At 37.7% G+C, this 57671-nt stretch carries 48 protein-coding genes, 3 tRNA genes and 3 rRNA genes (2 of these 54 only partly in view); 37 read left to right on the top strand and 17 right to left on the bottom strand.

Translation table 11 applies throughout. The features are described 5' to 3' along the window. The 11 genes from M2265_RS24905 to M2265_RS24855 all read left to right on the top strand — a co-directional run. Positions 1–514, top strand: partial view of a hypothetical protein gene (locus tag M2265_RS24905; RefSeq protein WP_132773099.1) — the 3' portion only. It extends 308 nt beyond the left edge of the window; 514 of the gene's 822 nt are visible here — the last part of the coding sequence; its start codon lies off the left edge, out of view; its stop codon occupies positions 512–514. A gap of 246 nt (positions 515–760) precedes the next feature. Then, complete coding sequence (locus M2265_RS24900) at positions 761–1636, top strand: hypothetical protein (RefSeq protein WP_132773101.1); 876 nt, start codon at positions 761–763, stop codon at positions 1634–1636. Positions 1637–1936: 300 nt separating this feature from the next. Then, positions 1937–2251, top strand: a complete 315-nt coding sequence (locus M2265_RS24895; RefSeq protein WP_132773103.1) for a hypothetical protein — start codon at positions 1937–1939, stop codon at positions 2249–2251. A gap of 196 nt (positions 2252–2447) precedes the next feature. Then, complete coding sequence (locus M2265_RS24890) at positions 2448–3131, top strand: ankyrin repeat domain-containing protein (protein ID WP_132773105.1); 684 nt, start codon at positions 2448–2450, stop codon at positions 3129–3131. Between the two features lie 222 nt (positions 3132–3353). Continuing rightward, positions 3354–3908 carry an RNA 2'-phosphotransferase gene (locus M2265_RS24885; protein ID WP_132773107.1) on the top strand — a complete coding sequence of 185 codons (555 nt, stop codon included), beginning with the start codon at positions 3354–3356 and terminating at the stop codon, positions 3906–3908. A gap of 455 nt (positions 3909–4363) precedes the next feature. Beyond that, positions 4364–4888 (top strand): hypothetical protein, encoded by a 525-nt coding sequence (locus M2265_RS24880; protein WP_132773109.1) that lies wholly within the window; start codon positions 4364–4366, stop codon positions 4886–4888. A gap of 171 nt (positions 4889–5059) precedes the next feature. After that, positions 5060–6169, top strand: coding sequence for a hypothetical protein (locus M2265_RS24875; protein ID WP_132773111.1), 1110 nt, complete (start codon positions 5060–5062; stop codon positions 6167–6169). 475 nt (positions 6170–6644) lie between these two features. After that, positions 6645–7286, top strand: coding sequence for a DNA alkylation repair protein (locus M2265_RS24870; protein ID WP_132773113.1), 642 nt, complete (start codon positions 6645–6647; stop codon positions 7284–7286). 261 nt (positions 7287–7547) lie between these two features. Continuing rightward, positions 7548–7880 (top strand): PadR family transcriptional regulator, encoded by a 333-nt coding sequence (locus M2265_RS24865; protein WP_132773114.1) that lies wholly within the window; start codon positions 7548–7550, stop codon positions 7878–7880. Between the two features lies 1 nt (position 7881). Beyond that, the gene (locus tag M2265_RS24860; protein WP_132773116.1) at positions 7882–8493 is read left to right on the top strand and encodes an HAAS signaling domain-containing protein; all 612 of its coding nucleotides are present in this window, start codon (positions 7882–7884) and stop codon (positions 8491–8493) included. Continuing rightward, on the top strand, positions 8490–9812 hold the full coding sequence (locus M2265_RS24855) for a serine hydrolase domain-containing protein (RefSeq protein ID WP_132773118.1): 1323 nt from the start codon (positions 8490–8492) through the stop codon (positions 9810–9812). The genes M2265_RS24860 and M2265_RS24855 overlap by 4 nt, the downstream gene beginning before the upstream one ends. A gap of 62 nt (positions 9813–9874) precedes the next feature. Here M2265_RS24855 and M2265_RS24850 read toward each other — a convergent pair whose 3' ends face one another. Then, on the bottom strand, positions 9875–10096 hold the full coding sequence (locus M2265_RS24850; RefSeq protein WP_132773120.1) for a hypothetical protein: 222 nt from the start codon (positions 10094–10096) through the stop codon (positions 9875–9877). A 274-nt stretch (positions 10097–10370) separates the two neighbouring features. Here M2265_RS24850 and M2265_RS24845 point away from each other — a divergent pair, with 274 nt between their 5' ends. Next, complete coding sequence (locus M2265_RS24845; RefSeq protein ID WP_132773122.1) at positions 10371–11552, top strand: NAD(P)/FAD-dependent oxidoreductase; 1182 nt, start codon at positions 10371–10373, stop codon at positions 11550–11552. 189 nt (positions 11553–11741) lie between these two features. Here M2265_RS24845 and M2265_RS24840 read toward each other — a convergent pair whose 3' ends face one another. The 3 genes from M2265_RS24840 to recQ all read right to left on the bottom strand — a co-directional run bounded on the left by M2265_RS24840 (position 11742) and on the right by recQ (position 16029). Further along, positions 11742–12833, bottom strand: a complete 1092-nt coding sequence (locus M2265_RS24840) for an SGNH/GDSL hydrolase family protein (protein WP_132773124.1) — start codon at positions 12831–12833, stop codon at positions 11742–11744. A 175-nt stretch (positions 12834–13008) separates the two neighbouring features. Beyond that, positions 13009–13824 (bottom strand): 3-deoxy-8-phosphooctulonate synthase, encoded by an 816-nt coding sequence (gene kdsA, locus M2265_RS24835; RefSeq protein WP_132773126.1) that lies wholly within the window; start codon positions 13822–13824, stop codon positions 13009–13011. Positions 13825–13839: 15 nt separating this feature from the next. Next, the gene (recQ, locus tag M2265_RS24830) at positions 13840–16029 is read right to left on the bottom strand and encodes a DNA helicase RecQ (RefSeq protein WP_132773128.1); all 2190 of its coding nucleotides are present in this window, start codon (positions 16027–16029) and stop codon (positions 13840–13842) included. 99 nt (positions 16030–16128) lie between these two features. Between recQ and M2265_RS24825 the strand changes: the two genes are divergently transcribed. The 4 genes from M2265_RS24825 (at position 16129) to M2265_RS24810 (ending at position 19301) form a co-directional block, all read left to right on the top strand. Then, on the top strand, positions 16129–17094 hold the full coding sequence (locus tag M2265_RS24825) for a KpsF/GutQ family sugar-phosphate isomerase (protein ID WP_132773129.1): 966 nt from the start codon (positions 16129–16131) through the stop codon (positions 17092–17094). 126 nt (positions 17095–17220) lie between these two features. Next, the gene (locus M2265_RS24820) at positions 17221–17595 is read left to right on the top strand and encodes a DUF1573 domain-containing protein (protein WP_021191797.1); all 375 of its coding nucleotides are present in this window, start codon (positions 17221–17223) and stop codon (positions 17593–17595) included. A 96-nt stretch (positions 17596–17691) separates the two neighbouring features. Beyond that, the gene (locus tag M2265_RS24815) at positions 17692–18891 is read left to right on the top strand and encodes a pyridoxal phosphate-dependent aminotransferase (protein WP_132773131.1); all 1200 of its coding nucleotides are present in this window, start codon (positions 17692–17694) and stop codon (positions 18889–18891) included. 116 nt (positions 18892–19007) lie between these two features. Beyond that, positions 19008–19301, top strand: coding sequence for a hypothetical protein (locus M2265_RS24810; protein ID WP_021191795.1), 294 nt, complete (start codon positions 19008–19010; stop codon positions 19299–19301). 14 nt (positions 19302–19315) lie between these two features. Here the strand turns inward: M2265_RS24810 and cmk are convergent, their stop codons facing one another. Genes cmk through topA form a run of 3 tightly spaced genes read right to left on the bottom strand, consistent with a single transcriptional unit; the run spans position 19316 to position 22864 of the window. Continuing rightward, positions 19316–20002: a (d)CMP kinase gene (gene cmk, locus M2265_RS24805; RefSeq protein ID WP_132773133.1), complete on the bottom strand. Its 687-nt coding sequence runs from the start codon at positions 20000–20002 to the stop codon at positions 19316–19318. Between the two features lie 4 nt (positions 20003–20006). Further along, positions 20007–20420, bottom strand: coding sequence for a hypothetical protein (locus M2265_RS24800; RefSeq protein ID WP_021191794.1), 414 nt, complete (start codon positions 20418–20420; stop codon positions 20007–20009). Positions 20421–20425: 5 nt separating this feature from the next. Continuing rightward, a complete protein-coding gene (gene topA / locus M2265_RS24795) occupies positions 20426–22864 on the bottom strand; it encodes a type I DNA topoisomerase (RefSeq protein WP_132773135.1) in 2439 nt (812 codons plus the stop codon). A gap of 529 nt (positions 22865–23393) precedes the next feature. Between topA and M2265_RS24790 the strand changes: the two genes are divergently transcribed. From M2265_RS24790 to M2265_RS24780, 3 genes are read left to right on the top strand one after another with little or no spacing between them, the layout of a single operon-like run. After that, a complete protein-coding gene (locus tag M2265_RS24790) occupies positions 23394–24968 on the top strand; it encodes a glycerol-3-phosphate dehydrogenase/oxidase (RefSeq protein WP_132773136.1) in 1575 nt (524 codons plus the stop codon). A gap of 18 nt (positions 24969–24986) precedes the next feature. Beyond that, positions 24987–26495, top strand: a complete 1509-nt coding sequence (gene glpK, locus M2265_RS24785) for a glycerol kinase GlpK (RefSeq protein ID WP_132773138.1) — start codon at positions 24987–24989, stop codon at positions 26493–26495. Between the two features lie 11 nt (positions 26496–26506). Then, positions 26507–27232, top strand: a complete 726-nt coding sequence (locus tag M2265_RS24780; RefSeq protein WP_132773140.1) for an MIP/aquaporin family protein — start codon at positions 26507–26509, stop codon at positions 27230–27232. Positions 27233–27735: 503 nt separating this feature from the next. Here M2265_RS24780 and rrf read toward each other — a convergent pair. The 6 genes from rrf to M2265_RS24750 all read right to left on the bottom strand — a co-directional run bounded on the left by rrf (position 27736) and on the right by M2265_RS24750 (position 33776). Further along, positions 27736–27847: ribosomal RNA gene (rrf, locus tag M2265_RS24775) — 5S ribosomal RNA — on the bottom strand. A 93-nt stretch (positions 27848–27940) separates the two neighbouring features. Continuing rightward, positions 27941–30828, bottom strand: a 23S ribosomal RNA gene (locus tag M2265_RS24770). A gap of 263 nt (positions 30829–31091) precedes the next feature. Then, positions 31092–31165: transfer RNA gene (locus M2265_RS24765), tRNA-Ala, on the bottom strand. Positions 31166–31244: 79 nt separating this feature from the next. Next, positions 31245–31321 (bottom strand) — tRNA-Ile (locus M2265_RS24760). Positions 31322–31511: 190 nt separating this feature from the next. Then, a 16S ribosomal RNA gene (locus M2265_RS24755) occupies positions 31512–33041 on the bottom strand. The 16S, 23S and 5S rRNA genes sit together here with 2 tRNA genes alongside, the layout of an rRNA operon. A gap of 417 nt (positions 33042–33458) precedes the next feature. Then, positions 33459–33776 (bottom strand): hypothetical protein, encoded by a 318-nt coding sequence (locus M2265_RS24750; RefSeq protein WP_264599369.1) that lies wholly within the window; start codon positions 33774–33776, stop codon positions 33459–33461. 607 nt (positions 33777–34383) lie between these two features. Here M2265_RS24750 and M2265_RS24745 point away from each other — a divergent pair. From M2265_RS24745 to M2265_RS24730, 4 genes are all read left to right on the top strand, one after another. Then, a complete protein-coding gene (locus M2265_RS24745; RefSeq protein WP_207902497.1) occupies positions 34384–35214 on the top strand; it encodes an AraC family transcriptional regulator in 831 nt (276 codons plus the stop codon). A gap of 108 nt (positions 35215–35322) precedes the next feature. Continuing rightward, a complete protein-coding gene (ygiD, locus tag M2265_RS24740) occupies positions 35323–36207 on the top strand; it encodes a 4,5-DOPA dioxygenase extradiol (RefSeq protein ID WP_132772744.1) in 885 nt (294 codons plus the stop codon). Positions 36208–36311: 104 nt separating this feature from the next. Then, complete coding sequence (locus M2265_RS24735) at positions 36312–36599, top strand: SelT/SelW/SelH family protein (protein WP_021191773.1); 288 nt, start codon at positions 36312–36314, stop codon at positions 36597–36599. A gap of 132 nt (positions 36600–36731) precedes the next feature. Beyond that, positions 36732–37193, top strand: a complete 462-nt coding sequence (locus tag M2265_RS24730; protein WP_132772742.1) for a copper resistance protein NlpE — start codon at positions 36732–36734, stop codon at positions 37191–37193. Between the two features lie 79 nt (positions 37194–37272). On the opposite strand, the gene M2265_RS24725 is transcribed toward M2265_RS24730, so the two are convergent. Then, positions 37273–40128, bottom strand: a complete 2856-nt coding sequence (locus M2265_RS24725) for a M16 family metallopeptidase (RefSeq protein WP_132772741.1) — start codon at positions 40126–40128, stop codon at positions 37273–37275. 88 nt (positions 40129–40216) lie between these two features. Between M2265_RS24725 and xerD the strand changes: the two genes are divergently transcribed. From xerD to M2265_RS24665, 12 genes are all read left to right on the top strand, one after another. Beyond that, complete coding sequence (gene xerD, locus M2265_RS24720) at positions 40217–41122, top strand: site-specific tyrosine recombinase XerD (protein WP_021191774.1); 906 nt, start codon at positions 40217–40219, stop codon at positions 41120–41122. Positions 41123–41366: 244 nt separating this feature from the next. Then, complete coding sequence (locus M2265_RS24715; protein WP_132772739.1) at positions 41367–43679, top strand: TonB-dependent receptor; 2313 nt, start codon at positions 41367–41369, stop codon at positions 43677–43679. Positions 43680–43699: 20 nt separating this feature from the next. Further along, entirely contained in the window at positions 43700–44239 is a 540-nt protein-coding gene (locus tag M2265_RS24710; RefSeq protein WP_021191776.1) for a hypothetical protein, read from the top strand. A 73-nt stretch (positions 44240–44312) separates the two neighbouring features. Continuing rightward, a tRNA-Arg gene (locus M2265_RS24705) sits at positions 44313–44384 on the top strand. 370 nt (positions 44385–44754) lie between these two features. After that, positions 44755–45258, top strand: a complete 504-nt coding sequence (locus M2265_RS24700; protein WP_206368490.1) for a GNAT family N-acetyltransferase — start codon at positions 44755–44757, stop codon at positions 45256–45258. Positions 45259–45302: 44 nt separating this feature from the next. Continuing rightward, positions 45303–46154 carry a methylated-DNA--[protein]-cysteine S-methyltransferase gene (locus tag M2265_RS24695; protein WP_132772738.1) on the top strand — a complete coding sequence of 284 codons (852 nt, stop codon included), beginning with the start codon at positions 45303–45305 and terminating at the stop codon, positions 46152–46154. Positions 46155–46183: 29 nt separating this feature from the next. Then, complete coding sequence (locus M2265_RS24690) at positions 46184–46792, top strand: alpha-ketoglutarate-dependent dioxygenase AlkB family protein (protein WP_132772736.1); 609 nt, start codon at positions 46184–46186, stop codon at positions 46790–46792. A 97-nt stretch (positions 46793–46889) separates the two neighbouring features. Continuing rightward, the gene (locus tag M2265_RS24685) at positions 46890–47753 is read left to right on the top strand and encodes an AraC family transcriptional regulator (protein WP_132772735.1); all 864 of its coding nucleotides are present in this window, start codon (positions 46890–46892) and stop codon (positions 47751–47753) included. A gap of 78 nt (positions 47754–47831) precedes the next feature. Beyond that, on the top strand, positions 47832–48542 hold the full coding sequence (locus M2265_RS24680) for a siderophore-interacting protein (protein ID WP_132772734.1): 711 nt from the start codon (positions 47832–47834) through the stop codon (positions 48540–48542). Between the two features lie 34 nt (positions 48543–48576). After that, positions 48577–48789, top strand: coding sequence for a hypothetical protein (locus M2265_RS24675; RefSeq protein WP_021191783.1), 213 nt, complete (start codon positions 48577–48579; stop codon positions 48787–48789). A 479-nt stretch (positions 48790–49268) separates the two neighbouring features. Next, positions 49269–49829, top strand: coding sequence for a Crp/Fnr family transcriptional regulator (locus tag M2265_RS24670; protein WP_132772732.1), 561 nt, complete (start codon positions 49269–49271; stop codon positions 49827–49829). 97 nt (positions 49830–49926) lie between these two features. Beyond that, entirely contained in the window at positions 49927–50256 is a 330-nt protein-coding gene (locus M2265_RS24665; RefSeq protein WP_132772730.1) for a DMT family transporter, read from the top strand. A 159-nt stretch (positions 50257–50415) separates the two neighbouring features. Here the strand turns inward: M2265_RS24665 and M2265_RS24660 are convergent, their stop codons facing one another. The 3 genes from M2265_RS24660 to recR all read right to left on the bottom strand — a co-directional run bounded on the left by M2265_RS24660 (position 50416) and on the right by recR (position 55856). Next, positions 50416–53814 carry a family 16 glycoside hydrolase gene (locus tag M2265_RS24660; RefSeq protein ID WP_132772729.1) on the bottom strand — a complete coding sequence of 1133 codons (3399 nt, stop codon included), beginning with the start codon at positions 53812–53814 and terminating at the stop codon, positions 50416–50418. 18 nt (positions 53815–53832) lie between these two features. After that, a complete protein-coding gene (locus tag M2265_RS24655; protein ID WP_132772727.1) occupies positions 53833–55101 on the bottom strand; it encodes a Gfo/Idh/MocA family oxidoreductase in 1269 nt (422 codons plus the stop codon). A 140-nt stretch (positions 55102–55241) separates the two neighbouring features. Next, positions 55242–55856 carry a recombination mediator RecR gene (gene recR, locus M2265_RS24650; RefSeq protein WP_021191006.1) on the bottom strand — a complete coding sequence of 205 codons (615 nt, stop codon included), beginning with the start codon at positions 55854–55856 and terminating at the stop codon, positions 55242–55244. Between the two features lie 119 nt (positions 55857–55975). On the opposite strand from recR, the gene M2265_RS24645 reads away from it, so the two are divergent. Next, complete coding sequence (locus M2265_RS24645; RefSeq protein ID WP_037526690.1) at positions 55976–56680, top strand: TIGR00730 family Rossman fold protein; 705 nt, start codon at positions 55976–55978, stop codon at positions 56678–56680. 443 nt (positions 56681–57123) lie between these two features. Beyond that, positions 57124–57671 carry the start of a glycosyl hydrolase family 95 catalytic domain-containing protein gene (locus M2265_RS24640; protein WP_132772725.1) on the top strand. The gene runs 1798 nt beyond the window's last position, so only the first 548 of its 2346 coding nucleotides appear in the window; its start codon is at positions 57124–57126; the stop codon falls past the right edge of the window.

The raw sequence follows: 57671 nt of genomic DNA, 5'->3' as shown, positions 1-57671 counted from the left end.
GTTCTTTAATTCATATGGCACATTTAAAAGTGGTATTATCAGAGAATTTCCCGAAAGTCGTTCAAGACCTAACGGACATCGTTTGAAAATGGAATTTTTTGCGAATATTATGGATAAAAATACCACTAAAGTAGCTAAAGCCATTGACAAATATTTTGAGCACTTTGAAAAAGAACTAAATAATGATTATGGAGGTATTATGGAATATCTTTGGATAGATTTGGAGTTGGTAGCACATTACAAATCTCATCCATTTCGTTATCAGAAAAGAGTTAGTCAGCCTTCCTCATACACGGACTTCTTTACATATAATGTTGGTCATTATAGTATTCATCCAGATTACGAAAGATTGAAAGAATTATCAACGGATAAAGAAATTTGCGACTATGTATTTGAATTGTTATATAATTCAACACAAGTTTTAGTTGACAAACAAAAGAAGTTAGGAAATTTTGACGCTACGAAATTTCGATTGGATTTTCTGTCTGCTATGGAAAAAATAGAGTATTCTTGATAGACTAAAAAGCACAATCGCACAACAAGGGTTCTTTGCAATAGTGGGGCGAAACTGCTAAATTCAAGTTCAGTTCTTCAATTGAACTTTTGTGCAAAATTGAAGATTTGTGCTTCGATTGCCCCACCATCGCCAATGCTTCAACGTTACCTGCAATGCTTCTCAACCTCCCGTATGAAAATAGGTTGACACAACCTAAACAAATACGGCCAACAATGGACAGACAAAGGAATGAAAATTACTAAAATGAAAAAACTACTCTCGCTCACAACACTACTTTTCACCTGCTTTCTTGCTTTTGCACAAAAGGGGCAAGACACATTGAAAGTAAATCTTGGGAATACAGAAACTGATAAGGTGTTCATGCAAAAAGTAACAGTGTCCGACAGCCGGAACGATAGAAAAGTATTACTAAATGATGGGAATTACGCTTTTAAGAATAAGGAGCAAACGATTGATATTTCCATAAAAAAAGGTCTGATTTACGGATTGGTTTTCGTTACAAATAATCATAAGAAAGAGAAAGTAACCCAATACAAGATTGAGAATTCTATGGTAAAAGAATTCACGATATATATTGACAGCCTTCTATGCCAGACAGGACATAGGGATGATGAAAGAGCCTACTACAAGGAATATTATCCCGACGAAAAGCAAACGCTTAAATCTGAAGGATGGATGTCTTTAGACAAAAACAAATACTATGGCAGAGGAATATCAAAGAAGTATTATGAAAACGGCACTTTATCTTATATATCAGACAGGGTTACAGAAACTTATACAGAGTTCTATCCCAACGGTAATAAAAAAAAGAAACAAGGACAAAATATCTATGAAACCTATAATGAAGACGGCAACTTACACAACAAACAATACACCAAAAATAATATCAGATACAATGACTATTACAATAAAGGGAAATTAAATACACGTTCTTACCAAGACGAAGAAAAAAATGAAGTAAGAGAATACTATCAAAATGGTGTTTTCCAAAAAAAGGCTGTAGAAAAAAAGCTCAACGGAGAAATACGCACTTTAAGCTACGACAAAGCAGGGAAACTTATCAATAATGAGCCACCATATTCTGGCGTATCGGAAGTACGAGAAAATAAAAACAAATGAAAAAACTATTTACCGTGCTCACTTGCACTATAATATTGAATTCTTGTAACAGTAAAGACAAAAACAACCTTGAAAAGTCGGTATGGAAATCGTGTGGAGATGATTGCAGTGTCGCTGATGTATTGGATTTTAGAAAAGATTATTTGCATAAAAAGAATGATAGCATTTATATAAATTGGCATCACAAAGATTCACTAATTGGCATTATTGATACTATAACCTATCATTACGGAGAACGAAGATTGTATGTAAAGAACCTTACAAAAGGTTGCATAGCTAGATATTGTGAACAATAAATAGATGAAGAAAAAAATTGCCATAGCATTATACTTAATTACCATTCTAATTTGCGGATGGATAATTATTAATTATGTCAAATATGTTGACATCTCATCTAACAAAACTGATTGGTATGTAATGGATGCAAAACATAAAGTAAGTGAAAGAACTGACATTAACAATTATGAGAAAGAACTTCTGAAAAATCAAATAGACCAAAATCGCAAAAATGAAAAAAACATTGCAAAACATCGCTTTTCAAACTCAATTAGTTGCTTTTGTTTTGATTGTCATACAACTAGTTTGGTTAGTTTTTATTTTCCTAGTCCCAAATAAACAGAAAATATGATAGCAAATTAGCACAGCAGGTAACAAGAGTTTTGCAATATTGGGGCGAAACTGCGGAGTTCAACGGCAGTTCTTCGGTTCAACTTTTGTATAAAACTGAAGATTGTGCTTCGATTACCCCACCATCGCAAAGCCCCGAAACGTTATGTGCAAGTATTTTCAAGCATAATCCATAGACTGAAAGATGAAAAAATTATTTAGTACAATAAGGAAAAAAGAAATTAACGAAATTTCTAAAATTCTCGACAAAAATCCGGAATTAGTAAATTGTATTGCAAAAGGAATATCTAAACGCGATGATGGAGAAATTCCTTTACAGACTGCAATTAAAACTGAAAACTTTGACATAGCTAAACTGCTCATTGAACGTGGAGCTGATGTAAAATTTATGGAAACAGAAATTGAAGATGAAGATTGGAGAAAACCGGCCTTACATTTTGCAATTGAAGCAGTTATTGCCAATTCAAGAGATGAAATTTACATTCCTAAATATAGTCCTCAAAATAATTCTGGCTTTTTAGGATTATTCAAAAAAGACCAATGGACGGTTAAAAGTGAACCGACAAAAAAATATCGAGAGGCATTTGAAATTATGAAATTACTAATAGAAAAAGGTGCTGACATTCATTCATCTAATTCAACTAGTAATTATCAAATAAGTGCTAGCGAATTTATATGTAATTGCATTGCAAATTATCATTTTGACAATAAAAGACCACTTGTTAAAGAAACATTAGATGATTTACATCCGATATTTGAGCTATTCAAGATAACGAAAATTACTGACTTTGATTTACCAAGTGTTAGCGAAAGAGGAAATACGGTTTATGAAAGTTACAAAAATTTAATTGACCAAATTTTCGAATGAAATTATGCCTTCACATGACAAGGGTCTTGCCGAACCATTAGTCGCAAGCGTATCGCGAATCTGCAAAATAACAAATGACCATTTCATTAAATTTTCAGATGCACTTTATGAATCAGGCGAAAGTTGTAAATTGGTGTTAATTGATTGGAACAGTTTGGAGCTAATAGACTTAACTGACAGAAATAAAATTGAAAGAGTATTTCCTCATCTATACAAAATAATATGACAAGCGATAAACAACTGACACATATAAGCAAGTTTTTAAGTTTGGTACTAAGACACCAACCTAAAACAATTGGTATTCAACTTGACCAAAATGGTTGGACCGACGTTAAAGAATTAATTGAAAAGGCAAACGAAAATGGTATAAGTTTCGACCGAGATACACTTAACTATATTGTTGCGACAAATCCAAAAAAGAGATTTGCTTTTAATGAAACGCTTGACAAAATAAGAGCAAGTCAAGGACATTCAATAGAAATTGAATTAGGCTACGAGAGCCAAAAACCACCTGAAATTCTATATCATGGAACAAGCGAAAAATCAGTACAATCAATAATTGACAAAGGACTTGAAAAGCGGAGCAGACAGCACGTTCATTTGAGTAGCGACATTGAAACAGCAATTAAGGTTGGACGAAGACACGGAAAGCCTGTTGTAGTTAAAGTCCTTGCTGAAATAATGTACACCGACAATTTTCAGTTTTTCATTTCGGCCAATGGTGTTTGGCTGACTGACCATGTACCTGCAAGATATCTAAAGTCGAATGACGAATAAAATAATAAAAGTTGGTAACAAGCAATGGGGTATCACATCTTGTCTTTTTTTGTTTTAATGATTACATCGCAGATGACAATAGTGAGCGGAATGTACATACTTCAAGTTTTGTGCTTTGGTAGAAATTTGTATTTGAGTTGAAAGTTTCGGCTCCGAAATCCGCCATTGCGTAAAGCACCGGAACGTTTAGCGTCAGCTTAAAAACAATCCCGTGCAAATAACAACAGTCCTCCTACTCGTTTTAATTATAAAGCTAGGGTTTGTAAGCGTTGTAAATTTCATCAACACTTTTGATACACTAACGTCGTTATATTGATGTTGGATTTTAGATATTTCATGAATTTACGGTATATTGATAACTAAAATAAGTCTAATAAAACAAAATATGCATTGCATCAATTTTTGAGTTAGAGGTAATTTTAAGAAAAACACCATAGAAGGGAAAAAGATAATAAATGGAAGTGAAAAGTTATTATTTATCTAATTTTAGGTCCATAACTATAGGAGTAATTTTTATAATTATGGGCATTGCCACAACATTTATTGGGTTTGATATAAAAAGGTCATTTTGGAATAACTTTCAAAGCATGATTATTGATTTCAGAGGTATAATGCATTTTATTGTCTCTATATTGTTATTGCTTTTCAGAGCTGGCTTCATCTTTTTTGGATATATTACTATAAAATATAGAAGTAAAATCATTAGAGCAAAAACTGATGACAAGGGATTATATTTTAAAGAAATTACAGGAGGCAATAAACTTGAAAGATTATCTTTTGACCTAAATCCATTTACACTTTTACATTATTCAAAAATTACTAATATATATTATGTAGAAGATTTCTGGAAAGGAAACTATTTGGAAATAGAAACAAGGTCAGGACGAAAAATATTGACCGCGCTAAATGTCTTGTCTAAGTCAGACAAAAATGAAATTTATAATACTGTTAAGAAGCAAATAAATAAAAAAAATTGCTAACATCGCTTTAACTATAGTGGAGCTCAACTGCTAAATTTCAGCATGAGTAATTCTAGTAATCTTCAGTAATAATTTGAGCGGAATTGCGTACAATTCTCCACAATCGACAAGCTGTAAGACATTGGGCGACATTTCAATAAATAAAATAATAAAAGCTAAAAATAAGGTAAAATGAATTCGTCTTTTATAAAATTATCATTCACTATTTCAATTGTAAGTTTATTAATGTCTTGTAAAACAAGCAAAATATCAACTGATACAAGTAAAACTTTAAATGAGGTTGATATATATGTTGTAGGGTACGAATACAATGATAGCAAGTTTGAATCTTCAATAGAAGAAATTGCAGACGAGGTAGGCATGAAACACGTAGCAAAACTATGGAAAAATGGTAAAGACATTCACTTAGAAAACAGTGAACTATATTCAGATGCTAAATCCGTATTTGTAAACAACAATGATGTTTATATTGTAGGATCAATTATACTTGATAATGAACACGTTGCAACTATTTGGAAAAATGGAAAAATACAAAAATTAACAAACGGTAAAACTGCTGCTCATACCAGTTCTTTGTTTATAGATAAGAACAATATTTATATTCTTGGTGCTCAGTATAATACAAAAAATTATATGATTAAAGTATGGAAGAATGGTGTTTATACTGATATAACAAATGGAGAAAACCCAACAGATGATGCTTCGATTTTTGTATATAATGGAGATGAATATATATGTGGACACGAACAAACCGGAAATAAAAGTAAACATTACAGAAATAATAGCGTAGCTAAAATCTGGAAAAACGGAAAACCACAAAATCTTAGTAATGGATTAAATGATGCTTATGCGCTCTCGTTATTTGTTGAAAATGGTACCATTTATGTTGTGGGATATGAAATAGAAAATGATAAATATATAGCCAAATTATGGAAAAATGGAAAATCTCAAAATTTGTCTGATGGCCTAAATGATTCATATGCAAGATCCATATATATTTGGAACAATAATACATATATAGTTGGTAGTGAAAATATTAATGGAGTTGAAGTGGCGAGATTATGGATAAATGGAAAAGTACAATCCATTACAGATGGAAAACATCACGCTGTTGCTAATTCAGTTTTTGTAAACAACAATAATATTTACATCGGAGGATATGAAAAAAATGATAACGACAGAGATGTGGCGAAATTATGGATAAACGGGGTTTCTAAAAACCTAACTGATGGTACAAAAAACGGATATGCACAATCTATTTTTGTTGAAATAAAAAAATAAAAAACGATCGACCAACAAGATTTGCCTTTTATACACCTATCGTTTTTTTTTCAATACTTCTCATCTTTAAAGAGACCTAACGAGACCCTTAAATTTGGTCATCTAGGGTCTCGATAAAATGAACTACTTTGTGAATTGTTCTACTATTCCCCTTTGGGTTCATTTAAATAGTTTTTTCGTATTTCCACGACCCCACCTTTAGCTCCAAAAAAGCCACCATCATGAGCAATCAACCTATGTCCTTGATTATAAAAAGGATTGATCAGGAATCCGTAGCCAAAGTTTTATTGTTTATGGACTTTTGTAAACGTAAGTTATAAGAAAGCCCATAAACAATGAAATAGCTTGATACCCTATTGCACTGCAAAGAGGTAAGAATCCATAATCATGATCAAGGAATTCGTTAAAAAAGAGTAAATTGTTTTTGATAACTTAACGTTGAATTTCTAGGTATTCAATATTAAAAAGAATTGTCATGAAACTTTCGTCAAAAACAGAGCATATTCTAAGTCAGATCAGCACAACAACTAAGCTTGGAGACTTAAGAAAAATTGCGAAGGAGATCAAAAAAGATCACGAATTAGCACTGGAGTTATGGTCTACACCTAATTTTTTAGCAAGGCTATTGGCCATTCTGATTATGGATAATAAGCGCATTGCACAAGACACCGTCAATCAGCTCGATCAGGATATGCTTATGCATCCAGCCGAAGAACGGAATCAGCTTATGGATTGGCTTATGGCAAACCAACTGACTAAAGACAAAAAAACGATTGCACTTATTGAATCCTGGCAAAATAGTGTATCACCGCTACAAAGGCGGATATTCTGGTATTACCAAGCCCGTTTAAGATGGACAGGACAAATACCTCCTCCTAATTCACTAGAATTATTAAATAAAATAGAAGCCAAAATTGCTAGAGAAGAGCCAGAAGTACAATGGGCAATGAATTTCCTAGCAGGATGGATTGGCGTTTATGAAAAACAATACCGAGATCGGTGTATTGCAATCGGAGAAAAAACAGGCCTCTATAAAGGTGATATGGTATCAAAAGGCTGTACACCAAATTATTTACCAGAATTCATTGCTATAGAAAGCAACAAACGAAATTTATAATCCAGTTAACAATTTCTAATCAACAATAGATCAATTCAATGCGTTATGATAGGATCACTAATAATCTCCTATCCTAACGCTATTGCTATTTTTAGTGCTCACGACTAAAATCAACTATTGAATCCCTCCATATCGCTGCAGATATCGTATACTGGTTACCTCAAAAATAGTTTACCTCTAAATCCTATATCAATTCAAAAAAAATAAACAATTTTAAACCAAGTACTTTGTTATACTATGTATTTTCTTTAGCTTAGCTCCATGGATAATGACTTTGTAAATAAATGGACTTCACAGCTCAAAAAGGGAACCTTATCTTTTGTTGTTTTGAGGATCTTAATGGATAAGCGTGAATATTATGGCTATGATCTAATTAACGAAATAAAAAAAAGGACGGCCATTGAAATCGCGGAGGGCACATTATATCCGTTGATGAACAGACTTAAAGATGAAAAACTTGTTGACTATAAATGGGTAGAACAAAATTCAGGAATTCCCAGAAAATATTACAACATCACAAGTTTAGGTCAGGAAACAGCCGAAGAGATGAAAAAATACTGGATCACATTAAACGAAACCATCAATTCAATCTAATATGAAGTTTAAAGAAATAGAATTTGAAAACAGGAATTGTACACGGATATACCGAGATTACCTTAAACGTGTCCGAAATACTGTTAAGGTATTAAATGAACAAAATCAACAGGAAATTTTACTAGAGATAAACAGTCATCTTTTCGAAGGCTTTTCAGATAATCCCAATGGTCGGGACGAAGTGGAACATTTATTAGATATTTTAGAAAAACTCGGACAACCGGAAGAATTTCTAAAACCTCTTATAGCAAATAAGAAACTGGAGGAAGCAACACGTACTTTCAATCCTCTCGAAATAGTGAAGGCTTTAACATTAAATATTAGTAACGGAATTTCCTATATAATATTTGCAATACTATATCTATTCTTATTTGGATTTCTTTTTTTAATCATTGCTAAACTGATCGACCCGGATCACGTGGGACTCTTTTATCGTGCAAAGGACATCTTTATACTCGGGCAATATAATAATTCAGATGGTGTCAGTTATCTTCAATATGAGCGCTTAGGAAATTGGTTTATCCCTTTAATGGTTGTAGCCTCGATCACATTATATATACTATTAACCTTACTGTTAAAATTGAAAAAAAATATAAACCACAAACCGTTATGATGAAAAAATATCTCTTCTTGTTATCCTGTTTTTTTGTTTCGACATTGACAAATGCGCAACAATTTGACACGAACAAACTCGATTTGTATTTCAGTTCCCTGGAGAAAGCTAATAAATTTATGGGAACTGTTGCAGTGTCGAAAAATGAAAAAATTATCTACAGTAGATCCATAGGTTATTGCAATTTTGAAAATAATACCAGATCGAATGCTAATACCAAATATAGAATCGGTTCAATCTCTAAAACGTTTACTGCAGTATTGATCATGAAAGCAGTTGAGGAAAAAAAACTGGACCTCGCTCAGCATATTGATAAATTCTTTCCTTCCTTAACAAATGCATCTGCCATAACAATTGGTCATTTGCTTAGCCATAGAAGTGGTATCCATGACTTTACGGATGATGAAAATTACGTTAACTGGTGCTATACTCCCAAAAGCGAAAAGGAAATGATGGCATTTATTGAAAAAGGAGGTTCTGACTTTCAACCTGATACAAAATCGGAATATAGCAATTCAAACTATGTATTATTAACTTATATTCTTGAGAAAACTTACAAAACGCCCTATGCAACACTTTTGAAAAAATGTATTACTGATCCATTCTCGCTCAAGAATACTTATTTCGGAGGTTCAATTAATACTTCAAATAATGAGGCAAAATCATACACCTTTGAAGACAACTGGATAGCTGCCAAAGAAACCGACACATCAATTCCTTTAGGAGCTGGAGGAATTGTTTCTAATCCGCTTGATCTGATAAAATTTAGCGACGCACTTTTTTCAGGAAAGATATTAAAAGCCGAAAGTCTGGCATTAATGGAAAACATCCAAGATGGACATGGTCTGGGACTTTTTAAACAACCCTTTTATGACAGGCAAGGATTTGGTCATCGTGGCGGAATAGATAAGTTCACCGCAGTATTTTCTTACTTTCCGAGCGATCACATATCTTTTGCACTGACTTCAAATGGTTCCAATTATAACAATAATGAAGTAGCTGTGACTGTTTTGAATGCCATATTCGGTAAACCTTTTGAAATTCCCGAATTTACAACATATCAAATAAATGCTGAGGAACTGGCAAAGTATAACGGAGTTTATGCATCCGCTCAAATACCCATAAAAATAACAATTACCAATGATGGCAAAAATTTAACTGCGCAAGCTGACGGACAAGCATCCATGCAACTTGAATGTACTGCGGAAAATATATTCAAATTTGATAAGGCTGGAATTGTACTCGAATTTAAACCTGCAGAGAACGTAATGATTCTTAAACAAGGTGGTGGACAATACATCTTTAATAAAGAAAAATAAGTTTCTATCCAGAGGACATCCTGAATAATAAAAACCCGACAATAGGTCGGGTTTTTCAGTTATTACAAATTGATCAATCTATCAACCTCTTCTGCCGTTTCAATAACATCAAAAGACGTCGTTCCGTGCGTTGACGAAACAATACAAAATATAGTAGTCAAGGTCCTTCCCTGATATTCATTTTGAACAAAATGAACAATGTTTTCGGCTATAAAAAAGATGGGTCTTTCTACTACTTCATCACCTTTTTTAACCCTTTGAGTTAGTTTAATTGATTTAGCCATATGAAGATATATTTTTTAACTAAATATACAAAAATCAAATTCTTATTCCAATTCATAATTTCCCCCTATTCTCTTGAGAAAAATTGACACGAAAGCTTTCTTAATAGCTATGGTAATGTCGCATTAAACAACAGCTAAATTTAAAAATAGAAAATCCTACTATCATAACAGATGATCATAGATTTGCGGTAAACATCCACACTATATAGGCCCGTATTTATATTTCCGGTCAATTTAGTTTATTCCTAGTCGTAAATGCCTATTTTTGCAGATCATGAACGAAGATCCTATTATCATCATTGGTGCTGGTCCAGCTGGACTGATGGCTGCGCAACAACTGGCAACAAGAGGTTATCAGGTACACATCTATGAAAAAAATAAAGCTGCGGCAAGAAAATTCTTAGTCGCTGGTCATGGCGGATTTAACCTAACGCATAGTGAGCAAATAGAAAACTTCGTTACTCAATATGATGCCGCGGAAATCCAAAAGATCGTACGCCATTTTGATAATAATGCTACTGTGGAATGGCTTTCATCAATCGGAATTCCGACATATGTTGGCAGTTCTGGAAAAATATTTCCCGAAAAACATATAAAACCCATCCAAGTTTTACAAGCATGGCTAGATCATCTCAATCAACTGGGAGTCATCATTAACTATGAGTACAGTTTCGTGGATTTTGATGCAAATTCTGTCATATTGCTGCACAACAAAGAAGTTGTCCGCAAAAGTTATCGTCAGCTCATCTTGACACTAGGTGGTGGTTCATGGAAAAAAACAGGATCAGATGCTTCATGGATTCCGGTTCTGACAAATAAAAAGATAAAAATTACCCCTTTACAAGCGGCCAATTCGGGATATAATACGACCAATGACCTGAGCGATCTAGAGGGACAGGTGTTAAAAAACATTCAGGTCGCATTTAACGGCACGAGCAAATTAGGAGAAATTGTATTTACAACCTATGGAATAGAAGGGAGTCCGCTCTATTATATGAACCGCTACAGCAGACCATACAAATTCCCGATTACACTTCATATTGATCTCAAGCCCAATGTGTCATTAGATGCAATTTTAAAGCAGATGCAATCTGGCGGAAATATAAGCTCACTATTAAAAAACAAACTTAAACTTTCATCCACTGCAGTTGCGCTATTAAAGAAATTGGATAAACAATCTTTCACAGATCCAATAGCCCTGGGAAAGCACATTAAAAACTACCCTATTCAAGTATCAGGATTAAGACCCTTAGATGAGGTGATCTCTACAGCTGGAGGTATACCCTTTAATGAACTGAATAAAGACCTTTCATTACATAAATTTCCTTTGGTATACTGTGCCGGCGAAATGCTAGACTGGGAAGCACCAACAGGCGGATATCTGCTACAAGCTTGTTTTAGTACAGGTGTTTGGGTTGCTACATCGATCAGTAAAAATCACCCTTTAACAATTTAAGGGTTTTGATTATCGCAAGGAGGACGAACTTATGCTCCAAGTCCCTTCTATGAATAGGCTTCTAACTTGAAGCACATAAAAAATGCTTAATTACAGCTATAACACAAACTGTAATTAAGCATCTAATGCTAGCAATTGGACGCTTAATGAATCATGATAATGGCCCATTTGGTCGCAATAAAACTACGTTTACTTTTTAACAACCTTATTGATCAATTTTTGATAAGCATCGGCTATTTTTTTCATTCCGATATCATTTGGATGAGCAGAATCTACGGTTGAATTAATATCTAAACCAATTTCCTTATTTGTTAATAGATAGAGATTTTTATCTCCAGATTGCTTAATACGATTTACAAATTGGTTAGCGACAGCACTGCTCTTTTTATATTCTTCGTTAATATCTAAATTGAAGATGGCGTTATTAAATCCTGAGCTATGCTCGGTAACAATAATCGGTGTCTTCGGATGTTTTTTTCGAATTTCGGTAACTGCATTAGACAGTAAAGAATCCAGTTGCTGTGCAGTTCTATCTTTCGTTAAAGCTAGATTTGGAATACAGTCCAATATAAAAACAGCAGCATCCACTTGATTGATATGATCGATAATAGGTTGTTCTAAACGACCATTACCCGAAAAGGCAACATTGATGACTGGGTTTTTAATAGCTCTACCTAGCATATTACTCCAGGCTAATCCAGGTCTAGTAGCACATGCGCCTTGAGCGATTGAAGTTCCGTAAACAACAACTGGCTTACCTTCTTGAACAACAAATTTAAAACTCTTATCCGACCCTACTCCTATTTCCAACCATTCCACTGTATTGTATAAAGGCAGGTATAAGCGATAAGTAAAATTTGAATTTTTGCCTAATGCTTTATAATTATAGGTTACCGTATCAGCAAAATTATAGTTACCAAATGCCCAGTTCCAATTACCCCTATCATCTTGCGCATATAAATCGACACCACTAACACCAATCGTAGGCATATGTGGCATATTTAAAGATCCGCTTACTTTATAGCGTACTTTAATGGCTTCCGCATCGGTCTGAAAGTCAACATACAAACCGGCACTATTGGTACCTAAGCTCCATACAGGAGATCGCACCTGACTTTTCAAGCTCTCGGGCAAACGGTAATAATTCGATAATTCTTCCGTATGAATACGTCCTTGAATCACCTTATTTTTAAGCGGATCATTCCAGTTGATCGATTGTTGAGCAAATGAACTAAAAGCAACAAATAGACTGGCAAAAGATAAAACTAAGTTTAATTTCATAATTTAGATTGAAAACCAAATCTACCAATTATCAGGATAAATAGAAATAATTCTTTTGTATCATTCGAATTACTTTAGTTGCCATAAAGAATTCATCGAGGCAACAAGAAATAAGTGCATAAAAAAAAGTCATCGTTTAGAACGATGACTTTTCTTTATGATAAAAGCTCTTTAATTAAAGAATAGCTTGTCTTACACGAACTAACTTTTCCATTAAGTCTTCTAAGTAATCTAAATGTAGCATATTAGCGCCATCAGATTTTGCTTGTGCTGGATTTGGATGAGTCTCAATAAATAAACCATCAGCTCCAACTGCTATTGCAGCTTTTGCGATCGTTTCTATCAATTCAGGTTTACCACCCGTTACGCCAGAAGTTTGATTTGGCTGTTGCAAAGAGTGTGTACAGTCCATAATAGTTGGTACACCAAAACCTCTCATCTCTGGAATTCCTCTGAAATCAACAATTAAATCCTGGTAACCAAATGTATTACCGCGATCTGTTAATAACACGTTCTTATTGCCCGAGTCAATAACTTTATCAACAGCAAACTTCATCGATGCTGCATTTAAAAATTGTCCTTTTTTAATGTTCACTACCTTTCCAGTCTGCGCTGCTGCAACAAGCAATTCTGTTTGGCGACATAAAAAAGCTGGAATCTGTAGAACATCAACATATGCTGCAGCTAAAGCTGCTTCATGACTTTCATGAATATCTGTTACAGTGGGTACACCAAATGTTTTACCAACCTTCTCTAAAATACGCAAAGCTTTCTCATCACCTATTCCTGTAAAAGAATCAACACGCGAACGATTTGCTTTACGGTAAGATCCTTTAAATATATAAGGAATATTTAAGCGGTCTGTAATGGTTACGATTTTCTCTGCGATTCTTAAAGCGATTTCTTCTCCCTCTATCGCACATGGTCCTGCCATTAAAAAGAAATTCGTCGAATCTCCATTTTTAATTTGAGGTAGTACTGTATTTATCATTTAATATATGCGTTTCTAATTCCCTAATTCAGACATGAACTTTATTCGCATCAGTTGAATATCTTCATACGAATAATCATCTCCACCTAAATCTTTTAAAGCTTCATCAATAGAATCCGAATCTGCTTGCTTAAAATAATCGTAGACTTCATCTTGACGATCTTGATCGATCATCTCATCAACGAAATATCCGATATTAAGTTTGGTACCAGCATTTACAATTGTTTCTACTTCTTTCAACAATTCTTCATAGCTAATTCCTTTTGCGGCTGCGATATCATCTAAACCAATTTTACGGTCTATATTTTGAATAATCGCGACCTTAAGCGCTGATTTATTTGCTGTACCTTTTATAACTAAATCTACCGGACGATCAATATCATTTTCTTCGACATACGCCTTGATCAATTCTACAAACTGAGCGCCAAATTTAACTGCTTTGCCGTTACCGACACCCTGTATCTGTTTCAGTTCGTCCAATGAGACGGGATAATGCGTACACATTTCATCCAATGATGGATCTTGAAAAATAACAAACGGAGGAAGTGACTTTGATTTCGCAATCTTTTTACGAAGATCTTTCAGCATTTTCAATAGCTCCGTATCTAAAGCGCCTGTTGAATGTCCAGCATCTTCAGATGATGAATCATCTGAAAAATCCAAAGGACGGTTCATCACAAATTTCAGTGCATACGGATTTTCCAGGTAATGACGACCAATGTCCGTCATCTTTAATAAGCCATAATGATCAATATCCTTTGCTAGAAAGTTATTGAGCACCGCTTGACGAACCAATGATTCCCAATACACTACTCCTTTATCTTTACCTTTTCCGAACAAAGGATGCTCATCATGTTTATAAGCAGAAACAGGTTGATTATTCTGACCCACCATGACATTGATCACGTGTAGATCGTCAAAGTTTTCACCTTGTTCTTTAATAAAAGAAAGAACTTCAAATAACGATTGTTCTGCTTCAAAATAAGTTTTTTGAGCACGACAATTATCACACATATTACTACATCCGGTTTCGTCAAAATTCTCACCAAAATAATGTAGAATTTGTTTACGACGACAGACTGCAGATTCTGAATAATCAATAACTTCTTTTAAAATTTGTGTTCCGATTTCCCTTTCAGCAACGGGCTTATCCTTCATGAATTTCGTTAATTTCTCAACGTCTTTCTCCGAATAAAAAGCTAAACATAGACCTTCTCCACCATCACGTCCAGCACGACCAGTTTCTTGGTAATAACCTTCCATAGATTTTGGAATGTCATGGTGAATCACAAAACGTACATCGGGCTTATCAATACCCATACCGAATGCTATCGTTGCTACGATAACTTCGACATCTTCCATCAAAAACTTATCCTGTGTATCGGCGCGTGTTTTCGCATCCAATCCAGCATGATAAGGAAGTGCTTTGATTCCATTGATATTAAGAACTTCACTAATTTCTTCAACCTTCTTACGGCTCAAGCAATAGATGATACCTGTTTTACCAGACTGTCCTTTTATAAAACGAACAATTTCTTTAACGACATTTTTCTTCGGCCTTACTTCGTAGAATAAGTTACCTCTGTTAAATGAAGATTTAAAGAGCATAGCATCATTCATTTGAAGATTCTTACGAATATCTGACTGCACCTTAGGTGTAGCTGTAGCTGTCAATGCAATAATGGGTATTTTTTCACCTATACCATTGATAACCTGACGAATCTTGCGGTATTCCGGACGGAAGTCATGTCCCCATTCGGAGATACAATGGGCTTCATCGACAGCAACAAAAGATACCGTAATCTGCTTCAGAAACTCGACATTCTCCAATTTCGAAAGCGATTCTGGTGCTACATAAAGTAATTTTGTTTTCCCTGCTGTAACATCCTGTTTGACACGCATGATATCACCTTTGTTCAATGAAGAATTTAAAAAGTGAGCAATACTATCCTCTCCGCCAAATGCGCGAAGCTGATCAACTTGGTTTTTCATCAAGGCAATTAACGGTGAAATGACAATCGCTGTCCCCTCACTCATCAATGCCGGCAACTGGTAACAGATGGATTTACCACCCCCAGTAGGCATTATGACAAATGTGTCCTTTCTCTGTAGTACATTTGTTATGATTGCTTCTTGATCCCCCTTAAAAGTATCAAAACCAAAAAAATCTTGTAAATTGTCGAAAAGTGATTTTTCTATTTCCATCGAGCCTCGGGCAAAAATAAGATAGATAAATGACCAAAAAATCTGTAAAATAACCTATTTTTGTATTCATTCTTTAATATAAAAGTAGATATTTTTTTTGTGAAAAGCAACATCGATATAAAAAATATAGCTATCCAAGCTATACAAGAAGAAGCTAAAGCGGTAGCTGATTTATCACAACGGATTGACGACGACTTTGTTAACGTGGTTAAACATATAATTAACTTACAAGGCCGTGTTATTGTCACTGGAATAGGAAAAAGTGCTATTATCGCACAAAAGATTGTTGCGACAATGAATTCGACTGGAACACCCTCCATTTTCATGCACGCAGCCGATGCCATTCATGGTGATTTAGGGATCATTCAAAACCAAGATTTAATCATCGCAATTTCAAAAAGTGGTACAACTCCTGAAATCAAAGTCCTGGTGCCTTTCTTGAAGCAGACCGGAAATACATTGGTCGCTCTGGTAGGAAATATCAATTCTTATCTGGCTGAACAAGCGGATTACGTACTGGACACCACTGTTGAAAAAGAAGCATGCCCTAACAATCTTGCTCCTACCTCAAGTACCACTGCTCAGCTAGCAATGGGCGATGCACTGGCGGTATGTCTGCAGGAATGTCGCGATTTTTCAGATCAGGATTTTGCAAAATACCATCCAGGAGGTGCGCTAGGTAAAAAATTATACCTAAAAGTAGCGGATCTCTCCGATCAAAATGAAAAACCAAAAATCCCAAGTAATGCCACTATCAGAGAAATCATACTGACCATCACACAAAACAGATTAGGTGCTGTTGCAGTATTGCAAGATGAAAAGATTGTGGGCATCATTACCGATGGGGATATTCGCCGTATGCTTGAAAATCATGAAGATCTTACAGGATTAACTGCGAGCGATATTATGGGGACACATCCTAAAACGATCGACAAATCAGAGCTTGCTGTAAATGCGCTGCATATGATGCGTCAGAATAACGTGTCTCAATTAATTGTTTTACAAGGAAATATGTATGATGGCATCATACATATTCAAGATTTATTAAAAGAAGGAATAATCTAGTCATACATAATGTAATATTATTGTTATCGCGTTCTTTTCTAAGGCAATTACGTATTAAAATTTCTATTTTGGTACGTTGTTTGACATTATCAAAGAGCATAGTTAACAAATTAAGAAGAAGAAGATATGAAAAAGTTTTTAGCCGTATTAACTGTTATTATTGCATTTGTAGGATTTACTGCAATGCAAACAAGTCAGAGCGAATTTAAATTTGAAAAAGAAACACATGATTTTGGAAAGATCGCACAAGGAACTCCAGTATCATACAGTTTCAAATTTTCGAATGCAGGAAGTGAGCCTATCATTATTTCTGATGTTAAGCCTTCATGTGGATGTTCAGTAGCAGAATTTACAAAAACACCAATCAAACCCGGTGACACAGGAACAATTAAAGTTACTTTCAACGCTGCTTCAAAAGCACCTTTTACAAAAAGCTTTACAGTAACATCGAACACAAAAACACCTGTAAAAACTTTATACATCAAAGGAATTGTAGAATAATTACTTTGCGTACATAATTAAAGAAAAGCCACTTCAAGTAAAGTGGCTTTTTTAGTTTTAATTCAGTAGATTTGTTTCGCTAATTTATATAAAATAATGCCATCAATATCAGAAAAAGGGTATAACATGCCCGCATCCCCAATTAGAAAACTAACACCTTTCGCTGATCAAGCAAAAAAAGAAGGGAAAAAAATCTATCATTTAAATATCGGACAGCCGGACATTGAAACGCCAGAAGTAATGCTCAATGCATTAAAAAACATTGATTTCAAAGTTTGGGCCTATACGGCATCTGAAGGAACAGCATCTTACCGCAATAAACTGACGACATACTACAATAAATTAAACTACAATATCGAACCTACTGATATTTTAGTGACAAACGGTGGCTCTGAAGCGATTATGATTGCGATGCAAGCTTGTCTTAACCCGGGTGAAGAAGTAATCATTCCTGAGCCTTTCTATGCCAATTACAACGGCTTCGCATGCTCGTCAGACATTGTGGTAAAACCGATCATGTCTTATATCGACAATGGATTCGCTTTACCTTCTATTGCGGAGTTTGAAAAAGTAATCACTGAAAAAACAAAAGCGATTGCGATCTGTAATCCGAACAACCCTACAGGTTATTTGTATTCTAGAGAAGAACTAGAAGCATTGCGTGAGCTTTGTTTAAAATATGATTTATACTTATTCTCTGATGAAGCCTACCGCGAATTCTGTTATGATGGGCGTGAATTCATTTCACCTATGCATCTGGAGGGACTGGAACAACATGTTGTTGTTTTTGATACCGTTTCAAAACGTTACTCAGCATGTGGTGCCAGAATAGGTTGCTTAATCACAAAGAATAAAGAACTGTACCAAGTCGCTCTAAAGTTTGCACAAGCGCGTTTAAGCCCTTCTTTGGAAGGACAAATTGCAGGTGAAGCAGCTGTAGATACACCAGATAGTTATTTTGAGGCAGTGTCTGAAGAGTATACTGCACGTCGTGATACTTTAGTCAACGGCTTAAATAAAATTGAAGGTGCATTTTCACCTAATCCAGGTGGCGCATTTTACGTTGTAGCAAAACTACCGATCGATAACGCAGATAAATTCTGTCAATGGATGCTAGAAGAGTTTGCATACGAAAATGAAACGGTTATGATGGCTCCTGCAACAGGCTTCTACAGCACTCCAGGTGCCGGAATCAACGAAGTTCGACTAGCATACGTTCTTAATCAGAACGATCTAAAAAAAGCATTGACCTGCTTAGAAAAAGGACTGGAAGTTTATCCAGGCCGTACAAACTAATCAGTGAGTATAGACGATAAAAAAGGGTTGCTCAAATGAGCAACCCTTTTTTATTTAAAACATTTTGACCACTTTATACGTTATATATAGTAATTGATCACTAAATTTTATATAATATGGATAAATTGAAGAAATTTGAATTGATGGAAAAAATTGCGAGAGAATTAGAAGATGTTAGGAAAAGTCAGCAAGCCGTATTAGAAAAAATTGGGAAAATCGAGGTGGATAATATCGAACTTGGAGACCAAAATCTAGAAAAGATTCTACCGGATATTTTTCAACGTACAGCAGACAATTCAGATGCAATCCGTCAACTATTAGATTCTTTCCAAGAAAAAACAGAAGAATTTGGAGAGAAAAACAATGTTGCGAAACTAAAAGAACAACAACAGATCAATAGCATTAAATAAAAAAGAAGAGTTTCCTATTTGGAAGCTCTTCTTTTTGTATATTCATCAATGACAAATGTCAATTGATCTTCTTGACTCATATAAGAATTATCCAATACAATGGCATCTTCCGCTTTACGCAAAGGACTTTCTTCCCTGGTACTGTCAATATGATCACGATGTGCCAGATTCTTAACAATTTCATCGATCGTCACCTGCTCTCCCTTATTGGTCAATTCTAAATAACGTCGATTAGCACGTACTTGCGGATCCGCTGTCATAAAAATTTTCATATCTGCATCCGGAAATACAGTTGTGCCTATATCGCGACCATCCATCACGATATTACGTCTCCGCCCTAATTTCTGCTGTTGTTTTACCATGGCTTGACGCACAGCTTTTATTGTACTCACTTCACTCACCATATCCGAAATATACATCTGACGGATCTCATCCGATATATCTTCATCATTAAGATGAATCTCAGTTTTATCAACATTAGGAATGAAATCGATATGAATATTTTCCAACGCCTCAGCTATTGCTTTATCATCTTTCATATCTATTCCCTCTCTGAGAAAATAAAGTGTCACAGCACGGTACATTGCACCACTGTCAATGAAAACAAATTTTAATTTTTTGGCCAGTGCTTTTGCCACTGTACTTTTACCACATGATGAAAAACCATCAATAGCGATAATAAAGTTATGTCTTGTTGTCATAAAACTAATTCATCCCCCCAATAATCACCCCAAGCTTATTCACTAAAGGAACCAGTATTAAATTCCCTTCTATAATGCTTTCAGGTAGGAAGATGTATTTCTTATCGTAAATAATATTATCAATATAAAAGCTTAACCAATATTCATTGGTTAAACCGAATACCTGTTCATCAATAGCTTCGATTTTTTCGAAAGAATGTGGAGCAACATTACCGATAAAATGACGTAATGTGCTTGTGATCACATTTGCACCATCCTTTTCGCCATAACCTTTTGAAGTAACCAAGACATTTTGAATTTCTTGATTCTTTTCATTAATTAAATAAACATTCCAAACTTTTGACTCCGGGCTTTCACTCTCCAAAACAACAGCAATCGTAATATTTTGAACAATGTTTTCAGGTAAATCCTTTTTCATTTCAATTATTTATCTTTAGTCGCTTTCACAGCAGCCTTTGTAGTTGTCTTTTTAACCGCAGTCGCTTTCTTCGCTGCTGGAGCTTTTTTAGCAGGAGCTTTCTTTGCAGTAGTCGCTTTTTTAGCAGTTACTTTTCCTTTGCCTTTAGGAGCATCAGCTTCCGCCCATTTCAAGACATCTTCATACGTGATCTGCTCTACTTCTGTTCCTTTTGGAATTTTCAAATTCTGTTTTCCAAAACGGATAAACGGTCCCCAACGGCCTTGTTCAATTTGAGCTTCAGGATTTTCGTCAAAAACACGAATTACCTTTTCAATATCTTTTTGTCTCTTGTCTTTGATAATCTGGATACACTCTTCCTCTGTCACATCAAGTGGATCAACATTCTTTGGTAAAGAATAAAAAGAAGAATCATGACGGATATAAGGTCCAAAACGGCCAATGGCAACAGTCATTTCCTTTTCTTCAAAAATACCAACCTTCTTTGGAAGCTTAAACAATTCCATAGCATCCTCAAAAGTAATCGTTTCGATCATCTGTCCTTTTCTCAAAGATGCAAAACGAGGTTTCTCTTCATCATCTTGTGCACCAATCTGCACCAAAGGACCAAACTTACCAATACGGACAGAGACAGGTTTACCCGATACAGGATCGACACCCAACTCACGTTCGTTGTTAGCACGTTCAGCATTTTCTAACGTATTCTGTACTTCTGAATGAAAAGGTCCGTAGAATTCACGCAACATATCTGTCCATTCGGTCAAACCATGTGCAATTTCATCAAATTCCTTTTCTACTTTTGCCGTGAAATTAAAATCTACAATGCCTTTAAAGTGTTCAACTAAGAAATCATTAACAACAATACCGATATCTGTTGGAAACATTTTTCCTTTTTCAGCGCCAGTAATTTCAGTCTTAGTAACGGCAGAGATTTCCGTATTTTCTAAAGTCAATACACGATAGTCACGTGAACGTCCTTCTCTTTCTTCTTTCACTACATAACCGCGATTTTGAATCGTAGAAATTGTCGGTGCATAAGTAGATGGTCTACCAATACCCAATTCTTCCAACTTCTTCACCAAAGCAGCCTCTGTATAACGAGCAGGAGGTCTTGTAAAACGCTCTGTCGCATTCATGCTTTTCAATACGACCGATTGTCCTGTTACCAAAGGTGGCAACAAGGAGTTATCGCTATCATCATCATTCGTTACCTCTTGATCATCATCTGTAGATTCAAAATAAACTTTCAAAAATCCATCAAACTTCATGACCTCACCTGAAGCAGATAAATCCTCCTTACGTGTAGAAATAGAAATTTTAGCTAATGTTTTCTCGAACTCTGCCTCACTCATTTGAGAAGCAATAGCACGTTTCCAAATTAAATCGTATAAACGTTTTTCTGCTGCATCACCTTCAATGCTATGTTCAGAAAAATAAGTTGGACGAATGGCTTCGTGAGCCTCTTGAGCTCCAGAAGTTTTTGTTTTATATTTTCTTAACTTATGATAACGATCCCCATAAGCAGAACGAATTTCTTTCTCAGCAGCTTCTGTTGCTGTATCACTTAAATTAACAGAATCGGTACGCATATAGGTAATGCGACCAGCTTCATATAAGCGTTGAGCAACCTGCATAGTACGCGCAACAGAAAACCCTAGCTTACGACTAGCCTCCTGCTGTAGCGTTGAGGTAGTGAACGGAGCCGCTGGAGCTCTTTTCGCTGGTTTTGTTTCCAAACTCTTAACAGCAAATTCCGCTGTCTTACAATCCTCTAAAAACTGCTTTGCTTCAGCCTCTGTTGCAAAACGCTGTGGCAACTCAGCTTTAAAACTATCTTTAACTTTTCCAGTATGGAAAAATGCCACAATACGAAATGATGCTTCCGCATTAAATTTTATAACCTCGCGCTCGCGGTCTACAATTAAACGCACTGCTACCGATTGAACACGTCCTGCGGACAACGATGGTTTTACTTTCTTCCATAATACAGGAGAAAGCTCAAATCCTACCAAACGATCCAGTACACGACGAGCCTGCTGTGCATTTACTAAATTATAATCTATTTTACGTGGATTCTCAATGGCCTTTAAAATCGCAGGTTTGGTGATCTCATGAAATACAATACGCTTAGTACTCTCATCTTTTAAACCTAAAGTCTCAAATAAATGCCACGATATAGCCTCCCCCTCGCGGTCCTCATCGGATGCTAACCAAACTGTTTCTGCAGCTTTAGCTAATTTCTTTAACTCACTGACAACAGCCTTCTTATCACTCGGCACTTCATATTTTTGTTGAAAATCTTTATCTGTATCAATAGCATCATCGGTCTTCACCAAATCACGAATATGTCCGTAACTGGACTTTACCAAAAAGTCCTTCCCTAAATACCCTTCTATTGTTTTCGCTTTCGCCGGAGACTCTACTATGAGTAAATTTTTAGCCATTTAAATTTGAGATTTGTGCAAATAAAGGCATTTCTTTAACGAATGACAATATTTTTAGTCTTTTTTTACATTATTTAAGGAAAAAAAAATAAATAACCATTTGTTTTATTCCAAAACAAGGGCTCATATTTTTTTATAAAATTCTGTTTTTTACCCGTAGAAATTTAACAAACAAGCTTTAATAATACCAAAGACGTACGTACCTCTTTAAATTACATCTATATTGGATGAAATCGTACATCAAATGTATGACCTATCAATTATTGACAACAACCATATAGCTAATAAATGGTTAAGGTATCGTTATAGCTGACGAAAAGATTACCTTGGTCTACCTAACGACAAGAAAACAAACTCTAATCGGTTGGTGACTTTGTAAAAAACAATTTGGAGAACAAAATACTAATTAAAAAATAAATAAAACAAACTTTCAAGCTATTTCGTTTATAATGTAAGGCCCTTCTTTATAAAAGATATTCCTGAAAAAGTGAACATTTGATGAACAAAATATCCAAAATCATATCATTGTATGAGCAATTTCAAAAGAAAGACGAATCTAGAAAACGTAAATAAAACTTCAAAATGGGACATTGTTATCATTGGAGGCGGGGCAACTGGGCTTGGTATCGCTGTCGATGCGGCTTCTCGAGGATTTAAAACATTATTACTCGAAAAATATGATTTTGCAAAAGCAACCTCAAGTAGGAGTACGAAATTAGTCCATGGTGGTGTACGGTATCTCGCAAATGGAGATATTAAACTTGTCTATTCCGCATTGCATGAAAGAGGATTAATTTTCCAAAACGCACCACACTTAGCTAAAATTCAAAGCTTTATTATTCCATGCTATACATTTTTCAGTAAGTGGAAATATCTGATTGGATTGAAAATCTATGATTGGATGGCCGGTGCATACCGGATCGGAACTTCCAGATTTTTATCCAGCAGTCAGGTTGTTTCAAAACTGCATGCTGTCAAACAGGATAATCTAAAAGGGGGTATAATCTACTATGACGGCCAGTTTGATGACTCCCGATTTGCAATCAATCTAGCACAGACAGCAAATTCTCTTGATGCAACAATCTTAAACTATTGTGATGTAAATGCCATTCATAAAGATACAAATGGTCAAGTTTGTGGTGTTTCTTTTACAGATTTAGAGTCAAACCAGAATTTTGAAGTTAAAGCAAAAACAGTCATTAATGCGACCGGAATCTTTGTTGATGATATATTAAAACTGGAATCACCTGTCCATAAGAATTTAGTAAGACCATCTCAGGGAACGCATATTGTCATTGACAAGAAATTTTTAGGGGAAGAAGATGCCCTTATGATTCCGGAAACTAATGACGGACGTGTGCTATTTGGTGTGCCATGGCACGACCACATCCTATTAGGAACGACAGATACGCCCTTAGATATTCACACTATTGAACCAAGACCTTTAGAAGAAGAAGTAGATTTTATTTTGGAAACGGCTAAAAATTACCTCAATCCTGCTCCTACCCGAGCAGATATACTCAGTGTATTTGCAGGTTTGCGACCACTGGCTGCACCAGATGAAAGTAATCCAGCTTCAACAAAAGAAATCTCCCGGGACCACAAACTGATCAGCAGTAAATCAGGATTGATTACCATTACAGGAGGGAAATGGACGACATATCGTAAAATGGCAGAAGATACCGTCAACGAAGCCATTCAGATCGGAAAGTTAAATACAGCTCCTTGTATTACAAAAACCTTAAAAATACATGGTTATCTTCAAGAAAAACAGCAGGGACACTGGCAGATATACGGTTCAGATGCAAAGTTAATACAAGAGTTAGCACAAAAGGATCCAAATTTTTCCCAAAAGATTCACCCCAAATTTGATTATATCGCAGCAGAAGTAGTATGGGCAATAAGAAATGAAATGGCAAGATGCCTGGAAGATGTTTTAGCAAGAAGGATACGCATGCTGTTTTTAGATGCAAAAGCAGCCATGGAGGCAGCTCCCCTAGTTGTTCAGATTATGTCCAAAGAACTTGAGCAATCGAAAACATGGGAAGAAGAACAGCTTGCAAAATTCCTTATACTTTGTAAAAACTATACTTACAATTCCTAATCCATTAACAACGCACTTATGAGTACTAAAGAATACATTTTGGCATTAGACCAGGGCACAACGAGCTCAAGAGCAATTATCTTTTCGAAGTCAGGAAAAATAGAAGCGATAGCACAAAAAGAATTCAAGCAGATTTATCCAAAATCTGGTTGGGTTGAGCATGATCCTAAAGAGATTTGGTCCAGTCAACTTTCAGTTTTTACAGAAGTTATGGCCAAGATGAAGATTACCCCAAAACATATCAAAGCCATCGGAATTACAAATCAGCGTGAAACCACTATTATTTGGGATAGAAAAACCGGGGAACCCATCTATAATGCTATTGTATGGCAAGATCGAAGAACAGCAGACTATTGTAAGCAGATCGAAAATCAAGGTCATGGCAATACCATTCAGAAAAAAACAGGTCTTCGTATCGATGCCTACTTCTCCGCATCTAAGATCAACTGGATATTAGATCATGTAAAAGGTGCTAGAGAAAGAGCAAATGTGGGCGATCTCGCTTTTGGAACCATAGATAGTTGGATTATTTGGAACCTAACTGATGGAGCTGTCCATGTAACCGATGTGTCCAATGCATCAAGAACGATGTTGTACAATATCGAAACTTTAACATGGGATAATGAATTGCTGACCATATTTAACGTACCTGCAAGTATCCTTCCTAAAGTTGCCTCCTCGTCAGAGGTATATGGACATACTTCGGGTCAGATCCTTTCCAGTAGTGTACCTATCGCAGGGATTGCGGGCGATCAGCAAGCGGCACTATTTGGACAAATGTGCACCCAAAAAGGAATGGCAAAAAATACCTATGGAACAGGTTGCTTCTTATTAATGAACATTGGCTCAAAACCAATTTTTTCGAATAACAATTTAGTCACTACGATTGCTTGGAGAATTGGAGGAAAGGTAACATACGCTCTGGAAGGAAGTGTATTCATTGGAGGAGCTGTTGTGCAGTGGTTACGAGATGAATTAGGTATCATCAAAACTTCTGCAGAAATAGAAAAATTGGCTGAAAGTGTAGCGGATAGCGATGGTGTCTATATGGTTCCGGCTTTTTCAGGTTTAGGAGCACCACATTGGAATCCTTATGCACGTGGTACGATATTAGGGCTTTCTCGAGGCACCAATGTCGCTCATATTGCCAGAGCTGCGCTAGAGGGAATCGCATTTCAAATAACAGATATTCTGACAGCCATGCAGTCTGATTCAAATATTGAAATCAAAGAACTTCGTGTTGATGGTGGCGCAAGTGCGAATAATTTCCTGATGCAAACCCAGGCCAACTTTCTCAATACAATCACCATACGTCCTGAGGTAACAGAAACGACAGCACTTGGAGCAGCATATTTAGCCGGTCTAGCGGTTGGATTTTGGCCCAGTGTGGAAGAAATAGCAAAACAATGGCAAATAAACAGAACATTTACACCAATACCAGATCCATCAATTGAACAATCATTGCGAGAATGGAAGCGCGCTGTAGAGACAACCAAGTTTTGGGCTAACTACGATCTCAACGCTTAACAACAGTTATTATGAATGTACTAATCGCAGAATTTATTGGGACAGCCGTGCTCATTTTATTAGGAGGAGGAGTTGTCGCAAATGTTGTATTAAAAGATACTAAAGGGAACAATTCAGGTTGGATGGTAATCAGTACAGCTTGGGCTTTAGCGGTATTTGCCGGAGTAACGATTGCAGGACCCTATAGCGGGGCGCATCTTAATCCTGCTGTTACGCTTGCTAATTTAATATTGAACAAAATGACCTTAAGTTTAGGACTTCAATACATCACAATGCAAATTTTAGGGGCTATGTTTGGTTCATTTGTGGTTTGGTTGATGTACAAAGATCATTTCACCCAAACCGAAGATGCAGGAGCCAAAGAGGCCGTGTTTTGTACAAGACCTGCTATCTTTAATCCTAAAATTAATATCATCAGTGAAATTGTAGGTACTTTTGTCTTAATTTTTTGCATCCTACATTTCACTGAACCAACTATCCAACAAGGACAAACTTTGGGCTTAGGTACTATAGGAGCAATACCTGTAAGTTTTATTGTTTGGGTAATCGGATTATCTTTAGGCGGTACAACCGGGTACGCCATCAACCCTGCCCGAGATTTAGGCCCTCGAATTACACACGCTTTATTACCGATAAAGAATAAAAAAACATTTAATCTAGCATATGCCTGGGTGCCTATAGTCGGTCCACTTATAGGCAGCACTCTTGCCACATTGATCTATTTATGTATAAATTAAGACGATTAAAATTTGTCCAATTGCAAGAATAAAAATCCAATATTCTATAATAAATATCATAATAAGCATTAAGAATAACCTAATCCAGCTAAATAAACTGGATTAGGTTATTTTTTATCAAGTATAATGAAAGGGAAACCTATTGCTCGTAAATCATGTGATCTCAAATAGACTATCATATGCTACATACAAAACTGAATAGCTAAGTGATAACGAAGAAATAAAAAGGCAGTGCACAAACCCAGCGTTCACGAGAACATAATAGTCCCTAGTATATAAGAAGTATCAAATAGCATTATATGAGTATTAAAAATTAGAGATCGGAAGATATAGTGACAGTATGCTTGTCCGATAGGAAGAGGATATAGAAGCTGAATAGGTTAAATGATGAGCATGAAGGGCCTGCAGAAGGCACCGGAAGAACAGGAATAGCTATGCTCTCAGCATAAAAAAGGTATAAACACAAAAAAGCCTCTGCTGTATAGCAAAGGCTTCTGTATAAAAAAAGGCACCGACCTACTCTCCCACCTGTTACGGCAATACCATCGGCTCTGGCGGGCTTGACTTCTCTGTTCGGAATGGGAAGAGGTAGACACCGCCGATATAGGCACCTAAAATGTTTTTATGTGATATATGCTCTATAAAAAGCATTATCTATAGACAATTGAAAGAAAAACTAAAAGAGGAAGACAACAGTGTTTGCGTTGCTTGAGAAAGCTTCGGGTGATTAGTATTGCTCAGCTATGGTATTTCTACCTTTACACCTGCAACCTATCAACGTAGTAGTCTACTACGGCCCTATAAGGAAGTCTCATCTCGTGGCTAGTTTCGCACTTAGATGCTTTCAGCGCTTATCTATTCCCGACGTAGCTACCCAGCCGTACACCTGGCGGCATAACTGGTTTACCAGCGGTCAGTCCATCCCGGTCCTCTCGTACTAAGGACAGATCCACTCAAACTTCCAACGCCCACAACAGATAGGGACCGAACTGTCTCGCGACGTTCTGAACCCAGCTCGCGTGCCACTTTAATGGGCGAACAGCCCAACCCTTGGGACCTTCTCCAGCCCCAGGATGTGACGAGCCGACATCGAGGTGCCAAACCTCCCCGTCGATATGAGCTCTTGGGGGAGATCAGCCTGTTATCCCCAGCGTACCTTTTATCCTTTGAGCGATGGCCCTTCCATACAGAACCACCGGATCACTATGTCCGTCTTTCGACCCTGTTCGACTTGTTGGTCTCACAGTCAAGCAAGCTTATGCCATTGCACTCCCCGTACGGTTACCAAGCGTACTGAGCTTACCTTTGAAAGCCTCCGTTACCTTTTTGGAGGCGACCACCCCAGTCAAACTACCCACCAAACAATGTCCTCGACATGATCGAGTTAGAAACCGAATACAGAAAGGGCGGTATTTCAAGGTTGATTCCATGACTCCTGGCGAAGCCACTTCAACATCTCCCGCCTATCCTACACATCCTGTACCCAATTTCAATGTTAAGCTATAGTGAAGGTGCATGGGGTCTTTCCGTCCCGTTGCGGGTAATCGGCGTCTTCACCGATACCACAATTTCACCGAGCTCATGGCTGAGACAGCGCCCAGATCGTTACACCATTCGTGCAGGTCGGAACTTACCCGACAAGGAATTTCGCTACCTTAGGACCGTTATAGTTACGGCCGCCGTTTACTGGGGCTTCGATTCAATGCTTCTCTTGCGATGACATCCCCTCTTAACCTTCCAGCACCGGGCAGGTGTCAGGCCTTATACTTCATCTTTCGATTTTGCAAAGCCATATGTTTTTGTTAAACAGTCGCCTGGGCCTTTTCACTGCGGCTTCTCCATTGCTGGAGGAAGCGCCCCTTCTCCCGAAGTTACAGGGCCATTTTGCCGAGTTCCTTAGCCATGATTCACTCGAGCACCTTAGGATTCTCTCCTCGACTACCTGTGTCGGTTTACGGTACGGGTTTTTATAACCTGAAGCTTAGCGGGTTTTCTTGGAAGTCTGTTTACCTGCTCTATCAGCGCCGCCGAAGCTTTGCTGTACTATTGGGTTTCAGCAGGGTCGGCGGATTTGCCTACCGTCCCTATACCTACGCCTTTTAACGAACTATTCCGTCAGTCCGCGGCAGTGTCACTACTCCGTCACCACATCGCAGTTATAAAAAGTACTGGAATATTAACCAGTTGTCCATCGGCTTACTCCCTTCGGATGCGCCTTAGGCCCCGACTAACCCTGATCCGATTAGCGTTGATCAGGAAACCTTAGTCTTTCGGTGGGCGGGTTTCTCACCCGCCTTATCGTTACTTATGCCTACATTTGCTTTTCTATCAACTCCACGGCCCATTACCAGACCGCTTCTCCGTAAATAGAATGCTCCCCTACCAGACATGCACTAAATGCATGAATCCATAGCTTCGGTAATACACTTGATGCCCGTTTATTATCCACGCCCGACCGCTCGACTAGTGAGCTGTTACGCACTCTTTAAATGAATGGCTGCTTCCAAGCCAACATCCTAGCTGTCTGTGCAGTCGGACCTCGTTAGTTCAACTTAGCGTATATTTAGGGACCTTAGCTGATGGTCTGGGTTCTTTCCCTCTCGGCCTTGGACCTTAGCACCCAAAGCCTCACTGCCGGCCATATCTTATAGCATTCGGAGTTCGTCTGGATTTGGTAGGATTTGACTCCCCCGCACCCAATCGGTAGCTCTACCTCTATAAGACTCGATGCCGACGCTGTTCCTAAAAACATTTCGGGGAGTACGAGCTATTTCCCAGTTTGATTAGCCTTTCACCCCTACCCTCAGGTCATCCGGAAACTTTTCAACGTTTATCGGTTCGGTCCTCCATTACATGTTACTGCAACTTCAACCTGCCCAAGGGTAGATCACAAGGTTTCGCGTCTACCTCATCTGACTATGCGCCCTATTAAGACTCGCTTTCGCTTCGGCTGCGTGGCTGAACCACTTAACCTTGCCAGACAAGAGTAACTCGTAGGCTCATTATGCAAAAGGCACGCCGTCACTGGACCTGCCAGCTCCGACCGCTTGTAAGCACACGGTTTCAGGTTCTTTTCACTCCTCTGTTCGAGGTTCTTTTCACCTTTCCCTCACGGTACTAGTTCACTATCGGTCTCTCAGGAGTATTTAGCCTTATCAGATGGTGCTGACAGATTCCCACAGGGCGTCTCCGACCCCGCGGTACTCAGGGTACTGCTAGGCTAGCATTCTATACGTGTACAGGGCTATCACCGTGTATCGCTGGGCTTCCCATCCCATTCCACTTCTGTTTGCTAATGCCATATCGCAGCCCTACAACCCCAATAATGCCGTAACATTATTGGTTTGGGCTCTTTCCCGTTCGCTCGCCACTACTTGGGAAATCATTATTATTTTCTTCTCCTACGCCTACTTAGATGTTTCAGTTCAGCGCGTTCGCGTATTTTACAACATACCTTCAGTATGCTAGGTTGCCCCATTCGGAAATCTTCGGATCAAACTCACATTTGCTAATCCCCGAAGCTTATCGCAGCTTATCACGTCCTTCATCGCCTCTGAGAGCCTAGGCATCCCCCGTGTGCCCTTATTTACTTTCTTCACCTCATAGCCCTTTTGCTACTATGGGTTGCTTTTTGATATATAACCGTGATGCTACGCATTAATCCGTTCGGCCTTGACCGAGGGTCTTCATAATACATCAAGCACATCACAGTATTGTCTCTACTGTTGTCTTCTCTTGTAATTTTTTTTCTTTCAATATGTCAAAGAACTCTTCTTTTAGATCGGAGATATCAGATCTGAGATATCAGAAACTATAAAGTGTCTAATGTCTCTTATCCTGTGTCCCACGTCTAAGGATGTGGAGAATATCGGAGTCGAACCGATGACCCCCTGCGTGCAAGGCAGGTGCTCTAGCCAGCTGAGCTAATTCCCCGTGGTGTAGATTATAGATTCCGGAACAGAGAAAGCAGACTTTACGTCTCAGATCTCATATCTGTCATCTCAAATCTAGATGGTAGTCCCGAGCAGATTTGAACTGCTGACCCCTACATTATCAGTGTAGTGCTCTAACCAACTGAGCTACGGGACTAGCTTATCATTCTATCTCTCTGGACCATCCATTTTCAGGGATGGGCACATTTCTTCAAATGCTTTTTTATAGTAATCAGTACTTAGATATCAGTAGTTAGATAGAAAATAATCTAAATACTAAATACGCTGTACTAAATACTTTTTTAATCATGTGTATCCGTAACGAGCTTCAATTCCGAATGCTCTAGAAAGGAGGTATTCCAGCCGCACCTTCCGGTACGGCTACCTTGTTACGACTTAGCCCCAATTATCGGTTTTACCCTAACACGCTCCTTGCGGTTACATGCTTTAGGTACCCCCAACTTTCATGGCTTGACGGGCGGTGTGTACAAGGCCCGGGAACGTATTCACCGCGTCATTGCTGATACGCGATTACTAGCGAATCCAACTTCATGAGGTCGAGTTGCAGACCTCAATCCGAACTGTGAACGGCTTTTAGAGATTAGCATCATATTGCTATGTAGCTGCCCGCTGTACCGTCCATTGTAGCACGTGTGTAGCCCCGGACGTAAGGGCCATGATGACTTGACGTCGTCCCCACCTTCCTCACAGCTTACGCTGGCAGTCTGTTTAGAGTCCCCACCATTATGTGCTGGCAACTAAACATAGGGGTTGCGCTCGTTGCGGGACTTAACCCAACACCTCACGGCACGAGCTGACGACAGCCATGCAGCACCTAGTTTCGTGTCCCGAAGGACTGATCCGTCTCTGGATCATTCACTAACTTTCAAGCCCGGGTAAGGTTCCTCGCGTATCATCGAATTAAACCACATGCTCCTCCGCTTGTGCGGGCCCCCGTCAATTCCTTTGAGTTTCAATCTTGCGACCGTACTCCCCAGGTGGATAACTTAACGCTTTCGCTTGGACGCTTACTGTGTATCGCAAACATCGAGTTATCATCGTTTAGGGCGTGGACTACCAGGGTATCTAATCCTGTTTGATCCCCACGCTTTCGTGCATCAGCGTCAATACTAACTTAGTGAGCTGCCTTCGCAATCGGAGTTCTAAGACATATCTATGCATTTCACCGCTACTTGTCTTATTCCGCCCACTTCAAATAGATTCAAGTCCTACAGTATCAAAGGCACTGCGACAGTTAAGCTGCCGTCTTTCACCACTGACTTATAGGACCGCCTACGCACCCTTTAAACCCAATAAATCCGGATAACGCTTGGATCCTCCGTATTACCGCGGCTGCTGGCACGGAGTTAGCCGATCCTTATTCTTCAGGTACATTCAGCTTTCTACACGTAGAAAGGTTTATTCCCTGACAAAAGCAGTTTACAACCCATAGGGCAGTCATCCTGCACGCGGCATGGCTGGTTCAGAGTTGCCTCCATTGACCAATATTCCTTACTGCTGCCTCCCGTAGGAGTCTGGTCCGTGTCTCAGTACCAGTGTGGGGGATTCTCCTCTCAGAGCCCCTAGACATCGTAGCCTTGGTGAGCCGTTACCTCTCCAACTAGCTAATGTCACGCGAGCCCATCCATATCCTATAAATATTTGATCACAAACCGATGCCGGTTAATGATGTTATGCGGTGTTAATCTCTCTTTCGAGAGGCTATCCCCCTGATATGGGTAGGTTGCTCACGCGTTACGCACCCGTGCGCCACTCTCATGAAATCAAAGCAAGCTTTAATCTCAATCCCGTCCGACTTGCATGTATTAGGCCTGCCGCTAGCGTTCATCCTGAGCCAGGATCAAACTCTCCATTGTAAAATGAAGTGTAAGATCAAGACTATTTATAATAAATAGAATTGTCTTGTATTTTAATTTCTAATTCTAAAATTGAACAGGTTGATTTTTTTAACTTTCGTTGTTTCTCAACACTACTCGTTACGTTACATGATTATATTTTTAAAGAACTTCTGTCGCTTCCGCATCTCGCTTCGGCTTGTATGATGTCGGCATTGCGCCGTTATCGATCTTATTCTGTTTCCCTTCGTTTCCGTTGGGACTGCAAAGGTAGAAATCTTTTTGGTTTCTCCAAAATAAATGTGAAAATTTATTTTTTTTGTTTTCCTGCTGTTTCTGCGTTTAACCTGAATTAAACCCTTCTTTTTTCAGTGCCTCCCCTTTCGGATCAGCCGTTCCTCCCTTGCGGAGTGGTGCAAAGATAGCGACTTTTTATAATCACTTCCTAATCTTTCCCGGAAATAGTTTGCCGTGAACCGGTAAACAGCTTATAACCTGACCGATAAATTTACCTCTGACCTGTTCTCGGGGCTGAGAAACGGACAATCCTGGCTTTGAACTGTAAAAAAGGGTAGCGGGGGGATTGTTCGTTCTGGGCCATCTTTTATGGATGCAGTATGCTTTTACGGAATAGCCAAGTGGAAATGATATCTTTTTCGGTACAGCGGCATCATCGACACTATTACTATTACTATTACTATTACTATTACTATTACTATTACTATTACTATTACTATTACTGATAAGGTGATCCATGTCTCCTCATGCTTTCCGCAGGGCCGACATCTTTACTTTATACTATATTACTATATACTACAAAAGGGGTCCAGAGAAGTCGGGGTGTTTTACTATAGCCAGCTCCCCTCCGTACAGATACTCCGGAATAAGGCATATTATAACCTGATCCGGAACTGACAGGGAACTGATTATTATTTAAGATGGGATTTATATAGAGATTACTGAGGGTTTATAGGGGGTTTCTAGGGGTTTACCTCTACTAACCCCCTCTAAACCCCCTCTTATCCCCCTGTTATACCTCCATTATATGCGAACAAGATTCCTACTTGCTTATAATATGGTATCACCCTGCTAACAACAGCAGTTTTCTCCAGATTCAATTGGTTTAAAGAGCTGCTTTATCATTATACTGACGAACACAAATCCAATCCCTATTATTAGGTCCAATTGCTGTAAGCACCTCGCCCATCTCTTGCTTACTATAAAGCTGATTTTTCACATACTCACTATCATGGTATTGAAGACCACTATACCTAATACACAAAAGTGAAATAAACCGATATATAACAAAGGTTTTGCATTTTTTTTATAACTTTAAAATCAACAAGAAATCAAAAAAGTTTTGATGGAAATTTTCAAAATATATCAAGTCGATGTAGCTGAAGCAAACCGCATCGCCCAAAGCGAAAATAATGTTCATCACCATGATTTCGAAGAGTTAATTATTGGTATTGAAGGAGAATTAGAACATTTTATTGATTTTAAATCCGAAACTTATGCAGCACCATTTATAAGTTTTGTTACCAAAGGAAAAACACATCGCGTAAAACCTAAGCTAAAAGCAGGAAAATGTCTATTTTGGGTATTGCGATTCAAAAGTGAATTTATTGCCGAAACGACTTTTCAACTGTACAATCATTTTCATGACCAAGCTACATTTAGGATCACTCCATCCGCTTGTTTTCAAAGGATAGTTCATATAGCTCAAATGATAGCCGACGAAATGCACGAAACACAAAGTGATTTGGGTATCGTCCGACAATTATTAAGCACCTTATTTACGATGATCGAATCCGAATATCGGAAACAGTTTCCAGAAGGCCTACCCTACTCATCGACCTCTAGTACAACATTTAAAAACTTTTTAACCATATTAGAAGAAAATTATCATCGCCCAGAATCCGTAAATTTTTATGCGGAAAAACTCTTTATGAGTGCACGTGGTCTTAATATGATCTGTCATCAAATATTACAGCAAAGTGTTTCCGAAATTATTGAAACCAGAAAATTGATAGAAGCTAAAAATTTGTTGATGAATACCGATAAAACAATTTCGGAAATTGGATTTGAATTAGGATACAGTGATAAAGCCTACTTTACAAATGTTTTTAAGCGAAAGTCGGGGCAGACGCCTACAGAATTTAGGACTGATATAAAAGCGATCATTTCCAAATAGTACAACATTATTACCAAAAAACAATACCTATCCTCCTGTTATACTTCCGATATTTGTTTTAACTATTAAAAAGCTGTCAACAACAATATATCACCAGGAGTTAATAGCATGAATCGAAAAAAATTTATAACCGCTATGGCTGTATTACCTTTAACAGGAGCTGCTTTAAAAGTAAACTCCTTACGCAACTTATCTAAAAATTTTGAAGCAACCGAGAAGTTTCCCGTGTTATTTTTGGGACATGGAAGTCCTATGAATGCGATCGAAGAAAATGAATTTGTGGACGGATTCCGAAATATCGGTAAGACTTTTCAAAAACCAAAAGCAATATTAGTTATTTCAGCGCACTGGGAAACGCGTGGTACATTCGTTACTGCTATGGACAATCCTCCGACAATTCATGATTTTGGCGGATTTCCTCAAGCATTATTTGATGTACAGTATCCAGCTCCCGGAAGCCCTGAACTTGCACAGGAAACAAAAAAAATCATCACAAAAACTGATGTATTATTGGATGATAAGTGGGGCCTTGACCACGGGGCATGGTCTGTTGTCAAGCATTTATACCCAGATGCTGAGGTTCCGGTTATTCAAATGAGTATCGATTATACGCAACCTGCGTCTTACCATTATGAATTAGCACAGGAATTAGCTTCCTTACGTCACAAAGGTGTATTGATAATAGGCAGTGGCAATATGGTCCACAACCTGCGTATGGTAGCCTGGGATAAATTAAATGAGGCGGGATTTGCATGGGACTGGGCTCAGGAAGCAAAAGAAAAAATGAAAAATTACATTTTAGATGGTAATCACAAAGCTTTGATCGACTTCCGGAATCAGGGAAAAGCATTTGATTTAGCTATACCCACACCAGAACATTATCTTCCCATGATCTACAGCCTGGCACTAAAAGATAGACAAGATGATTTACTGCTGTTTAACGACAACTCTATAGGAGGATCTCTTGCCATGACCTCATTCAAAATTGGCTGATAAACACGACAATTATCCGTATTGCTGCACAGTAAATAGTAATAGCACAGTTTAAGAATATAAAAATAAATCCCTTATATTCGCCATATAAGCTATATAGAAAGATGGATATATCAAAACCTACAATTTCAGTTGAATACTGTCCGAAATGTAACTGGATGTTACGCGCGGCCTATATGGCGCAAGAAATTTTAAGTACTTTTACAGAAGATATTCATGGTGTCTTACTGATTCCGAGTGAAATAGCGGGTAAATACTCCATTTCAATCGATCAGCAACCCATATTTGACCGTAAAGAAATGGGAAGGTTTCCTGAAATAAAGGAATTAAAACAATTGATAAGAGATCACATTAACCCGGATAAAGATTTAGGTCACTCTGAAAAGAAATAGTTATATTTTGCATTTTTAAGTATATTACAAAAACTATAAACGAACAGTATTGTTTTAGCTCTTAAAACAATACAAAAAATGCAAAAGTACATACATTAATACATCACGTTTTTAGAAATAAAACATATTATAATGAAAAAAATCTTCATAGGCTTATTCGTAATTACTGCTTCATTTACATCTTGCCAAAATCCAACACAAACAAAAGAAAAAACAGCACAAGACAGCAGTACAGTTGCTACTAAACAAGATACGGCATTTCACGATGAGCATAATACACAAAACTCTGTTGATTGGGCTGGAACCTACGAAGGAACTCTTCCATGTGCAGACTGTTCGGGCATTCATGTTATCTTAACCTTAAATATGGATGGAACTTTTGAAAAATCTGAACAGTATCTTGAAAAAGGTGGACCTTTTAAAGAAACTGGTACGTTCACATGGACTCCAGACGGCGGCTCGATTATTTTAAAGGAGAAAGATGGCGAAAGCAAATATAAAGTCGGTGAAGGTATGATGAAGAAATTAGATATGGAAGGTAAAGAAATTAAAGGAGAATTAGAAGAATTCTATAACTTCAAAAAGATAAAATAGATGCTGATCATCAGCGTCATATGACATAAAAAAAGCTCCTGAATAGTATTCAGGAGCTTTCTTTTTTAGACTTTAAGATCTATTTTGCATCTGGTAACAAAATAAATTCAAACATGCGGTCTTCTTTTAAATATTTATCAGCGACAGCTTTTACACTTTCTACAGACACTTTACTCAGGTCATCTAATTTTCTCAAGATTTCCGTTACATCCTCTTGATTTTGATAAGATCCTGATAGATAGCTAACCCAAAATCCATTCTCTTTAAGCTGTAGCTCTAATTGACGCTTTTGTTCAATAACAAATTTATCAATATCCTCTTTTACAGGTCCACTTTTCTTAATTTTAGAGACTTCATCTACAGCAGATTTTATCAGCACATCCACTTTATCCGGAGCCGTGCCAAAGCCGATACCAAAACTATAGCGTTGACGTGGCAACTTGCCGTAATTAGCAGAAGCGCCCACACTGTAAACCCCGCTTTCGGCTTCACGAAGACGTTCTAATAATTTAATGGTCAAGATACTTTCTAAGGCTTCCATATTGATATTTTCGCTTTCCGAATAAGTATAATCACCATAATAAGCTAATTGTACAGAAGCTTTATCCTCTTTCCCTTTATGAACAACAACACGCTTTCCTTGAGCTGGTTCTACTATACCTAAATCTTTATAAGACTCTTTACGTCCAAGATTCGGCAAGGCCGCTAAGTAATTTTCTAAATAAGGTTTAATTTCTTCTTCAGTAAAAGAACCTACGATGGTAAAGGTGAAGTCCGAAGCATCAGCAAATCGCTCTTTATAAATTTGAAAAGCTCGATCTTTGTCAATAGTTTTCACTAAATCGGCAGTCGCATTTTTTCTGCGGATATTATCCCCATAAAGCGTTTCTTTCACTTTATCGGAGAAAACATTTGACGGATCACTATCTCTATTTTCTAAACTTCCTACAGAACGGGCGATGATACTTTGGTAAACATCCTGATCCAGACGAGGTTCAGTAAAATAGCCATAAATCAATTCAAAAGCATTTTTTAAACCTTCTTTGTCCGAACTTCCATAGATTCCTTCATATCTTTCTGAAATATACGGTGTGATCCCGATATTTTTACCTGTGAGATACTTTTGTAATTCAACATTATTCAATTGACCCACACCACTCGCATCCACTAGACCCGCAGCATTACTCGCTGAATAATAATCTGCATCTGGATATAAAGAAGAACCACCTGGACTAAAAGCTGAGATACGTATTTCATCATTCTTGAAATTGGTAGGTTTCAAGATTACTTTGACACCATTGCTTAAGGTCAATTCTTTTACATTGATCTCTTTTAATTCCTTATTGGAAACAACAGATCCTTTAACAGGTTCCTTCGATAATAATGGCAATTTAGAAACCTTATCCTCATAAGCTGTTAAGTTCTGAGACTCCACTTCCTTTATCCAATTATTGACTGTTTGTTCAGCAGGTAAAGTAGCTTTATCTTTCTCCGGCCCCATGATGATGATATCACGGTTCAGATCAGTATAATATTTTGAAATCAGTGCATTAACTTCTTTCAAGGTCAATGTTGGTAATAGCTGTTTTGTTATTTTATAACTATCATCGTTACTTAATGCGGCATCATCTTTTAAGAAGTTATTCAAATAACGACCCACATAACTATCCGATTTTTTCTTGCTCTTTTCTATATAAGCAGTCTCATTACCTTTATTCATTGAAACGATGGCTCTATCCAATTCAGACTGTGTAAATCCAAATTTTTGGATGCGCTCAAATTCTGTCATCATCTTTTTAAATCCTACTTCCAATTGGTTTGGTTTAGGAACTACCATCAACGAAAACACATCTAATCCGGCAATGAAACCAGATATACTGCCTCCAGCTTGCATAAAAGGAGCATCTGCCTGTTGCATGATTTCAGAAAAACGATCGGCAACGATCGAGTTAAATGCCGAAATCAGTAACTGTTTGCGATAATCTTTTACGGTCACTGTTTTTTCCTCTTTACTTTTGATCATAATCTGAGCAACTGTATAAGGAAGTTCAGGATCTGTAATGGCAATAAATTGATTTTTATTCAATAAATCAACATTATACTTGGTACGTTCCAGCTTTTTAGCAGGAGCTTTTAAATCCGAAAATAAGGCTTTAACTCGAGCTTCCATATCTTTCACGTCGATATCACCAACAATGATGATAGACTGTAAGTCCGGTCTGTACCAGTCTTGATGAAATTTCCGGATCGTCTCCGGTTTGAAAGTTGTAATAATTTTTTCTGTTCCGATCGGTAAACGTTTAGAATAGCGAGATCCATTTAAAACAATTGGAAAATATTGATCCTGCAAACGTTGACCTACACCACGTCCGCCACGCATTTCCTGCATCACAATACCGCGTTCTTTATCAATCTCATCATCAGCAAGCAATGCATCTTGTGCCCAGTCGCGCATCACCTGTAAACCATTTTTCAACAGTTCAGGATCATCAGATGGAATGGGCAATTGATAAACCGTTTCATCAAATCCGGTATAAGCATTCAAATCGGAGCCAAAACGAACACCAGCTTTTTGTAGGTAATTGACCAACTCGTTTTTAGGAAAGTGTTTTAGACCATTAAAGTTCATGTGTTCTAAAAAGTGAGCCAAGCCTAATTGGTCATCTGTTTCTAATATAGAACCTACTTTGTTTGCTAAATACATCGTAACCCTTTTTTCTGGTTCTACATTCCGACGGATGTAGTAAGTGAAACCATTTTTAAGTTTACCTGTAAGCACCTCATTGTCAAAAGGAAGTTTTTGATTCCAACTAACGGTGTCTTGTGCTAAAATTGCTCTCGCTTCAGCACGAAGTGATGTTGCCGCAGTACTAGGGGTTGTACAATAAAGAGTTGGCAACAAAAATGTTAATGCAATTGGTTTAATAAATCTCATGTTTTTGATTTACCTTAAGTTTTTAATTTAGTTGTTTTATAAAATTAATGTTCGAAAGTACAATTAATCTATTGTATTTTTGTTATGCATGAAGGAAGAAAATAATTGGTTGCTTTTAAAACGAGAATTCGGCCGTTTTTTGAAATTTGAACGCGGTCTGTCCGATAATTCTATTGAAGCTTACCTCAATGATGTTTCCAAACTGGAAGTATACAGTGAAGAAAATAAATTGACATTGCAACAAATAACCAGTAAGGATATACAGCGCTTCCTGATCTGGATAAATGGATTTGGTATTTCTCCCTTCACGCAGTCACGCCTATTGTCAGGACTTAAAACATTTTATAATTTCCTACTCTTGGAATACGATTGGGAAAATAATCCAGTCGAATTAATTCAAGCCCCTCGAATTGCACGAAAGATACCTAGTGTGCTTAACATCCAAGAAATCGATCAACTTATCAATGCCATCGACTTATCAACTCCCGAAGGTATGCGCAACAAAACAATTCTGGAGGTGTTGTATGGATGTGGACTTCGGGTCTCGGAGCTGGTAGGTCTTAAACTATCAAATCTTTACTTAGACGTAGAATTTATCAAAGTTGAAGGAAAAGGTAATAAAGAACGTCTGATTCCAATCGGGAGCCAAGCCATTAAATACTTGAAAATTTATATCAATGAAGTCCGACCGCACATTAAAGTCAAGTCGGGGCAGGAAGATTTTGTCTTTCTAAATAAGCGTGGAGCTGCTTTATCTCGTGTTATGGTATTCATTGTCATAAAAGAGCTGGCTACAAAAATTGGTCTTCAAAAAAACATTAGCCCGCACACTTTTAGACATAGCTTTGCTTCTCATCTTGTGGAAGGTGGGGCAGATTTACGCGCCGTACAAGATATGCTGGGGCACGAAAGTATCACAACTACAGAAATCTACACCCATATCGACCGCGATTATCTACAGAGCGTGATTACCCAATATCATCCCCGTTCCTAATCGGATATTTACAACTCTAAAATCACAACCCAAATTTTTTACAGTTAACTTATTCGTTAGTTGATACCTGTACCACTTTGATTATTTGGACCAATCTCCACGGTTCAAAAAAATAAAGGGGTAATCCATTTGTACTATAAAACGGTATAAACCATGACTTTTTAAATTATATACAACATTGTTGCATTATTATTTTAATTTAATGCAACAATGTTGTATTTTTGAGGCGTAATTTAATTTAAGCATGACAAAACAGTTCAGCGTCATCTCTATATTGGCACCCGTATTCATCTCATTATGGCCTTCATACAGCCTATTTGCACAAAAAAGACAAATAAGCGGAAAGATCATTGCGCTAGAAAACACCAGTCCCATTCATGGAGCTAACCTTCACTACGAAGGCCATAAGAAAGCGATAACTTCCAACTTTTCGGGTGAATTTCAATTTAGTACTGAACAGAACTTCCCGATAAAATTAGTGACTTCACTCGTTGGCTACGAAAATGACACTACTTATGTGAAAAATGACCGTCCCGTACTGATAAGACTAAAAAAAGACGTTAAGAGACTCGCCGAGACACAGGTTTACGGTTATCAGGTTGCCGCCAAAACACAGATTGCACAACAGGTCAATGCGACAGCTTTAACTGAAAATAGAAACCGTTCGCTAGCAGAAGTTTTAAAAAACATCTCCGGAGTCCATCTCCTACAGACCGGATCTACCATCAATAAGCCCATTATTAACGGTCTTTATGGCAATCGCTTGGCGATACTTAATGATGGTATGAAACTCGAAAGTCAGCAATGGGGTAATGACCATGCTCCAGAAATTGATGTGTACGCGGCGAATGCGATTACGGTCGTAAAGGGAGCAGAAAGCTTACGTTATGGTGGTGAAGCATTAGGTGGAGCAATTCTGCTTTCCACTAAGCCCTGGAATAAAATTGATAGTCTTAGAGGGCAAGTTAGTCTAAACGCTTTCACAAATGGCAGAGGTATGCAAAGCGCATTAAACCTGGAGGGCATCACTCCCATAGCTGGACTGAAATGGTCTTTCAATGGAAACTACAGCAAAAGTGGTAATCGAAAAACTCCCGATTATTATCTGAACAATACCGGGCAGCGCATTTACAACCTAAATGCTGCAGTAAATTATCAATACAAAGACGCTAATTTTGAAGCTTCCTATAAACAATATCACAATGAAGCGGGCATTTTATCTTCTACTCATATCGGCGATATTACTTCTTTTCAGGAACGTCTAGCCTATGGGAGACCGTATCCCAGCGAACTCTTCGGATTCTCATACCAAATTGATGCTCCCCGTCAAGAGGTTAAACACGAGGTATTTCAGTTTGCTTACAGCCAGCGCTTGAGCGATGCTAAAACCTTATCCATAAAATATGCTTACCAGAATAACCACCGGCAGGAATATGATAAAAGACGTGCAGGCCGTAGCGCAATTCCAAGCATGGATATGGTTTTACGGACACATGCACTTGATGCATCTTATACTATTGAGGGCTTAAATCAAAAATTTATCACAGGCCTTCAGGGGCAGACACAAGTTAACAATAATATTGCTGGGACTTTTAATACCCCATTAATTCCTAATTACAATGCCTTTAATATCGGAGCATACGGTATATATCAATGGCAAAAAGACCGATTGGCCTACGAATTAGGAGCTCGTTATGATTTTAAGAATTTCGATGCTGCAGGGTATGACTTTTATGGTAAAGCTTATGGTGGCGACAATCAGTTTCATAACTTGTCGACCAACCTCGGTTTATCCTATACTGTCGACAACCATATGACTCTTAAATCAAACTTAGGACTTGCCTGGAGAGCTCCATCTGCACAAGAACTGTACAGCCAAAACGTACACCAAAGTACAGCACGCTATGAAAGAGGAGATGCGGCATTAAAAGCAGAGAAAGGATTAAAGTGGATCACCAGTTTAAATATCCATGAGCAGAAAAATTTCTTAAACATTGACATCTATGCTAACTACATCAATAATTACATTTACGTAAAACCGACCGAAGAATACGTACAAAATCTTTCAGGTACATTTCCGATCTGGCAGTATAGTCAAAACAATGCATTATTGGCCGGGATTGACGTACAGGGAAAATATGCCATCAGTGAACATTTAGATTACAGTGCAAACACATCATTTATCTACGCCCGTAACCTAGATGACAAAAACTATCTGCCTCTTATTCCGCCCCTATCGTATACACATGAAATCGCTTTTACAACAAAGGGAAAGACGAACTGGATGCATGACGTGAAATTTGCCTTAGGTCAAGAAATCTATGCCAAACAGTTTTTAACAACAGCAAGTATGGAGATGGCTCCCGCACCATCGGCGTATCAGCTTATCAATGGTTCCATTAGTTTAGGCTCTCTTATTGGCAACAATAAATTGCAAACTCGCCTTTTGGTAGAAAACATATTCAATAGCACCTACAAATCTTACACAGATCTATTCCGTTATTACAGTCATGGTGTAGGCCGAAATATACAGTTGACAATTAATTACACATTCTAATCATAACAAATACAGCTATCATGAAAAAAATCATTAACAGCAGCAAATTAGTACTGATCGCAGCAGTTCTCCTTTTCAACTCATGTAAAAAAGACGATCCTGTCCACGAACATGATAATGAAGAAATGAAAACCATGACTTTAAGTTTTACAGAAAAAACAACAAATGCCAAAGTCGAAGTTATCATCGATGCTACCGATACAAAACCACAGTCGTTAAACTTAAAAAAAGGCAACTATGATTTAGATATCAAATTAAAAGATTTTGATGGACATGAGGTACAACAGGAAATTTCTGACGATGCCGATGAGCATCAGTTTTTCTTCGTAGGCCCTACAAAGGAGCAGATCACCTTTACGTATTTAGATCAACAGGTAGGTTTAAAAAGCAACTGGAAAGTATTAGACAAAGCAAGTGCTATTCCAATGAAAATTGTCTTGATGCACGGTCTAAATAAAACAAAGGTTACCGCAGCAGACTGGAACAATTCAAGCTACCAAAGCATTGGTGGCGGTACTCCAGACATTTCAGTAAATGTAACTTTAAATCTTATTGACTAAAGATGAGGATGTTGGCAAGAGATTGCATTTAGCTATTTTCATTTTTCATGAAATAGTATATCTTTGCTAGCATGTCCCTGTAGTTTAATGGATAAAATTGCAGATTCCGGTTCTGTTGATATGGGTTCGACTCCCTTCGGGGACACACAAAAGCAGCGTTTAATAGTATTAAACGCTGCTTTTTTTATAATTTCTAACGCACATATTCCCCATTTCATTCCATCCAGCATCTTTAGGTAAATCCTATATTACGGTGAAACAGCCCACAGCAGCACCCTGATATTTTTTTGTGACTAAAACTAAAAAACCTCATCATCAAAAATCTAAAATCACTGCGTATTGCAAATAATAGTAAAGCAATTTGCGCAATGAACATGAATTGTCAAGCCAGTACTTTGGATATAAAAGACAATATTATTAAGTTTGACTCATCAATCAGCAGTACATCATATCAATAAAAAGAATGGTCTAGAGTAGCCCATACAATCAAAGAAAAAACATTATACCAGTATATTTTGGAAAAAATTACGTTTAGATTTGGCACCCTTCATGATATTGTTTCCCTGCAGGAACTGTTTGTCGATACTATTAAGCGCATTTGCATCCAAGATTATAGCGCAGAGCAGGTAGCGGTTTGGAGCTCCAGCAGTGAGAATATGCAACGATGGACTCAGGTGTTAACGGAGCAGTATGTACTCATAGCAGCGTTAAACAACAGTATTGTCGGCTTTTGCACCTTAGCTGAAGGTCGTTATATTGATTTATTTTTTGTTCATAAAGATTACCAAGGTCAAAAAATAGCATCCCAGCTCTACCAATATATAGAAGCAGAGGCAAGGCGACAGAACACCGATCGTTTAACGGCAGATGTAAGCAAGACGGCAAAACCATTTTTTATAAAAATGGGATTTACAACCGTAAAGGAGCAGGAAGTGATTTTAAAAAATGTACCATTTATCAATTACAAAATGGTTAAAATGATCACGCCTAATCAAAACTCCGCATGTTTCGGATTGTAAACAGCGACAATCATGATGAAATTTGGGTATAAATTAAAATGAAAATGGAAACACAATCAAATCTCAACTACAATCGAATAGCTTCAGCTATCGAATATATTCAACATCATTTTAAGGAACAGCCAAACTTGGATGAAGTCGCTGAAAAAATTCATTTAAGCCCCGCTCATTTTCAACGGCTCTTTACTGACTGGGCAGGTACAAGTCCTAAAAAATTTTTACAGTACATCAGTTTGCAATATGCCAAGAAACTGCTTGATGACAACAAAGAACTTACACTCTTTGATGCCGCATACCATACCGGACTTTCGAGCAGCAGCCGTTTACATGATCTATTTATCAATATCGAAGGTATGACTCCTGCTGAATATAAAAATGGAGGTCAATTTCTCAAGATCAATTACCGTTATGCAGACAGTCCTTTTGGCCCAATAATTATTGCATCTACAGCCAAAGGAGTATGCTATATCGCATTTGAAAGTAATGAAGCAAAAGCTTTCACCGATTTACAGGCTAAGTTTCCAAATGCCCTATTTCAGCAACGGGATGATGATCTGCAACAAAATGCCCTCTCCATTTTTCAAAACGATTGGTCTGCTCTTTCACAGATTAAATTACATCTCAAAGGCACCGACTTTCAATTGCGTGTGTGGGAGAGTTTACTCAAAATTCCCATGGGGAAACTGGCTACATATGGAACAATAGCAGAACAGATCGGAAATCCAAAAGCAGCTAGAGCTGTTGGCACAGCTGTTGGCAGTAACCCCATTGCATTTCTTATTCCGTGCCACCGCATTATCCAATCTTCTGGCATAACAGGAGGATACATGTGGGGACCAACTCGAAAAACAGCTATTATAGGATGGGAAAGTGCCAAAACACAGCAGGAATTATAATACGAAGCACCACCATTTAAACATTATGTATGGAATTATTTGAATATCCGATTGATAGTACGAAAAATTGGCTTCCAAAGGACGGAACAGTACATTATTATGGGAAAGTACTGGGACAGGAACGTGCAGATTACTTTTATGAAAAACTATTGACAGCCATCGAATGGCGTAACGATGAAGCCGTTATTTTTGGTAAACATATATTAACGAAAAGAAAAGTCGCTTGGTACGGTGAGAAACCTTTTGAGTATACCTATTCCAATACAACCAAGCATGCTCTTCCTTGGTCAATAGAATTATTGGAATTAAAAGAAATAGTTGAAAGAACAACGGGAGAAACGTTCAATTCTTGCTTATTAAATCTCTACCATAACGGGGATGAGGGTATGGCATGGCACAGTGATGGCGAAAAAGATTTAAAGAAAAATGGTGCTATCGGATCATTGAGTTTTGGGGCTGTCCGTAAATTTGCTTTTAAGCATAAACAAACGAAAGAAAATGTAGGATTGATCTTAGAACATGGCAGTTTATTGGTCATGAAAGATGAGACGCAATCCCATTGGCTACATCGACTGCCACCTACTAAAAAGATTCACTCTCCAAGGATTAATCTCACTTTTAGAACAATTGTCGAATAAAATACCGTTATTTCAATTGCGTGTTTCTATTTTTTATAAATTTTTATACCAAACAGCGTGTGCTGTGCTCAGCTTTTAAGATATAGTCGTTAGCATTATGCGTAAGAAAAACAGTTCCATTCCTATTAAAACAATGACTGATGCTTTCAGTTCGGGAATTATTATAGCCAAAGCATCTTTCGATGAACAGGACCTCATGAATCTGGATGATGCAAGACGATCACATCGGGATGACTATCACTCCTTCTTTCTGTTGGAAAATGGCACCACCGAAATCGAAATTGATTTTCAGCAATATACGATAACCCCCTACTCCATCCTCTATATTCACCCACATCAAGTACATCGCATTGTGGCGATGAAAAAAGTAGGTGGCAGTTTTTTGGGGATTAATAGTGAACATATAAATCCAGAATATCTGCAATTGCTGGAAGAAATGACACCATTAAAACCGCTTCGACTTTCTGAGGAAATATTTTCTATTTTGGAAACTAGCGTTTCTTTATGCATTACACTATCCGACCGTAAACAAAAGCAGTTACATCAATCCTTGCTAAAAGATAGCTGTAATACTTTGATCGGGCTCTTGACTTCGATGTACCTCGAGGGCGCTATACCTGTCGACAAACTTTCCCGATCTGAGATTATCACAAAAGCATTTAAGGCTTCCCTGCAACGTGACTTTCTCGCTATAAAAAGACCCGCTGCATATGCTATGCGTCTCAATATCTCTACCCCCTATCTGAATGAATGTGTCAAAGACGTCACCGGCTACCCTGTGTCCTATCATATCCAACAGCGTATCATTTTAGAAGCCAAACGCCTGCTTTATCATTCTGACAAGTCAGTAAAAGAAATCGCCGATGCCCTAGGTTTCGAGGATTACCCCTACTTCTCGAGATTATTCAGCAAAGTCACCGGAATGTCGGCACTATCCTTTCGGAACAAAAACCGCGATTAGTCCAATACCCTCTTCCTTTGCTCCATTGTTTGCGTTACAAATTAGCTGTTTCTTTGTCATGAACAAAAAAGCAATACCATGATATCAACACTACCCAAATGGGCAGGCGGAATACTAGAGAGTCTCGTTGGCCAGCGTGCTGAAGTGATCGGCACCACTTACCTCAGCCCCCATCTTAAAAAGGTGCGTTTTCAGAGCGACCTTGCCAAAATGAATTTCCAGATTGGCTATGCGAGTGTGATCCGTGTAAACGAAATCGAATACCGGAATTATACGATTGCCTATCATGATATGCAACTGGGTATTGTGGATATTATCTTTCATATTCACAATAATGGTCCCGGAAGCAGTTATGCAGACACTTTAAGCGTTGGTGATCATCTCTATATCAGTAGTCCGAGGGGGCATAAAGTGTATAACCCAAAATTTCAGCATCAGTTACTCTTCGGCGATGAAACTTCGCTCGGATTGGCCTGTTCGCTACTTCCCACACTCAAAAAAAACAATCATTCCTTCCAGTTCTATCTAGAACTAGACGATTCAAATCAAGAAGTTCCTGAGCTGTTGGGCTTAGAAAACTGTAGTATCTTTCCAAAAAATGGATCGTTTGCCAATGCGGAATGGATCGATGGTCTTCCTATTTTTCATCATGAAAACTGGCTTCATGCCAGCTACACTTTAGTCGGCAATGTCACTTCCGTTCAAGCTTTTCGAAAGGCCCTTAAAAGAAACGGTGTAAACCGTATAACTACTCAAGGATATTGGCTACAAGGAAAAAAAGGATTATAACAGATTGTATTAAAAATTTAAAATTAAAAACTGCATGATTTATGTATTTAAAACCTCAGTAGAAACTGAAAAAGACATTCTCATTTTAGAATATGGTTTAAATGAACACTGCACACCGGGCAGATGGAATTTCGATCTACAGGATTGCGATCGCATCTTACGCATCGATACTTTAAAGGAAAATCCACAATCTATCATTGGACTATTGCAGGATAAAGGCTTTCACTGCGAAGAGCTTCCCTACTAACAAGATCAAATATGGAATCGTGTAGCTAAACTAAATATCAACATATTTACGCTAGTTACTGATCTAGATTTTTTATCAGGATAAAGCTCTCTGTTGCAGCAACGATAAAATTGTTATAGTTCGAGCAGTATGCTGTTCTAAAACCAAAGATTTATGTAACGGAGTCAAGAATCAAATCGTAAGATCAGTTGATGAAAATTAGCAATTAGCAGGTATATGATTTTTGGAAATAAGATAGAATATCTACGAATCACAAATAAACATGCGGAATTTTGTGCTTTACATGACATCAATAAATTCACTTTGCAGATTGGTAGTTCCAACTTCGATAGGTATATTTAAAACCTCATGACAACATATGGTTTGTTTTGTAAACGTTTATCTTTTATAGATACTCCTTATGTTGCAATGCGTTCTTACGCAAGCGGTAAAACCGGCACTTGCAAGTTTTAATATTATAGGGAAGTAATACAGAAAATATGAATTTCTTAATCCAACAGCTAAAAAAATACGGACCAATTCATACTGATCTTGAGGAAGAATTGATTAAGAGAACTAAATTCATGACCAAACAAAAGGGTGATTTTTTTCTTAAACAGGGTCAAGTTGTATCCAATATGTTTGTTATTGAAAAAGGAATTGTGCGCGCATTTTACAATAAAGAAGATCGGGAGATCAATGTTTGGTTTGGTATCGAAAATATGATATTAGGTTCAGTGATTCCTCTTTTCTTCAATCTTCCTTCTTTAGAGAGCATTCAGTTTTTAGAAGATTCCTCTATTTACTATATTTCCAGAGAAGATATGAATGAGCTTTATCAAAAATATCATCAAATGGAAACCATTGGGAGAAAATTAGCGGAAGAATATTGCAAAATATTAGAGGAGCGTGCCATTTCTTTACAGACTGAATCTGCTGAAGAGCGTTACAATACGCTACTGAAGAATGAAACCGCAGCGGCACAACGCATTTCGCTAGGACATATCGCTTCTTATCTTGGTATTACTCAGGAAACATTAAGCCGGATCCGAAAAAAATAATGATAGTTTGTATTGAAATTTAACTGAATTTGATATATATCAAAAAAAACAATCTCAATCTACCGTTCCTTTGTATGATTATTAATCATATAAAAAAATGAAATATTTATTTTTAGGCTTAGCTATTGCATTTGAATTACTTGGCAGTAGTTTTTTAAAAGTATCCAATGGGTTTTCAAAGTTAATTCCATCTATTGTCACTATTCTGGCCTTTATAGCTTGCTTTTATTTTCTTTCCCTGGCGCTTAAATTTATTCCTCTTAGTATTGCTTATGCAGCTTGGGGTGGTATCGGTATTGTTTTAACAACTGTTATCTCGGTTGTTATTTTCAAACAATCACTAGATCTTCCAGCAGTGATTGGTATTGTTTTGATTGTTGCCGGAGTCATTATAATGAATTTCTTTTCAAAAGCTGCTTCACATTAAGCGATAGCATTTGAAATATATTTTTTTTCAACCATAAAATATACCTTGAGTGGCACGATGGAGCTACCGAAAACTACTCATCGTTCTTGGTTTAATGTTAAAAAAAGGTCCTTATTACTTAAAGTAATAAGGACCTTATAAAATGAAAAGGTATAACCCTTATTTCAATTTTTTTACTCTGATATTTTTAAAGAATACTTCCGAACCATGTCCTAAGAAGGCAAGATGACCCGTTGTACGTTTTAAACCGGGATGATCTTTACCATCCAAAGTACCATTTTTGCTTGCCGCTGCAATATCAGCATCAAGAATCACTGTACCATTCAAAGTAACTTTAACACGGTTACCCTTTACAACGATTTCTTCCGTATTCCACTCGCCTACTGGCTTTAAAAATCCTTTTTTTGCCGTTACAACACCATACACCGAACCATGGTATTGGTAAGGTTTCAAATCTTTATAGATATCTGCAGTGTTATCCAACACTTGGATTTCCATACCAGCATAAGCGGCATCACCCTCTAAAGGAGCTCTGACCCCCACACCATTGTTTGCACCTTCTGTCAATTTGAAATCAAAACGATAGATGAAATCTCCATACTCTTCTTTTGTATAAAGATTACCGCCGAATTTAGCGTCTGGCACCACCCTAAGATATCCTTCATCATTGATTACATAACCATCATTCTTCGTCCACTTATCTAAGTTTGTACCATCAAATAACACCTCAAAACCTTCTTTCTTTTCTGTGTCACTCAATTGAAATACATTTTTTCTAGCCAGCTCTTTTACATAGATATCTCTGTAAGACACCACCGTACCATGAGCCTGCAGCTCAATCTGCTCGGTAGGGAAAATAGATTGATTGCGATCCCAATAATTTTCTAAAGGCACATTATCGGTAACCAATTTACCATTTAAGTAAACTGTCACCTTGTCGTCAACCATCTTAATTCTGAACGTGTTCCACTCACCAAGGGCATTATCCGCCACCAATAATGGTTTTGATTCAGCCTTTTGGTTATTATAAAGACCACCAGAACCCACTTGAGCACCATCTTTTACGCGAGAGATGTCCCAGATCTGAACCTGTGGTGTACCACGAAGATAAATCCCAGCATCACCTTCTTTACCGTTTTTATCCAGTTTCCAGTCAACCAACATCTCAAAATCGCCATATTGTTTAACCGTAGCAATGTTATCTCCCTTACCGTTGAAGATCAATTCACCATTATTAGCAGCCCATCCCTGACGCATTTGCTCATCAGCTTTTACCTGCGCAGCAGCCAATTCCTTCTCAGTCATTTGACCTCTTTTAATCGGGTTTGCGACTAGACCTTTCCAGCCTGTCAGATCCTGTCCATTAAACAGGCTTACAAAACCTTCAGATTTAGGCATTTCTGCAAGGTGCTTAACAACAGCTTCTCTTAAGTATGCACTTTCGCTTCCGCTTAAATTGTTGATCACCTCATTCAAGATGTTGCGGACGTCAGAACCTATAAAAGATTTATTATCTAAAGCAATGTTCATTGCAGTGTTAACGGCAGTACCCTTCAGTTCCGGATCTTTCAAAAACTTACCTGAAAATACAACTGCCTGGTAGGTGCCCGTACTTTGTAGAGAACCTAAAACAGTTCTTTTTTGGTTGTTATTTTTAGCAACTGCAAAAGCATCTTTCAATAAAAGGGTCTTCTGATCGTTTGTTTCACTCGATCTATTGATATTCTTGATCAATCCAGCAAATACTTTTTCACTTAAACCACCTGATAAGTTTGTTCTTGACAACTGGATGAGCTCATTTAATGCTAAAGGAGTCGACCAGTCTGCGATCGCTAAAACAGCGGCATCACGAAGAGCAGGATTATCAGATTTCAAATAATTCGTAACCGCATTCAAAGACTCCTGATCGCCAAGTCTGGCAAAAATTGGAAAGAATTTGGTTGCACTAGGTGCTGCAGAACGGGAAATATTCGCGGCAAGTTTTTGGATATGTTGTTCTTTGTTAGGACTAGACTGGATCACATTTGCAATCGCAACCTCTAAATTCCTGCTTGAAGCCTCATCCGCTTTTGTCAATAAATTAACAAGTATTTCTAGATCTTTCTCCTGTGCAACATTTGGTAAAGCCTTGTTGATGGCTTTATTTACATCAGCATTGGTGCTATTCAAAGCCAATACAGCTTGCGAAGAATTAGCATTTGCCCTTGTGCTCAAAATGTCCAATAATTGGATTTTCTTAGCATCATCAACAGTTGCTAATGAATTGTTGATCACGTCCATTGTCTGTTCATTTTTTGAACTTAACAAAAGTGCTTTGATCGATTCATTCAGTTGCGCATCTGTAGACAAATTATCAATTAAAGCTTTCGAGTCAGCACCTTTAGAAAGGAGGTTGATCGCCGAGAGACCCGCTAATTTAGCATGTGCATCTGTAGACTTACCAACAATTTTTTCGATTGCTTTTAATTGAGTTATCGAACCGTTTTGAGCAATATAGTTCAATAATGATTCTTGCACAGCAGGGCTTGATTTCGCTGCTAGTCCTAATAGTTTTTTAGTATCATTTGCATCTCCGTATTTGTGCAATAGATTTAAAGCAACGTGACGGTAGACATTATTTTCGTTTTGAGCTGCCGCAAACAAGTTTTTCTTTTGTTTTTTAGCATCCAATCCTGTCAATAAAGTTAACGATCCTACTTGTGCATTGATTGCTTTCAATTTAGAAGCCTCAGCAAACAAAGTATTTAAATAAGCAATTGCTTCTTTATTTTTTTTGTTCTCAATTAGAGATTCGGCATAGTCCAGACCTAAACCGATACCATTTAGGTTATCATAACTATAATTTGCAGTTTTAAGCTCTTTTTCAAAGATCGGAAGCGCTGCTGTTCCTCCAATTTTGCTCAGGGCAATCAAAGCAGTACGTTTGAAGCTATCCGATTTGAACTTATCGATCAAAGCGATGATAGCCGTCTCGGTATCTTGATTTTTAACATCTCCCAAAGCGGTCACGAGCGCAACTGCACATTTTTCATCTGTTACTTTCGCTAATCCTTGTGCTAATGCATCGCTTGATTCTTTCGTATTGATCGAGACCAATGTGCGTGCCGCACCATCAGCCAAATATGGTGTATTTAAATAAGTAGCTACTTTACTCACAGCAGCATTCGTTGCACACTGACGTAAAAGACGCAATACAAAAGCTTTGTTGGTATCCTCTTTCACCGTACCCAATGCATCCAATAGACCTTGTACAAATACTTCTTTCTGTTTTTCTTTGCCTGGTTGGTTAACAAAGAAAGAATAGCTATTTGTGGCATACTCTACTTGCGCATTGTTTTGGCCCTGCGGTTTCAATTGATTTAGCATCGCCGCGATTTCACTTGATGTAAAGTTTTCCAACTCGTTCATCGCGTATAAAAACTTAGCCTTTTCTTCGGCAGGTTGTTGCCCCAGTACATCAGCTATTTTAGTAGCAGTCGTTCTATTTTGGGGCTGTTGTGCATATGCTGCCACTTGAAGTATTAATAAGGCAGATATCGTATTAAAAACTTTTTTCATTTTAGATAGATTAGAAAATTACATTGACCAAGGGCCACGCATCGGTTGATAAACTAAACGGTTTGCTGCATCGTCATTGATAAACTCATCTTTTGTAGAATCAAATTTCAATGAGCGGTTTAAACGTAAGGCGATCAAGCCCATGTTGACCAATGTACATGAACGGTATCCGTTCTCTTCATTTAATGCAAATTTCTCGCGTGTACGTACCGATTCCAAGAAATCTGTAATCTGTGGTGCTGGCTCAGGAAATTGTGCCAGTTTTCTTTCCATATCCGGTATATCAGACACAAAGCCTTTATACAGCTTCCCTTTAGGTCCCTCTATATAAGCCATGCCTTCATCTTTACCTTCACCATCTAAAATAATCTGACAGCCATCAGCATATGTATAAACAATTCTTCTCCAGGTACCGACCGCATCACTATGTTGCTGCGGCGCATCAACTTCTACCGATACAGGACTTTCGCCATCTTTTCCTAAGAAATATTGAACAGGATCCAAATAATGTTGGCCCATATCACCAAGACCACCGCCATCATAATCCCAGTATCCTCTAAAAGTTGTGTGCACGCGATGCGTACTATAAGGTTTGAAAGGTGCAGGACCTAACCATAATTCATAATCCAATTCTGCTGGTACCGGTTCAACAGGAAGGTTTTCTTTCCCTACCCAGAAAAATTTCCAGTCAAAACCAGTATGCTTGCTGATCGTTACTTTCAACGGCCAACCCAACATACCTGTATCTACCAATTTTTTAATTTTTTTAACCGGAACATTCATTCCGTAGAAATTATCGGCAAAACGGAACCAGGTATTTAATCTAAACATATTACCATGTTGTGCGATCGCTTCTTTGACACGTTTTCCTTCACCGATAGTACGTGTCATCGGCTTTTCACACCAGATATCTTTTCCTGCACGCGCTGCTTCCAAAGACATCAAACCATGCCAATGCGGGGGAGTTGCAATATGCACGATATCTACTTCAGGGTTTTTAATTAAATCACGAAAATCATGATGTTCTTTAACTCCGCCACCTAAAGCCTGTTGCGCTAGAGCCAAATGTCTTGTGTCGACATCACATATCGCCACTGTTTTTGTTCCCGCGTATCCAAAATGACCACGCCCCATTGAACCTACGCCAATGATGCCCTTCGTTAAATGGTCACTTGGAGCCAAATATCCTTGTCCCCCTAATACGAATCTAGGGACAATTGAAAATGCCGCTGCTCCTGTGATGGATTTCTTTAAGAAATCTCTTCTGGAGCTATTTTTTTCTTTCATACTTATTTAATAAATGATAGTTTGGTTGTGTTAGATTTAATAATCTGTTAAAATACAACTTTTCACTAAAAAGCAGGCCAAAAAAAAGCTTCGTCGGGTAACAAAGCTTTTACAATCAAAATAATACGGTATTCTAACCCTTAGAACGTCGGTCGTTCATATAATGTTCTCGTCGCTATTGACCTTCCTAAGGTCAATTCATCGACATATTCAAGCTCACCGCCGAAAGCAATACCACGTGCGATAGTGGTGACCTGGATATTAAATTCTTTGAGCTTACGATACAAATAAAATATCGTTGTATCTCCTTCCATCGTAGCACTTAATGCCAATATCACCTCCTTGACATCTTGCTTACGCATACGGTCGACCAAACCGTCAATCTTCAAGTCAGACGGTCCTACCCCATCCATTGGTGAAATAAGTCCCCCTAGTACATGATAGATTCCTTGGTAAGAATTGGTATTTTCAATCGCCATCACATCACGCGTATCTTCCACGACACATATAATGGAATGATCCCGCTTTGGAGAGGTACAAATTTCACATTCATGATAGTCTGAAATATTAAAACAGATATGGCAATACTGAATTTCTTCTTTCAATTGATTAATAGTAGATGTAAATCGTGCAACTTCAGCATCCGATTGCTTTAACAGGTGTAAAACAAGTCGCAATGCAGTTTTTTGACCTACTCCAGGTAAACGTCCAAACTCGGATACAGCGTTTTCTAATAATTTAGAAGAAAAATTCATGGCACAAATTTAACAATATAATAGTTAAAGAAACTGTTCAAATTAAAAATATTCCTTATCTTGTATTCCCTTCAAATGAAAAGGAACAGTAATTTTTATAATAAGAGTATAGCATGGATATTACAAAAGACGACAAAATAAGAAGTGCCTTTGAAAACAAAACGTGGCAGGAGATAAAAGTAAAAGATTCGTGGCAAATATTTAAGATCATGTCCGAATTTGTAGATGGATTTGAAAAATTAGCTAAAATTGGTCCTTGTGTTTCCATTTTTGGATCTGCAAGAACTCCACAAGATCATAAATACTATCAAATGGCTGTCGATGTGGCAAGTTTATTAACTGCACGTGGCTATGGAATTATATCTGGAGGTGGCCCCGGTATCATGGAAGCTGCAAACAAGGGAGCTTATGAATCCGGCGGTAAATCAGTAGGATTAAATATAGAATTGCCGTTTGAACAATTTCACAACAGATATATTGACCGTGATAAACTTCTTGAATTTAACTATTTCTTTGTTAGAAAAGTCATGTTCATGAAGTATTCGCAGGGGTATATTGTTATGCCGGGCGGATTTGGAACAATGGATGAATTATTTGAAGCAATTACATTAATCCAGACAGGTAAAATCGCACGCTTCCCGATCGTGTTAGTGGGTTCCGAATATTGGTGTGGCCTTTTCGACTGGATCAAGAACACTATGCTAGGTGAACGCTACATCAGCGAAGAAGATCTAAAACTCTACCGCATCGTTGATACGGCGGAAGAAGCCGCAGATCATATTTTCAGATTCTACGACAAGTATTTATTAAAACCAAACTTTTAATAATAACCGGTATCGATATACAACGGGTTCCATACATATGTATGGAACCCTTTTTTTTTGTTATAACAAGGGATTTTGCAAAACTACCATACGCTACGCGATCACAACTTCGCAATCTTAAGCTTTAAAAAATGGGAACATGCAAAAACTCATCTCATCTCCGTGTCCGATAATTGACACTGAAAACACCTCTATTTAAACCATCCCAAATGATTAGTGGCATAGCTAAGACCCTACATCAAAATTAAGGCTAAAGCCAGTTGTTACTTTGGACTTGATCGGTGCAGTATGCCACAACCTGATAATGATAAAAAAGTAACATTATTGGCAAATATAAAGGTAGTATTTTGAAAAAATATATTGAATCTTTATATCGGTTCTAATAGTTCCAAAACTTATAACTAAACTCTAAATTCCCTACTACTGTAACCTCTCAAAATATAATGAAGATAAAAAGAAATCTAACCTGTTGTATATTATTATTAAGTTTTTCAAGTCAGGCGCAACAAAACGTCAATTCATCTCATAATATAGGCAGTCGTGCACAATCACAGCAAAAGAGAAGTTTGATAAAAAATTCTGATGCAGATAATCAATTCTTTTTAAGTAAAAAAAACTTAATGACTGCCGTCTGGAACGCACCTTTTAGCTATGAAAGTATCCGCAGTAATCATGCACCTATTGGACCTTATATAGGCAATGGGGATGTTGGTGTGGTGTGCCATACTGCTGAAAACAGCCAGACTTTCAGAATCTCAAAAGTCGATTTTGTAACAGATGGCTGGTCGGACTGGGCCGGATCCGGCCCCGCTGCCCTTCCTGTTGGCGGGGTTAAAATAACCGTAGAATCACCGATAAGCGCTGGTTTTAAGTATGAGATGGACCAACTAGGTAATGAATTGCGCATGCGTACAGCAACAACACAACCTGTGCATATGAAAAGCTGGATATCTGTTAATGAAAATCTTTTAGTCACTGAACTGGTAAATAA

Source organism: Sphingobacterium kitahiroshimense, from assembly GCF_025961315.1.
Classification (GTDB): domain Bacteria; phylum Bacteroidota; class Bacteroidia; order Sphingobacteriales; family Sphingobacteriaceae; genus Sphingobacterium; species Sphingobacterium anhuiense.
The sequence above is the reverse complement of the archived record's forward strand: the minus strand, read 5'-3'. Positions and strand labels throughout refer to the sequence as shown.

What these genes read in the sequence shown, in the direction of transcription:
- M2265_RS24900 (WP_132773101.1), top strand. Translation starts at nt 761, where the DNA reads ATGAAAAAACTACTCTCGCTCACAACACTACTTTTCACCTGCTTTCTT.
- M2265_RS24895 (WP_132773103.1), top strand. Translation starts at nt 1,937, where the DNA reads ATGAAGAAAAAAATTGCCATAGCATTATACTTAATTACCATTCTAATT.
- M2265_RS24890 (WP_132773105.1), top strand. Translation starts at nt 2,448, where the DNA reads ATGAAAAAATTATTTAGTACAATAAGGAAAAAAGAAATTAACGAAATT.
- M2265_RS24885 (WP_132773107.1), top strand. Translation starts at nt 3,354, where the DNA reads ATGACAAGCGATAAACAACTGACACATATAAGCAAGTTTTTAAGTTTG.
- M2265_RS24880 (WP_132773109.1), top strand. Translation starts at nt 4,364, where the DNA reads ATGGAAGTGAAAAGTTATTATTTATCTAATTTTAGGTCCATAACTATA.
- M2265_RS24875 (WP_132773111.1), top strand. Translation starts at nt 5,060, where the DNA reads ATGAATTCGTCTTTTATAAAATTATCATTCACTATTTCAATTGTAAGT.
- M2265_RS24870 (WP_132773113.1), top strand. Translation starts at nt 6,645, where the DNA reads ATGAAACTTTCGTCAAAAACAGAGCATATTCTAAGTCAGATCAGCACA.
- M2265_RS24865 (WP_132773114.1), top strand. Translation starts at nt 7,548, where the DNA reads ATGGATAATGACTTTGTAAATAAATGGACTTCACAGCTCAAAAAGGGA.
- M2265_RS24860 (WP_132773116.1), top strand. Translation starts at nt 7,882, where the DNA reads ATGAAGTTTAAAGAAATAGAATTTGAAAACAGGAATTGTACACGGATA.
- M2265_RS24855 (WP_132773118.1), top strand. Translation starts at nt 8,490, where the DNA reads ATGATGAAAAAATATCTCTTCTTGTTATCCTGTTTTTTTGTTTCGACA.
- M2265_RS24850 (WP_132773120.1), bottom strand. Translation starts at nt 10,096, where the DNA reads ATGGCTAAATCAATTAAACTAACTCAAAGGGTTAAAAAAGGTGATGAA.
- M2265_RS24845 (WP_132773122.1), top strand. Translation starts at nt 10,371, where the DNA reads ATGAACGAAGATCCTATTATCATCATTGGTGCTGGTCCAGCTGGACTG.
- M2265_RS24840 (WP_132773124.1), bottom strand. Translation starts at nt 12,833, where the DNA reads ATGAAATTAAACTTAGTTTTATCTTTTGCCAGTCTATTTGTTGCTTTT.
- kdsA (WP_132773126.1), bottom strand. Translation starts at nt 13,824, where the DNA reads ATGATAAATACAGTACTACCTCAAATTAAAAATGGAGATTCGACGAAT.
- recQ (WP_132773128.1), bottom strand. Translation starts at nt 16,029, where the DNA reads ATGGAAATAGAAAAATCACTTTTCGACAATTTACAAGATTTTTTTGGT.
- M2265_RS24820 (WP_021191797.1), top strand. Translation starts at nt 17,221, where the DNA reads ATGAAAAAGTTTTTAGCCGTATTAACTGTTATTATTGCATTTGTAGGA.
- M2265_RS24815 (WP_132773131.1), top strand. Translation starts at nt 17,692, where the DNA reads ATGCCATCAATATCAGAAAAAGGGTATAACATGCCCGCATCCCCAATT.
- M2265_RS24810 (WP_021191795.1), top strand. Translation starts at nt 19,008, where the DNA reads ATGGATAAATTGAAGAAATTTGAATTGATGGAAAAAATTGCGAGAGAA.
- cmk (WP_132773133.1), bottom strand. Translation starts at nt 20,002, where the DNA reads ATGACAACAAGACATAACTTTATTATCGCTATTGATGGTTTTTCATCA.
- M2265_RS24800 (WP_021191794.1), bottom strand. Translation starts at nt 20,420, where the DNA reads ATGAAAAAGGATTTACCTGAAAACATTGTTCAAAATATTACGATTGCT.
- topA (WP_132773135.1), bottom strand. Translation starts at nt 22,864, where the DNA reads ATGGCTAAAAATTTACTCATAGTAGAGTCTCCGGCGAAAGCGAAAACA.
- M2265_RS24790 (WP_132773136.1), top strand. Translation starts at nt 23,394, where the DNA reads ATGAGCAATTTCAAAAGAAAGACGAATCTAGAAAACGTAAATAAAACT.
- glpK (WP_132773138.1), top strand. Translation starts at nt 24,987, where the DNA reads ATGAGTACTAAAGAATACATTTTGGCATTAGACCAGGGCACAACGAGC.
- M2265_RS24780 (WP_132773140.1), top strand. Translation starts at nt 26,507, where the DNA reads ATGAATGTACTAATCGCAGAATTTATTGGGACAGCCGTGCTCATTTTA.
- M2265_RS24750 (WP_264599369.1), bottom strand. Translation starts at nt 33,776, where the DNA reads ATGGATCACCTTATCAGTAATAGTAATAGTAATAGTAATAGTAATAGT.
- M2265_RS24745 (WP_207902497.1), top strand. Translation starts at nt 34,384, where the DNA reads ATGGAAATTTTCAAAATATATCAAGTCGATGTAGCTGAAGCAAACCGC.
- ygiD (WP_132772744.1), top strand. Translation starts at nt 35,323, where the DNA reads ATGAATCGAAAAAAATTTATAACCGCTATGGCTGTATTACCTTTAACA.
- M2265_RS24735 (WP_021191773.1), top strand. Translation starts at nt 36,312, where the DNA reads ATGGATATATCAAAACCTACAATTTCAGTTGAATACTGTCCGAAATGT.
- M2265_RS24730 (WP_132772742.1), top strand. Translation starts at nt 36,732, where the DNA reads ATGAAAAAAATCTTCATAGGCTTATTCGTAATTACTGCTTCATTTACA.
- M2265_RS24725 (WP_132772741.1), bottom strand. Translation starts at nt 40,128, where the DNA reads ATGAGATTTATTAAACCAATTGCATTAACATTTTTGTTGCCAACTCTT.
- xerD (WP_021191774.1), top strand. Translation starts at nt 40,217, where the DNA reads ATGAAGGAAGAAAATAATTGGTTGCTTTTAAAACGAGAATTCGGCCGT.
- M2265_RS24715 (WP_132772739.1), top strand. Translation starts at nt 41,367, where the DNA reads ATGACAAAACAGTTCAGCGTCATCTCTATATTGGCACCCGTATTCATC.
- M2265_RS24710 (WP_021191776.1), top strand. Translation starts at nt 43,700, where the DNA reads ATGAAAAAAATCATTAACAGCAGCAAATTAGTACTGATCGCAGCAGTT.
- M2265_RS24695 (WP_132772738.1), top strand. Translation starts at nt 45,303, where the DNA reads ATGGAAACACAATCAAATCTCAACTACAATCGAATAGCTTCAGCTATC.
- M2265_RS24690 (WP_132772736.1), top strand. Translation starts at nt 46,184, where the DNA reads ATGGAATTATTTGAATATCCGATTGATAGTACGAAAAATTGGCTTCCA.
- M2265_RS24685 (WP_132772735.1), top strand. Translation starts at nt 46,890, where the DNA reads ATGCGTAAGAAAAACAGTTCCATTCCTATTAAAACAATGACTGATGCT.
- M2265_RS24680 (WP_132772734.1), top strand. Translation starts at nt 47,832, where the DNA reads ATGATATCAACACTACCCAAATGGGCAGGCGGAATACTAGAGAGTCTC.
- M2265_RS24675 (WP_021191783.1), top strand. Translation starts at nt 48,577, where the DNA reads ATGATTTATGTATTTAAAACCTCAGTAGAAACTGAAAAAGACATTCTC.
- M2265_RS24670 (WP_132772732.1), top strand. Translation starts at nt 49,269, where the DNA reads ATGAATTTCTTAATCCAACAGCTAAAAAAATACGGACCAATTCATACT.
- M2265_RS24665 (WP_132772730.1), top strand. Translation starts at nt 49,927, where the DNA reads ATGAAATATTTATTTTTAGGCTTAGCTATTGCATTTGAATTACTTGGC.
- M2265_RS24660 (WP_132772729.1), bottom strand. Translation starts at nt 53,814, where the DNA reads ATGAAAAAAGTTTTTAATACGATATCTGCCTTATTAATACTTCAAGTG.
- M2265_RS24655 (WP_132772727.1), bottom strand. Translation starts at nt 55,101, where the DNA reads ATGAAAGAAAAAAATAGCTCCAGAAGAGATTTCTTAAAGAAATCCATC.
- recR (WP_021191006.1), bottom strand. Translation starts at nt 55,856, where the DNA reads ATGAATTTTTCTTCTAAATTATTAGAAAACGCTGTATCCGAGTTTGGA.